The organism is Pseudomonas sp. GW822-FHT03F04, from assembly GCF_058801405.1.
The window spans coordinates 342,048-399,718 of sequence record NZ_JBXANF010000002.1; the positions used below are offsets into that span (position 1 = coordinate 342,048).

General features: G+C 55.4%; 48 protein-coding genes and 2 pseudogenes (2 of these 50 cut by a window edge). 23 read left to right on the plus strand and 27 right to left on the minus strand.

Translation table 11 applies throughout. The features are described from left to right. The 4 genes in view from AC1RMX_RS05215 to AC1RMX_RS05230 are tightly spaced (at most 50 nt apart) and all read left to right on the plus strand, a layout consistent with a single transcriptional unit that may run on beyond the window. Nucleotides 1-178, plus strand: partial view of a GNAT family N-acetyltransferase gene (locus AC1RMX_RS05215; protein WP_192557898.1) — the end only. It extends 290 nt beyond the left edge of the window; only the last 178 of its 468 coding nucleotides appear in the window; its start codon lies beyond the left edge, outside the window; the stop codon is at nucleotides 176-178. A gap of 10 nt (nucleotides 179-188) precedes the next feature. Then, a complete protein-coding gene (locus tag AC1RMX_RS05220) occupies nucleotides 189-1,493 on the plus strand; it encodes a SidA/IucD/PvdA family monooxygenase (RefSeq protein WP_493070812.1) in 1,305 nt (434 codons plus the stop codon). 50 nt (nucleotides 1,494-1,543) lie between these two features. Further along, nucleotides 1,544-2,167, plus strand: coding sequence for a LysE family translocator (locus tag AC1RMX_RS05225; protein WP_102619876.1), 624 nt, complete (start codon nucleotides 1,544-1,546; stop codon nucleotides 2,165-2,167). A gap of 9 nt (nucleotides 2,168-2,176) precedes the next feature. Next, nucleotides 2,177-2,479, plus strand: a complete 303-nt coding sequence (locus AC1RMX_RS05230; protein ID WP_096820437.1) for a hypothetical protein — start codon at nucleotides 2,177-2,179, stop codon at nucleotides 2,477-2,479. Between the two features lie 204 nt (nucleotides 2,480-2,683). Here the strand turns inward: AC1RMX_RS05230 and AC1RMX_RS05235 are convergent, their stop codons facing one another. Next, on the minus strand, nucleotides 2,684-3,616 hold the full coding sequence (locus tag AC1RMX_RS05235; protein ID WP_493070814.1) for a hypothetical protein: 933 nt from the start codon (nucleotides 3,614-3,616) through the stop codon (nucleotides 2,684-2,686). Nucleotides 3,617-3,763: 147 nt separating this feature from the next. Here AC1RMX_RS05235 and AC1RMX_RS05240 point away from each other — a divergent pair, with 147 nt between their 5' ends. Then, the gene (locus AC1RMX_RS05240; RefSeq protein ID WP_493070816.1) at nucleotides 3,764-3,982 is read left to right on the plus strand and encodes a hypothetical protein; all 219 of its coding nucleotides are present in this window, start codon (nucleotides 3,764-3,766) and stop codon (nucleotides 3,980-3,982) included. Between the two features lie 336 nt (nucleotides 3,983-4,318). Here AC1RMX_RS05240 and AC1RMX_RS05245 read toward each other — a convergent pair whose 3' ends face one another. The 4 genes from AC1RMX_RS05245 to AC1RMX_RS05260 are packed head-to-tail and all read right to left on the minus strand — an operon-like array spanning nucleotide 4,319 to nucleotide 9,323. After that, nucleotides 4,319-5,836, minus strand: a complete 1,518-nt coding sequence (locus AC1RMX_RS05245; RefSeq protein WP_493070818.1) for a hypothetical protein — start codon at nucleotides 5,834-5,836, stop codon at nucleotides 4,319-4,321. Next, nucleotides 5,829-6,782: a TniB family NTP-binding protein gene (locus AC1RMX_RS05250; protein WP_096820440.1), complete on the minus strand. Its 954-nt coding sequence runs from the start codon at nucleotides 6,780-6,782 to the stop codon at nucleotides 5,829-5,831. The genes AC1RMX_RS05245 and AC1RMX_RS05250 overlap by 8 nt, the downstream gene beginning before the upstream one ends. Beyond that, nucleotides 6,779-8,671 carry a TnsB C-terminal domain-containing protein gene (locus tag AC1RMX_RS05255; RefSeq protein WP_493070820.1) on the minus strand — a complete coding sequence of 631 codons (1,893 nt, stop codon included), beginning with the start codon at nucleotides 8,669-8,671 and terminating at the stop codon, nucleotides 6,779-6,781. Before AC1RMX_RS05255 ends, AC1RMX_RS05250 begins: the two co-directional genes overlap by 4 nt. Continuing rightward, nucleotides 8,655-9,323, minus strand: a complete 669-nt coding sequence (locus AC1RMX_RS05260; protein WP_493070822.1) for a hypothetical protein — start codon at nucleotides 9,321-9,323, stop codon at nucleotides 8,655-8,657. Before AC1RMX_RS05260 ends, AC1RMX_RS05255 begins: the two co-directional genes overlap by 17 nt. 254 nt (nucleotides 9,324-9,577) lie before the next feature. Here AC1RMX_RS05260 and AC1RMX_RS05265 point away from each other — a divergent pair, with 254 nt between their 5' ends. Further along, nucleotides 9,578-10,516, plus strand: a complete 939-nt coding sequence (locus AC1RMX_RS05265) for a hypothetical protein (protein ID WP_493070824.1) — start codon at nucleotides 9,578-9,580, stop codon at nucleotides 10,514-10,516. A gap of 394 nt (nucleotides 10,517-10,910) precedes the next feature. Here the strand turns inward: AC1RMX_RS05265 and AC1RMX_RS05270 are convergent, their stop codons facing one another. Further along, nucleotides 10,911-11,996 carry a site-specific integrase gene (locus AC1RMX_RS05270; RefSeq protein WP_493070825.1) on the minus strand — a complete coding sequence of 362 codons (1,086 nt, stop codon included), beginning with the start codon at nucleotides 11,994-11,996 and terminating at the stop codon, nucleotides 10,911-10,913. Between the two features lie 78 nt (nucleotides 11,997-12,074). Here AC1RMX_RS05270 and AC1RMX_RS05275 point away from each other — a divergent pair, with 78 nt between their 5' ends. Both AC1RMX_RS05275 and AC1RMX_RS05280 read left to right on the plus strand, forming a co-directional pair. Continuing rightward, nucleotides 12,075-13,043: a DNA-binding protein gene (locus AC1RMX_RS05275; protein WP_493070827.1), complete on the plus strand. Its 969-nt coding sequence runs from the start codon at nucleotides 12,075-12,077 to the stop codon at nucleotides 13,041-13,043. A 93-nt stretch (nucleotides 13,044-13,136) separates the two neighbouring features. Further along, on the plus strand, nucleotides 13,137-13,697 hold the full coding sequence (locus AC1RMX_RS05280) for a hypothetical protein (RefSeq protein WP_493070829.1): 561 nt from the start codon (nucleotides 13,137-13,139) through the stop codon (nucleotides 13,695-13,697). An 85-nt stretch (nucleotides 13,698-13,782) separates the two neighbouring features. Here AC1RMX_RS05280 and AC1RMX_RS05285 read toward each other — a convergent pair whose 3' ends face one another. The 3 genes from AC1RMX_RS05285 to AC1RMX_RS05295 all read right to left on the minus strand — a co-directional run bounded on the left by AC1RMX_RS05285 (nucleotide 13,783) and on the right by AC1RMX_RS05295 (nucleotide 20,712). After that, nucleotides 13,783-14,718: an HNH endonuclease family protein gene (locus AC1RMX_RS05285; RefSeq protein WP_493070831.1), complete on the minus strand. Its 936-nt coding sequence runs from the start codon at nucleotides 14,716-14,718 to the stop codon at nucleotides 13,783-13,785. Between the two features lie 2 nt (nucleotides 14,719-14,720). Next, on the minus strand, nucleotides 14,721-16,946 hold the full coding sequence (locus AC1RMX_RS05290) for an AAA family ATPase (protein WP_493070833.1): 2,226 nt from the start codon (nucleotides 16,944-16,946) through the stop codon (nucleotides 14,721-14,723). Nucleotides 16,947-17,007: 61 nt separating this feature from the next. Next, a complete protein-coding gene (locus tag AC1RMX_RS05295) occupies nucleotides 17,008-20,712 on the minus strand; it encodes an NACHT domain-containing protein (protein WP_493070835.1) in 3,705 nt (1,234 codons plus the stop codon). Between the two features lie 577 nt (nucleotides 20,713-21,289). Here AC1RMX_RS05295 and AC1RMX_RS05300 point away from each other — a divergent pair. After that, nucleotides 21,290-21,691, plus strand: coding sequence for a DUF8617 domain-containing protein (locus AC1RMX_RS05300; protein ID WP_493070837.1), 402 nt, complete (start codon nucleotides 21,290-21,292; stop codon nucleotides 21,689-21,691). 431 nt (nucleotides 21,692-22,122) lie between these two features. Here the strand turns inward: AC1RMX_RS05300 and AC1RMX_RS05305 are convergent, their stop codons facing one another. From AC1RMX_RS05305 to AC1RMX_RS05315, 3 genes are read right to left on the minus strand one after another with little or no spacing between them, the layout of a single operon-like run. Beyond that, a complete protein-coding gene (locus tag AC1RMX_RS05305) occupies nucleotides 22,123-22,578 on the minus strand; it encodes a MaoC family dehydratase (protein WP_493070839.1) in 456 nt (151 codons plus the stop codon). Nucleotides 22,579-22,594: 16 nt separating this feature from the next. Then, nucleotides 22,595-23,428: a 3-methyl-2-oxobutanoate hydroxymethyltransferase gene (gene panB, locus AC1RMX_RS05310; protein ID WP_493070841.1), complete on the minus strand. Its 834-nt coding sequence runs from the start codon at nucleotides 23,426-23,428 to the stop codon at nucleotides 22,595-22,597. Nucleotides 23,429-23,442: 14 nt separating this feature from the next. Further along, nucleotides 23,443-24,063: a LysE family translocator gene (locus tag AC1RMX_RS05315; protein WP_493070843.1), complete on the minus strand. Its 621-nt coding sequence runs from the start codon at nucleotides 24,061-24,063 to the stop codon at nucleotides 23,443-23,445. 131 nt (nucleotides 24,064-24,194) lie between these two features. Between AC1RMX_RS05315 and AC1RMX_RS05320 the strand changes: the two genes are divergently transcribed. From AC1RMX_RS05320 to AC1RMX_RS05340, 5 genes are all read left to right on the plus strand, one after another. Beyond that, nucleotides 24,195-24,650 carry an Lrp/AsnC family transcriptional regulator gene (locus tag AC1RMX_RS05320; RefSeq protein WP_493070845.1) on the plus strand — a complete coding sequence of 152 codons (456 nt, stop codon included), beginning with the start codon at nucleotides 24,195-24,197 and terminating at the stop codon, nucleotides 24,648-24,650. Between the two features lie 254 nt (nucleotides 24,651-24,904). Next, entirely contained in the window at nucleotides 24,905-25,636 is a 732-nt protein-coding gene (locus tag AC1RMX_RS05325; RefSeq protein WP_096820453.1) for a GntR family transcriptional regulator, read from the plus strand. Nucleotides 25,637-25,769: 133 nt separating this feature from the next. Next, on the plus strand, nucleotides 25,770-27,059 hold the full coding sequence (locus AC1RMX_RS05330) for an MFS transporter (RefSeq protein WP_458555817.1): 1,290 nt from the start codon (nucleotides 25,770-25,772) through the stop codon (nucleotides 27,057-27,059). 28 nt (nucleotides 27,060-27,087) lie between these two features. Beyond that, the gene (locus AC1RMX_RS05335) at nucleotides 27,088-27,927 is read left to right on the plus strand and encodes an amidohydrolase family protein (RefSeq protein WP_493070848.1); all 840 of its coding nucleotides are present in this window, start codon (nucleotides 27,088-27,090) and stop codon (nucleotides 27,925-27,927) included. 81 nt (nucleotides 27,928-28,008) lie between these two features. Continuing rightward, on the plus strand, nucleotides 28,009-29,385 hold the full coding sequence (locus AC1RMX_RS05340; protein ID WP_096820456.1) for a GntP family permease: 1,377 nt from the start codon (nucleotides 28,009-28,011) through the stop codon (nucleotides 29,383-29,385). 616 nt (nucleotides 29,386-30,001) lie between these two features. On the opposite strand, the gene AC1RMX_RS05345 is transcribed toward AC1RMX_RS05340, so the two are convergent. Beyond that, nucleotides 30,002-30,457 carry a hypothetical protein gene (locus AC1RMX_RS05345; protein WP_493070850.1) on the minus strand — a complete coding sequence of 152 codons (456 nt, stop codon included), beginning with the start codon at nucleotides 30,455-30,457 and terminating at the stop codon, nucleotides 30,002-30,004. 386 nt (nucleotides 30,458-30,843) lie between these two features. Further along, on the minus strand, nucleotides 30,844-31,251 hold the full coding sequence (locus tag AC1RMX_RS05350; RefSeq protein WP_493070852.1) for a helix-turn-helix domain-containing protein: 408 nt from the start codon (nucleotides 31,249-31,251) through the stop codon (nucleotides 30,844-30,846). Nucleotides 31,252-31,333: 82 nt separating this feature from the next. Between AC1RMX_RS05350 and AC1RMX_RS05355 the strand changes: the two genes are divergently transcribed. Next, nucleotides 31,334-31,837: a DUF2938 domain-containing protein gene (locus tag AC1RMX_RS05355; protein ID WP_493070854.1), complete on the plus strand. Its 504-nt coding sequence runs from the start codon at nucleotides 31,334-31,336 to the stop codon at nucleotides 31,835-31,837. Between the two features lie 193 nt (nucleotides 31,838-32,030). On the opposite strand, the gene AC1RMX_RS05360 is transcribed toward AC1RMX_RS05355, so the two are convergent. From AC1RMX_RS05360 to AC1RMX_RS05375, 4 genes are all read right to left on the minus strand, one after another. Then, the gene (locus AC1RMX_RS05360) at nucleotides 32,031-32,876 is read right to left on the minus strand and encodes an EcsC family protein (RefSeq protein ID WP_493070856.1); all 846 of its coding nucleotides are present in this window, start codon (nucleotides 32,874-32,876) and stop codon (nucleotides 32,031-32,033) included. 281 nt (nucleotides 32,877-33,157) lie between these two features. Next, nucleotides 33,158-34,318, minus strand: coding sequence for an NAD-dependent formate dehydrogenase (locus AC1RMX_RS05365; protein ID WP_493070858.1), 1,161 nt, complete (start codon nucleotides 34,316-34,318; stop codon nucleotides 33,158-33,160). 162 nt (nucleotides 34,319-34,480) lie between these two features. Then, the gene (cydB, locus tag AC1RMX_RS05370) at nucleotides 34,481-35,494 is read right to left on the minus strand and encodes a cytochrome d ubiquinol oxidase subunit II (protein WP_493070860.1); all 1,014 of its coding nucleotides are present in this window, start codon (nucleotides 35,492-35,494) and stop codon (nucleotides 34,481-34,483) included. Between the two features lie 37 nt (nucleotides 35,495-35,531). Continuing rightward, the gene (locus AC1RMX_RS05375) at nucleotides 35,532-36,938 is read right to left on the minus strand and encodes a cytochrome ubiquinol oxidase subunit I (protein ID WP_493070864.1); all 1,407 of its coding nucleotides are present in this window, start codon (nucleotides 36,936-36,938) and stop codon (nucleotides 35,532-35,534) included. A gap of 339 nt (nucleotides 36,939-37,277) precedes the next feature. Between AC1RMX_RS05375 and AC1RMX_RS05380 the strand changes: the two genes are divergently transcribed. The 3 genes from AC1RMX_RS05380 (at nucleotide 37,278) to AC1RMX_RS05390 (ending at nucleotide 43,686) form a co-directional block, all read left to right on the plus strand. After that, on the plus strand, nucleotides 37,278-39,551 hold the full coding sequence (locus AC1RMX_RS05380) for an FdhF/YdeP family oxidoreductase (protein ID WP_493070866.1): 2,274 nt from the start codon (nucleotides 37,278-37,280) through the stop codon (nucleotides 39,549-39,551). 103 nt (nucleotides 39,552-39,654) lie between these two features. Next, a complete protein-coding gene (locus AC1RMX_RS05385; protein ID WP_493070868.1) occupies nucleotides 39,655-40,596 on the plus strand; it encodes a Dyp-type peroxidase in 942 nt (313 codons plus the stop codon). Between the two features lie 324 nt (nucleotides 40,597-40,920). Then, nucleotides 40,921-43,686, plus strand: coding sequence for an ATP-dependent Clp protease ATP-binding subunit (locus tag AC1RMX_RS05390; protein WP_493071161.1), 2,766 nt, complete (start codon nucleotides 40,921-40,923; stop codon nucleotides 43,684-43,686). A gap of 115 nt (nucleotides 43,687-43,801) precedes the next feature. On the opposite strand, the gene AC1RMX_RS05395 is transcribed toward AC1RMX_RS05390, so the two are convergent. The 3 genes from AC1RMX_RS05395 to AC1RMX_RS05405 form a co-directional block, all read right to left on the minus strand. Continuing rightward, nucleotides 43,802-44,707 carry a bestrophin family protein gene (locus AC1RMX_RS05395; protein ID WP_493070870.1) on the minus strand — a complete coding sequence of 302 codons (906 nt, stop codon included), beginning with the start codon at nucleotides 44,705-44,707 and terminating at the stop codon, nucleotides 43,802-43,804. A 33-nt stretch (nucleotides 44,708-44,740) separates the two neighbouring features. Continuing rightward, nucleotides 44,741-45,739, minus strand: coding sequence for a GTP 3',8-cyclase MoaA (gene moaA, locus AC1RMX_RS05400; RefSeq protein WP_493071163.1), 999 nt, complete (start codon nucleotides 45,737-45,739; stop codon nucleotides 44,741-44,743). 159 nt (nucleotides 45,740-45,898) lie between these two features. Beyond that, nucleotides 45,899-46,075, minus strand: a complete 177-nt coding sequence (locus AC1RMX_RS05405; protein ID WP_493070872.1) for a DUF2897 family protein — start codon at nucleotides 46,073-46,075, stop codon at nucleotides 45,899-45,901. Nucleotides 46,076-46,607: 532 nt separating this feature from the next. On the opposite strand from AC1RMX_RS05405, the gene AC1RMX_RS05410 reads away from it, so the two are divergent. The 3 genes and pseudogenes from AC1RMX_RS05410 to AC1RMX_RS05420 all read left to right on the plus strand — a co-directional run. Beyond that, a complete protein-coding gene (locus tag AC1RMX_RS05410; protein WP_493070874.1) occupies nucleotides 46,608-47,234 on the plus strand; it encodes a hypothetical protein in 627 nt (208 codons plus the stop codon). 130 nt (nucleotides 47,235-47,364) lie between these two features. Further along, a complete protein-coding gene (locus AC1RMX_RS05415; RefSeq protein ID WP_493071165.1) occupies nucleotides 47,365-48,921 on the plus strand; it encodes a methyl-accepting chemotaxis protein in 1,557 nt (518 codons plus the stop codon). Between the two features lie 230 nt (nucleotides 48,922-49,151). Beyond that, a pseudogene (locus tag AC1RMX_RS05420) lies at nucleotides 49,152-49,304 on the plus strand (DMT family transporter); the annotation flags it as partial. Nucleotides 49,305-49,332: 28 nt separating this feature from the next. Here AC1RMX_RS05420 and AC1RMX_RS05425 read toward each other — a convergent pair. After that, nucleotides 49,333-49,569 (minus strand): annotated as a pseudogene (locus AC1RMX_RS05425) (hypothetical protein); the annotation flags it as partial. Between the two features lie 236 nt (nucleotides 49,570-49,805). Here AC1RMX_RS05425 and AC1RMX_RS05430 point away from each other — a divergent pair. Further along, on the plus strand, nucleotides 49,806-50,024 hold the full coding sequence (locus tag AC1RMX_RS05430; RefSeq protein WP_493070876.1) for a hypothetical protein: 219 nt from the start codon (nucleotides 49,806-49,808) through the stop codon (nucleotides 50,022-50,024). 214 nt (nucleotides 50,025-50,238) lie between these two features. On the opposite strand, the gene AC1RMX_RS05435 is transcribed toward AC1RMX_RS05430, so the two are convergent. From AC1RMX_RS05435 to AC1RMX_RS05455, 5 genes are all read right to left on the minus strand, one after another. Then, on the minus strand, nucleotides 50,239-51,261 hold the full coding sequence (locus tag AC1RMX_RS05435; RefSeq protein WP_493070878.1) for an XdhC family protein: 1,023 nt from the start codon (nucleotides 51,259-51,261) through the stop codon (nucleotides 50,239-50,241). Between the two features lie 11 nt (nucleotides 51,262-51,272). After that, entirely contained in the window at nucleotides 51,273-52,625 is a 1,353-nt protein-coding gene (locus AC1RMX_RS05440; RefSeq protein WP_493070880.1) for a c-type cytochrome, read from the minus strand. Between the two features lie 17 nt (nucleotides 52,626-52,642). Beyond that, nucleotides 52,643-54,892, minus strand: a complete 2,250-nt coding sequence (locus AC1RMX_RS05445; RefSeq protein ID WP_493070882.1) for a xanthine dehydrogenase family protein molybdopterin-binding subunit — start codon at nucleotides 54,890-54,892, stop codon at nucleotides 52,643-52,645. Then, the gene (locus tag AC1RMX_RS05450; RefSeq protein ID WP_064118102.1) at nucleotides 54,892-55,347 is read right to left on the minus strand and encodes a (2Fe-2S)-binding protein; all 456 of its coding nucleotides are present in this window, start codon (nucleotides 55,345-55,347) and stop codon (nucleotides 54,892-54,894) included. The genes AC1RMX_RS05445 and AC1RMX_RS05450 overlap by 1 nt, the downstream gene beginning before the upstream one ends. A gap of 77 nt (nucleotides 55,348-55,424) precedes the next feature. Beyond that, entirely contained in the window at nucleotides 55,425-56,357 is a 933-nt protein-coding gene (locus tag AC1RMX_RS05455; protein WP_096820460.1) for an AraC family transcriptional regulator, read from the minus strand. Nucleotides 56,358-56,587: 230 nt separating this feature from the next. On the opposite strand from AC1RMX_RS05455, the gene AC1RMX_RS05460 reads away from it, so the two are divergent. Then, nucleotides 56,588-57,671 carry the 5' portion of an MFS transporter gene (locus tag AC1RMX_RS05460; protein ID WP_096820461.1) on the plus strand. Its footprint extends 125 nt past the window's final position, so 1,084 of the gene's 1,209 nt are visible here — the first part of the coding sequence; its start codon is at nucleotides 56,588-56,590; its stop codon lies off the right edge, out of view.

Below are 57,671 nucleotides of genomic sequence, written 5' to 3' on the forward strand. Positions count from 1 at the left end.
AGGGCTGGCGTTATTGAATGCAGCAAAAACATTTGCGCAGACAACAGGCGCCAAACAACTATTTATCGAAGGCGCAGACGATAATCCACGAGCACGAAACCTATACACTCGATTTGGATTTATCGAAAACACCGCGTATCACTATTATCATCTTCCATTGAAGCAAATCCAAGGATAGGAGCTTTTCCATGTCAAATACTGTCTTCGATATTGTGGGAATTGGCTTCGGCCCCTCCAACCTTGCGTTGGCAATCGGCCTCGAAGAGTCAGCATCAGCGCTGACTTATCGCTTCCTGGACGCCAAGCAGACGCCGGACTGGCAGGATGAAATGCTGCTCAGCGGATCGGATATCCAGAACAACCCTTTACGGGATCTGGTTACGCCACGCAATCCACGCAGCCGCTATGGTTTCGTCAACTACCTGAAAGAAACCGGTCGCCTGTTCGACTACCTCAACTTGCCGCTGACGTATCCGTTACGCCGGGAATATGCCGAGTACATCAAATGGGTAGCCAGCCATTTTCTCGGCGATGTCGAATCTTCGGCGTTCGTCCAGCAGGTTGAACCGCTTCTGTTCAAGGGAGAGCAGGTGTGGAAGGTCACCTATAACGATCAACGATTCGTTTATGGGCGCAGCCTGGTACTCGGCACCGGGCGTACGGCGAATATCCCGGCAGTTTTCGAAGGTCTGACCGGGCCCCGAGTGTTCCACCTCAATCATTATCTGGAGCACATCAACAAGCTGCCACCGAGTGTGCAGCGTATCGGCGTGGTGGGTTCCAGCCAGAGCGCGGTGGAGATCGTCCTTGATCTGACTGCCAGGTTCCCGGACAAAGAGGTTTATTCGTTACATCGAAGCTTCAGCTTTCGACTCAAGGACACCAGCCCGTTCAGTGACAAGGTGTACTTCCCGGAATTCATCGACTACTACTTTGACCTTCCACCAGAAGCCAAATCGCGGCTGGACAAGCAATTGCGGGGCACCAATTACAGCTCTGCCGATGAAGATGTCATCAACGCGCTGTACGTACGCATCCATGAAGAAAAACTGCAGGGCAAGCAGCGCATCAAGATCCTCAATAACATCGCCATCGAGCAGGCGCACATCGATACATCGGGCCAGGTACAACTGGCACTCAGGGAGGTCAATCAGCTGACGCATTCAACCCTTGCTCTGGATGCGTTGGTGCTCGCCACGGGCTTCAAGGATATTGCGGCCAAGGAAAACGGTGAGCTGTATCCCCCGTTGCTCGCGCCTCATCATCGCCAGTTTCGCGCCGATGCTCACGGGGCCCTGGTGGTCAATCGCGATTACAGCCTGACGCCTCTGGATGACTTGCCCGCGGTGTTTCTCAATGGGTTATGCGAAAGCTCCCACGGCTTGGGCGATGCGGGCTCGTTCAGCCTGATTTCCTTGCGGGTGGAACACATTCTTTCCGCCCTGGAGAATAAATTGGCTCAGATCGAGGCCCCGGTACAAGCATTGGCTTGATGCCACCCGGCAGCAGTCTGGAAAGACTGCTGCTCAAACAAGGAGGTTTTATGTTCACAGCGGCGTTGATTTACATACTGGCGGTAATAAGCCCCGGGCCGAATTTCATCATTGTCAGTCGATTCTCTTCACTGGGCTCGGTTTCCACTGGGCTTGGCGCGACCTTGGGCATCTGCACTGTAGGGGTGTTCTTCTCGACCATATCCCTCTTGGGACTGGCAGCATTGCTGCATGAGTACCCGGCCTTTTCCAAAGTGGCCACCTTGTGTGGTTCGACGTACCTGCTCTACATCGCCTACAGCATCATCAAAAGTGTGCTGGCAAAAAATACTGGCACCACCGAAAGCGCCGCTGTTGGCGTCACCAGCTTCAGTAAGGCTTATCGGGTAGGAGTCATCACCAACATCAGCAACATGAAGACGATCGCCTTCATGATCAGCATCTACGCCGGCTTCCTGTCCTCGCCACGCACCGACATCGAAAAAGTGCTGGTGGTCGTGTTGTGCTCAACCCTCGAAGTCATCTGGTATTCCCTGGTGTCGTTGCTCTTCGGCCAGGGCCCGATAAAGGCGCTGTTTCTCAAATACACCCGGCAGATTGACATAGGCCTGGCCGTGTTTCTGGTGGCGTTCTCTCTCAATAACGCAATTCCAGTATTGATTGCCAGTCGATGAGGTCGGGTCATGGAGTGGAACGATATGCTCAAGGATGTAAGCGTGCGCTTCAAATATCGCAGTTGGTTGCTGATCGATTTGCCCTGTGATGGCTTGCCACTGAACCGTCGGATGCGAAACCTGACAAGTGATTATGTCCCGGTCACTTTGATCCTCGACTGCGGCCTTGAGGACGTCTTTTCCATCGTGGATGCCTTGGGCCCCGGGATCAGCTACGCAGCCTCGTTACAAACGGCCAGGCGATATGTTCAAGCTGTTGTGGCTGAATTACCGGCGGCAGGAGCTTTTCAAGACTTCAAATGGGCGTGTTGATGCACTTCGCACGTAGCGCCCCCTCAATTCCAATGAGCGAAATTGAGATTGGCGGGGCAGGCGAGGAGACAGGATGAGCGATACCCCGATCCTCATCAAATCCTCTAATCATTGAAATAGGGCATCAAGTTTGCAGATGCCATACTCCTGCATGAGTTTTAATCGTGAAACATATAAGGGTTAAATGTTGAACATATCGAGCGCTTAGCGTTTAAGCTTCATTGTATTTTTAGAGCCGGTTTTCAGTTTTCCAGGTGTTACATCGCTTCTTGTTTTTGAGTAAACCTTATCAATCATGACTTGCAGGACATGACTACGATTCATCGTGTTACCCAGTAACCGTGTACTTGGATCGCCGGCTTTACAAGCCATGGCACGGTCTAAAAGATCATCCAGTCCGACCCACACATCAGGGGTATCTGGATGTGCGACCAATACTCCGTCGGGATTATAAAGCAACGCATATGACGCATCGGTAAAGCTACGCATAAGATCGATTTGTGATTCCAGTCGTGGTAGATTTAATAAATTCCTCGGTATGGAATCATACGTTTTCGCTTGAAGCCAAATCGATTTATACGCTCTCTGCCCCATGTCATCAGTCACATCCAGGACAATTCCTAAATCAGCTCCCGTATTGGATTCCTTCGTCTGCTTGGAGAACTCCACGTAATTGAGCTTCACCTTCCAACCATTCTCTTCGTAGTTGCTATTAACTGCGCCAAAAAAAATACCTGTGAACATTTCCTCATTGGAAACCTGTGAGAATTGATCGGCAACATTGCTTTCCGCCTGACGAATTCTTTTCTTAATAAAGTTCTTGACTTCTGTTGGCAGCTCTTTCCACAAGTCGGGATTGAAGTTCTGAGGTGTGACTCCGAAGGCTAAATTTACACACTCATCGTTTAAAGAATCCAAATGAGATGGCCCTAGACTCACTACTTTGCAGTCCCCTAAGCCTTGTTTCATTTCTAGAACCATCACCAGCAGACTTTTATCGATACTAGGTACTGGCCAGCGCCCCTTGCCAGAAGGCCGGTCTGTGTTAACAGGAACAAGCTTCCCTTCCACAAGGTAAATCCAAGTCCGTTTAGGCTCGTTCATTTTAGAATCTGTCCCCGCAAAAAAAGGGGACATTACCGCAATCCCTATTGCAGGTCCACGCTAAAAACCAAGAAGTGGAGGGTGAGTTATATGTCGGAGAAACTGGGAAGTGCAGCGGTCAACTAATACCGGACACGACTTAAGGTGGATAATATCCACCGCAAGGAGTATTCGTGACCCATGACCAGACGACGTTTTCCCGAATTATTCAAACGCGAGACGGTAGACCAGGCGCTTGCCGGCACGCCGCTTTGTCATCTGGCCGATGACGGCATCGCTGAGAGCCTGCTAGGCAAATGGAAACTCCGGTCTGCACGAGCAGCGGTACACGTTGACCTGAAGAGAAACGGCACTGAATCAACTTCATCGGCAGCCGCTTCATTGAATGCCTCGCCATGAACACGAAGGACATGGCACGTTGTGAGAGTGGACGCCAGAAGCGAGCTTGTCGAACCAGCGCCTTACGTCGGTATTCTTCAGAAATGAGAACCCGACCACGCAGATTCATGAGCTTAGCTAGTTTATTTTTTTTGAAATGAGAAACTTTACTCTTCAGTTCTGAGAATCAGAGCATCTGCGTCTTCAAATGTGAGCCAAGCCAGGCTAGCTCTGCCTCTCGCAGCTTTCACGCGCAGCACAAGACGCTTGGCACGCTTTACTGCAGATTGTCGAGAGTAAGGGCTCTAGGGATTGGTGACGTAAAATATTCCTGGCTACTCTCTTCAAGAACATTAGTTACTTGGCAAAGCGAAAATATCGTGTCTTCTGTGCTCGTATGCGCATGGCGTGAGTTGTTTGGAAGTCTTCAATTTTCTTGAGCGCGTATTGAATTTCTTCGAAATTATCGAATGAACCGCTTGGCTCAACGACTTTGCAGGGTGAGTCACGGCTTTTAAGCTGGCTAAGCAGTGCGAAAGCCGGAGCGCGAGGAAAAAAAATCGACCCCATGGATAGAAAGGTTCCTTGCAATTTCGCTGCATTCATGAGATTGATCAATAGATAATCTGGCAAATCAAAGATATCGCATAACTCATGCAGAAGAACGTGATGTTTGGAAAACTGTTCAGTTATAAGTCGATCAAAAACGTGGTGGACAGGTGATTGGAGTTTTCCTGTTGCGTCAAGCCGTTTTAGCCACCCCTGCCTTAGCAAAGCGTTGACCGCTGACAATGGGCATCTTAGCAGTGCGGCAACTTCATCCTCGGTAACACCATCCGGATTTGTGGAGTAAAGTTCGGAAACGGCAGAGTATTTGGCGTTCAGGCGGCGGATGATTTCGCAGCGTGGCGGGCAGGTGTATAGATACGAAGACTGTCTTTCCATCCAGTCATAAATTTTACAATCAGCAGACATTTCACCAAACAACAGTCCATTGTCAAAAATCGCCCGCCTTGCGTTATTACGGTCTATTGTGGCAAATCGACAGCAATCATCGGAACATGGTTGGTTGTCGATATAGAACCGGCTCACTGCCCGATCGGCAAGCCAAGCGACAGAAGCAGAACCGTAGTTTATCCACGGTGCTCGATGCAACGATTTAATAAAGCCTGGGTATTTTTCTACCTGGGCGGCGACGGTCATATCAATGTGCTCGATGACTTTCAAAGGAAGGTCGCAATATGTATGGTTGTCATCGCTTCTACGCGCGTCCCACAGAGCGGCGCACACTTTGGCGATCCGATGCTTTTGCAGAACACCTTCAACAACCTGGGGGGAGCCAAATGGGTCGAGCAGACAAGGTGTAAAATTGGCGGTCATCCGGCAGGCCGTTCTACGCTCGAAACCACATTTGCAGTGAAACAGCTGAGCATCGTACCAGTCCTCTGTGGCCCTACAGCTAGGACAACCAGCAATCAATGCCCAACCATGCAACAAGCACATTCCGATATCGCAAATATCATGAAAGATGGGGGATTGAGACATCTCAATACATTGGGGACAATAGTAATACGTGCGCGGGCATGCTCCGCGCAATAAATGAATATCGGCTGCCTTGATACAGGGTGCTTTGCTGGGGTCTACGTTGTAAAAAACATTCCTGAGGCCGTCAGCCAACAATGGGGCTTCTCTGTCGACAATCTTGAGCAATGGCGAGTGTTGACCGAGCACGTCGATCCAACGATCAGGCGAAACAGCAAAGTATGCGCACATGCGCCTCACTGTACCGAACCCATTATAATGCGCCATACGCATTAACAAACTTCTGGGTCCCTCGAACTCGGTAGGCTTGGGTATATAACAGAGCTCACGCATCACACCCTCCTAGAGCTTCGTTTAACTCTTGACTAGAGAGCCGAAATGGGTTGCGCGGTCGACAAAAGTGGAGATCCTCTGCGGCGCAGGCGAAATCCTCCTGCGTGAGTTTGTTGTCTTCTCGCTGTAAAGCGTGTTTCAGGCTGTCATTCAAAAGTATGTTGAGATGGCGAAAATTCCCGTTGGTGGATAAGCAAATGGCCTTGAACAGCAGATCTTGAACGAGGGTTACGCGCTCGGTAAAACCGGCGACTTCAATGACGTTGAGATCAATCAGCTCGAGTATTTTTCGAAATTGGGCGACGGCCCTCTTATTTATAAAATTGAAGTAGCTCAGCCGCGCACGGTAGGGATATCGATCACTTAGCTCTGCGATGGTATCAATCAGCGTTTCAATCTCAGGCAATCCAGCAAGCATTACCGGTATGATTGCCCTATTCAGGATCTGGTTTACCCAGCGGCATACCTTTTTTTTTGTTGCGGTAGCGCCCTGATCAAGAATTCGATGAAATTCATCAAGGATAATCAGTTGGACCTGTTGGGTGATTAAGCGTTGAAAAATGAGCCGATCCAGAGACGCAGTACCCATGCGCTCAAGCTGGCGACGGTTCTCCAGGCCAAGTTTTGTCAGTAGCTCTATCGCTAGCGTCTTGATAGTGGCATTTGGCGGCACCTCGACAAGCAGGCAGGGTGTGGTCAAAACGTGGCTGCAGCGGGTATCGTGTTCCTCATCGGTGTTGAGTTCCATTTCAATCTTTTTGCACAAAGTGGACTTGCCCACCCCTGTCTCTCCGATGAGCATCATCGACGCTGCTGCTTGTCGATCTCGGGTTGTGCTGATGCTTTTTCGTACCAGTTGATGAGCTTGGGCAAAGTTTGGGTGCCACACCACGCACAGCTTGAGCGCCTCGAGTACCTGGCTTTGGCGTTGCGGATTGGCGCTCATGCTCCATCCACCCGCCACACTCCTGTGGTGTCGTCATCCCAAGGATCGTCGACATCGTTCAACTCGGGGCGAGGGTACTCAGCGCCAACGCTTTTCCCTTTTTTCAGCCGAAGGCTCTTGCGTTTGCTCGCCATGAACGAATCGTGATCCTTACTCATGCGTTGTCGCAGATGCAACAACGCGAGGTGTGCGGCCCCGTCATCGAACTCTTTACTGTCAGCAGCAAGTTTGGCTTGGACTAGCTGATGCTCGGAGAGCGTCAGCCCTTCTTGATAGGCACCCTTAGTGCCCCAAGCCGGCACCAAATCGCGCGGAGTAGCGGGCGCCGCGACCCAAATCTTCCCGAGATTCGTTGGATCGTAGAAGCAGATTGCTTTTTCGCCCTTGCGGAGTTTGGCCTTGACTCTGCCCAGGTTTGGCCCGGTCCAGGTCAGTTTGAAGAATGCGGCGCGGTTGCCGGCGAGGGCGGAATATTCAATGCCGCGAAAGAGCTGATCCAGCGCTTCGGGCGAAAACTTTCTCGGTGGCAGCTGGTTCTGCATCGCGCGCTCCCAAGCCACCCGCGGCGGCATATGCAGAGTCCGATGTTTGGTATTGTGGTAAATGTCCTCCAGCCACTCGCGAAAATAGTCCACCAGATTTTCAATGGTGTAACAGGCGTGGCGAGCCGAATCGTAGTCTCCGCATGCATCAGGATTGGAATGGGTCGTGCCGTACTGTTCATGCAGCCACGACTCGAATGTCTTAAAAAAACGCTCAATGCGTGCCCGCGTATTTGGGCTTTCCGGCGGCGGCAGCGTCCACTTGATGCCCAAGCGATCAACAAAGATGGCAATCCAGCTGTTTTTTGTCTCGGGCCCTCCATCGCTGACCAGCAGTATCATCGCTCCGCGCTGATACTCTTCTCCGGGGACTGCCTCGACCGCCATACGAAGCGCTCGCAATGTTTTCTCCGCGCACGGATACGTCAGCGATAGTTCCCAACCGACCACCATTTCCGTGTTCAGGTCGAAGATGACGGTCGCGTAGGCGATCTTGCCAAGCACTCTGTACTCCCGATCTACGACAGTAATGTCTAGGGGGTGAGAATCAATTTCACAGACGTCCAAAGGCGCGCTGGGCCTAGCCTGCTCACCGCTAAACTGATGTCTTTTGTTGGCGGCTTCGGCTCCGAGATGCGCACGATCCGAGGAGTAACCGCAGCGCTTGGCGATAGCGCGCACTACGGTGGATCGGCAGGGGCGGCGTAGCAGCGGTTGCAGGAACGCTGCGCGTTGTCGATTGAGCTGTAGCACAAAACCATCCAGTAATTGATAGATACGTTGGACGGTAATGCGCTCCTTGCGCGTCTCGTATTCCTCGTTAATGAGCGCTTCAAGGCGTTCCTGTATTTCCGCCGAAAGTTTGCGCCCGCGAGGCCTCGTGCTCGGCTGTTTATACAGAGAAAATTCATCGCAACCGTTAGCGCGAAAGCGTGCGATCCAGCGGCACAGCGTTGAGTAGGCGGGAGGGTGGGGATCGTGGGTTTCGCTCGCGAGCCGTTCGATGATTGCCTGGGTAGCCTCTTGGGGAAGGCAGTTGTGAAGTTCGCCCAGCACGGTGCGGATGTAACGATACTTGCGTTTGGCTTCGATCACCTTGGGGTCTTCTGGGAACAGAAAAGCGATGGCGTTGGACCCACGCCCCGGCTTATCGGCGAACAAGGTGATATTGCGACGCTTAAGATCGCTCATGAACGATCCAAAGGGCAGGCAGATAACGCGCAGGTGTGTAAGTGTCGAGAGGGTTACCAGCTCGTCGTCGACCTCTATGACCTCATAGACGATGCCGTCGATCAGATACTGAGCGCCGGTAACCGGCAGCGGTGGCGCCTCAGACACCGTCGTCATCCGGGTATGGGCCTTGGATGATCAGGTCCAGGGTCAGAGCCTGACTCAGGTCGGCCAGCAGCCGTCCTGAGAACAAACAGTAACAGAGGGCCGCGAGGGAGGACGCTGGCAGGGCACTCAACACTTCTCTGATGGTGGCAGGCCAAACCAGCCCTGGCAGGAGCTGCAGGTACACATCAGATTCTTCGGCGCTGGCGTCCAAGCTGCGCAGATACAATTTCTGCAATGTGGAAAAATTCGGCGCATAAACGGCGGCGGCAGCTATAAGACGAAATTGCCAGCCCTGTTCACGGCACAACGCGTTAAAAGCGAGCAGGGTTTCGCCGTGCTGCGCAGTTACACCGGGGGCCTCAGTCTGGATTGTGCAGTAGTACCCGCCGCCTTCACCGTTCGCCACCAGGAAATGGGGGGTGTAGCGGTATTTGTTCGCACCGTCCACCCAGTTGAACACATGAGGCTGTGCCCAATACCGTTGAACGTGCGTTTCCTGTTCCAGGCAAACGCAAAAGTCGGCCTGCAGCCTGCTCCCGCATCGAAGCGAACGTCGGTTCTTTCGTGAAGGGAATGTCGTTGAGAAGTTTCGATGGCCAGCGTGTGGCCAAGGGATGGCGGGGACGGGATCGCAGGGCATGGTGTTGATACTGGCGAACATTTCCAGCCTCCTGATGCGTTCAGGGTCTAGGTGGATTGCACTGTCTATATTATTTAACGTTTCTTTTCCGTTCGCTAACCCAGAATCGCTGCCCACACCGCAACACCAATAGCCCTATCTCGGGCGTTTCAACCTCAGAAAAGTTTTCGCATTGACCTTGTAGATAAGGGTGATCGGCTGCCGTTCGACAAAAATCCACTGTAGAGGCCATGATGGTGTAGGCAGTAGTGGCACCCTGCAGAGGAGCTTGTCTGATGTCGTATATCAAGAATGTTCGTCGACTTCGGGCCATGTTCTTTGGCCACACATTGGTCGATGCCGCTGGCTGTTCAGCCACGGCGCAGGGGATTTCCCGCTGGGGAGGGGCGTGGTGGGCGAGTCGTACTGGCCAGGAAATACCCGACACGTTGAATCACAAATGGCCCGGTTACCTTACCGGCAGTTTTCCGAGGAGCAGGCTGCGCGCAGCCCTGATTGAAGATTTTCCCATCCTGCGAGCCGTACTGGACGATCCTCTCTGGCCCTTGCTGCAGCGTTTGGTGCACCCGAAGGAAGACACGAGTTGCTGGGCCGCCCAACTGCGGCTGAATGGTCGCTCGTTCAAATACTATTCCGTCGCACGCCTGCAGCGTTTGTGCGGCGCGCCGCATTGGCGCCGTTTGTCGGGGCTGATTGCGTTACTTGGCAGCGAGCGTCTGGCCGATCGTGTCTGGCAAGCATGGTTGCGCCGGACATTCACGGCTTATCTGCTCTGCGTGTGTCTGGATTTGCCCGGGCAGTTAGACCCGGTAGCGATCTACGACGTTCTGGAGGAAGCCAACCGTCAGGGAAAACTTGGTCCGCTCGCGGATTGGCCGGCTTCTGCTGCGGGCTTCCGGCAGAGGCTGCGCCGCCTGCACCGCATCAGGCGGCGTCTGCAAAACAGGGGCTGGATACGCGAATGGAGGGCGGACGACCGTTTGCTGTTTTGGCGCGTGCTTCAAGAACGGGCATGGCTACTCCGATTGCTCACCAGCCAGCCTGCCAGCGATTTCAACCGCAGGGACAAACTCAGTAAACAGGTACGGCCTTGGATACGCCAGGCACAACGCGATTGCGTAAGTTTCGAGGCAGCTGCGCCAGGCACCTGGGGATGGTGTGATCCCACTCGCGGTGGTTCGCCTCCGTTCCCTTGGGCCATGCTCTGGGCCTGAGCTTTTTCGCGCAGGGGGAGGGCCAATAGCGGCAGAATTGCGCGATGAATAACGCTTCGCCGCTGATCCTGTCTTTGCAAGCGATCATCGCGTCGCCCGCTGCGCAATGACGCTCTGCCGGATCAACGTGTGGGCAATGGGGCGGTGGGAACACGTCCCGTAGCGCGGAATCAAACCCTGTCCCTGCGTCGACGGCGAATGATCATCCGAGCGCGAGAGGAGAGGTCCGACTCACGCGAGGTGATTGATTCGCCGATGCTGCCTCAAGCGAACCCGTGTGTCGCTGGAGTGGCGGGAGGCTCGACATCATGCTGCACGCTTGCAGAGGCGGCGTTACGGCGACAACCGGACAGACCCGCTTGCAGCGACTCACAGCGTTCACCTTGCAACTGACTTATCCGTCTTCCAGTAGACGTGTAGCGTGACTGGATAACAGGGAGCCCGTCTGAAAATACCCCATCACCGTACCGACACTTCGATGTTCGGTCATCGCCATCACCTCGCCCAATGGTACGCCCTGGCGCCCGGCTTCGGTGACAAAGCCGGAGCGCAAGCTGTGTGCTGCCCAATCGCCCTCCAGGCCCGCCAACTTCGCCCGGCGCTGGACAATGCGTGCGACCTGGTCACCCGATAATCCCGTCTTACCGACCTTGCCGCCTTTATAGAGTCGGCGAAACAGCGGACCGGACTCGGCCGGCGCCACCGTCAGCCAGGCGGCCAGTGCCACGGCCGCCGGCCCGCGCAGCGGTTTTTCACGCCGAATGCCGCCGGTGTCAGTCTTGGTGGTGCCCAAGGTATACAGCCAGGTGTCGGCATCCAGTCGGCGCACATCGTCCATTTGCAGGCCCACCACTTCCGAGCGGCGTCTACCGCCTCCGCTCCAGGCCAACAGAAGCAGGGCGCGGTCACGAATGCCGCGCACGCCGTCGTCGCAGGTGGCGAGCAGCATCTGCAACGGCTCGCGCACGATCGCGGTTTTCTTGCGCACGCTCACGCCTTGGCGCGACTGGGCTTTTCGTGCCTCGCGTAGCAGGGTTTTTAGCGCCGGCGCTTCGGTCGGGCTGTCCCACTCATTGATCCGATGCCATTTGCCCAAGACGGCTAGGCGATGGCTGACGGTGTTGAACGCCAGCGGACCCAGCTTGGTTTTGACCCGGGCGGCCACCAGCGCCGCGTCGATGCTGGTCGGCAACAGGTACTTCCAGCCGCCGTCGGCCAACGGCCGCGCCAAGTGGTCGAGGACAAACTGCACCGCCACGGCCCCGGGGAGGGGCGCATCGCCCAGCGCCCGGCCATAACGTAGCTGCAGCCAGGCCGACCAGTAGGCGAGGGCACTGCGATAGCTGCGTACGGTGTTGACCGCCGTGCCGGCGGCGATAAACGCCGCCGCGGCTTCCTGGGCGTGGAGCGCCAAGGATTGCGGGTCCAGCGGTGGTTCGTCGACCAACGCTAACGGATCTGTAATATTTAATACGTTCAACGTATGATAATTCCAATATCTAGAAAATAACGTCGGATAACATTTAATTATCAGACCCAATATACGCCGAGGTGAGTCATGGCAGTAGGGGTACCGGAGCACGAGGTGTTTGCCGCCGCGGACGCGGTGCTGGCCCGCGGTGAACGGCCGACGGTGGAGCGTGTACGCCTGGAACTGGGACGCGGCAGCCCGGCGCGAGTCGGCGGGTTGCTGGATCAGTGGTGGACGCGCCTGGCCGAGCGACTGAACGGTGAGACCCGCCTGCCGGCGCTGCCGGGCGAAGTGTCACGGGCGTTCATCGCCATCTGGCAGCAGGCGTTCACCCTGGCTCAGAGCACCGCCGAGCAATCGCTTGCCAGCCAGCGCCAGGTGCTGAGCGAGGAGCGCGAGGAGCTGGTTGCCCTCGAGGCCCGTGCCCGGTTGGATATTGCTCAGGAACGGCAGCGCACCGCTGTGGCCGTTTCGGCGCGCCAAGGCGCGGAAACCCGCCTGGTTGACCTAGAGCAGTTGCTGACCCAGCGCCAGGCGCAGATCGATGACCTGCGCAGCCAGCGCGATGAATTCCAAGCACAGCGCGACGACAGCTGCCACCAGTTGTCTGAGCTCCGGCAACAGCTGCGCGACAGTCGCGAACAAACGGAGCGGGCACGAGACGAACAGCAGCGCTACACCCGCGACGTCGAAGACCGCGCCTATCGCGAAATCGATCGAGCCCGTGAGGAAAGCAAGGCGTTGGGTGCGCAGCTCAAGGATGCCCAGGGCCGGCTCAGCGAGGCCCTGCGGAGTACGGAAGAGCATCAACTGACCTTGGCCGATGCCCGCGAGCAGGTTCAGGCCGTGCGTAGCCAAGCCCAGTCATCGGCCGCGCAGCTGGAGCAGGCTCGGCAACAAGTAAGGGACGCGGGTGAACAAGTTAGTTCCTTGCAAGCTGCATTGCAGGCGGTGCTCGAGGAACTCGCCGCAGCGCGTGAGCGTGCAGTCGCTGCCGAAGCTCGTGCTGAGGCATTGGCCAGCCGCCCCCGGCGCTCAGTGAAAGGTCGTGGGTGATTCAGAAAATGCTCCATTCATCCTTTTCAAGGCGTTCGATCCTTTCATCAATCGGGCAGGCATTCCTCGCCGCCAACTGTTGGAGCTGAGTCGTTGTCTTCTGCCAAAAAGAACCGGTGGCATTGGCTGTCCACCAAACCGGGCTTGCTCCTGGCCCTGTTGCTCAATGTCATTCAGAGTTGGACTACATACCGCTTCTTCGGGATTGATGCATCCGCGATGGCGTACCTGATGGGCGCTTTTGCCGTCTTCATCTTTTTAGTCGACAACCGCGACGACCGCTTTCTCAAAGGTTTTTTTCTGATTGCGTATGGCGTGATGATCCAATTTTCCTACGACTTGGTATTCAAACAAGCATTGGAAGGCTCGGACTGGGCAGATAATGTCAAGATGCTGCTGATGATGATCACTATCGGTTCTACCGGGGCAGGCGGGAGCTTGATCGCCACGCACAGTGATCGCAGTTCAACCGACCTGGAATCCAATACCAATCAATCCAATGGTGAGGCGGCTTTCAGTCGACTCGGCACACTCGAACGTCAGATGCAGGGGTTGGATCGCAAACTGGACCGATTGATCAAGCGGGTGGGACTGGCGAGCGCTTGCCTGTTGTTCGCCGGGCTTATGCTAGTGATCTTGCTGTTAGCACGCTGAGTCAGTGCGAAAGTGTCGCTGCAATTGGAGACACAGGTGTGCCGGGGCAGTTAGTCAGTCCGCCACAGCACGCCCGCGGTGAGACTCAGATGGCTAGGCGACGCTTGAAACCCTCCAGCCAAGTCCTGGCCATTGCCGAATAGGGGGCTTCAGGCGCAGCTGCGGCCTTGAGTTCCTGTAGCATGCGGTCACGTAACAGCCGCAGCCGGGTGGCAACACCGGCTGCGGCTGTTCCTTGTAGCTGAAGAGCGGCATCCGGCGCCTCCAGCGCGTCAATCGACGTGGCCAAGTCGATGATGAGGTCGCCAAGGAACTCCATGCTACGCAGCACGCGATTGCGATCCTGCAGCAGCTTAAGACGGTTCAATCCATACACCTGGATTGAGACTGCACCGCGCTCTTGCTGCGCTGGTGTGCCGGTCGGTACGATCAATCCCGTAGGGTGGACAGGGTCAACGCTGTACAGCAGATGTGCGGCCGGATCGTCATTGCAGGGATTCAGGAGCAATGGCTGCTCCTGGGAGAAATCTACACGTTCCGCAGTAGTTCGTACCCCACCGACAGCTAAGGGGAAGCTGTTTTTCTTTCCTGCTTGGGTCAACGACGGAGAAGTACTGGCCGCCAATACTGCCAAGCTTGAGGAAGCCGTCACGATCACCTGACCGCGCTTGCGATTGCAATCGATGCATGATGGCAGCAGATTTTCCCACTGCATGGCGATCCACCAATAGCCGCCATGTGTGGCTGCCTCGGTTACCCCCCCCTTAGGCCGATAATGCTCAATATCGACCGGCGCCGACGCGGCGTAATAGGTCTCACAGTACGCACATTTGCCGTGAAACATTTTCTCCAAAGCACGGCGGACATCGTCACCCTTGTAGGCCGTGTACTCGAAGCTCTTCTTCTTTTGGCCAACCGGGGCGGGGGTGGCGCGGTGCACGCGTAGCCGGGCAAGTTCGTCGCTACCGGCGGCCCCAAGTTGAAGGGAGGCAGGAGTAGGAGCACGCTGGACTTGGCGCATGATCACAGGCCCTCCAGCGCGGCAAGGATTTCGTCCTTGGCCTTACGTCGTAATGCATGCAATGCCTCACTACTCGCGGCGCGTCGTCGGGCCAGATACTCGGCAACAGCCTGCTGCACGAGTCGATGTGCCTCGCTTGAGCCGATAGGGAGGGCACTGTTGATGTCGCGTTGAAAGCCGCTCAACATCTGCTGATCATCAGTACTCAGAACGTCGCCACGGCTACGCTTGGCCATCAAGTCGGCAATATTGGCCAGATGGCGGTCGGTGTAGGCGTCGTCAGTGGAGAGCATCTGGAAAAAATCCGATGTGAGTAACTGTTCAAGCCTAAGCTCCGCCACCGCAGGAAGGCCGGCGATGCTTTCGATGGCCATCGGGAATTGACTGTCCAGCCGAGCCTCCGAAGTGGCGATGCGTTGTACCACCGCGACTTCACCGTCTGCCATGCCGCGCAAGCACAATGGGTCATGTGTGGTCACAATGAAGGTCATGTTCGGCAGGGCTGCGCGCAGGCGTGACATCACCTGTACCTTCCAACGCGGATGCAAGTGGGCCTCGATTTCATCAATCAGGATTACCCCGCGGGCTGCCTGAAAATTCTCGAATCCAGGATAAACTGTCGGACTCATCAGCCCTTTGAGGATGTCGCAGACCATTGCCAACATCGACCGATAGCCAGAGGACACGGCGTGAAGCGGCGTGTGGTTGAAGCGTATTGAACCGTCCAGATCGGCCACGCTGGTGACCATGCACAACGCGCCGGTGACCGGCATGCGTTGAATGACATCGAATTCACCATCGATTGCCAATACATCGCGCAGTGTGCGAATCACCATGTCGAAGCGATCTTGTTGAAGCCTGCTTAGCCAGGGCTCGGGATTGGAAAGCGGATGACCGTCAAACAGGTTGCGCACATGGCTATGAGCAGTTGGACGCTGGCTGGTCTGACCGAATCGACGAAAAGCACCGTAGGCAAAGACAGGGACCTGCTGGTTACCCAGATCGCTGTCGTGGGTGGGCTGCCGCTGGTCGATACTCAACTGTACCCAGCGCTGGTTGGTCAGTTCGATTCGAACGTGGGCCTGCGCCATCTCCCTCGACTGTTCAACGCCGAGCTGAGTAGGGTCAATCACCATGTCAGCCCAGGGTACATTGAGTGCGCTGCGTAACGCCGTGGGGACTAGGGTCAAGGCAATGGCTTCCAGAATAGAACTTTTTCCGGTGGCGTTTTCACCCAGAATGACCAACGAAGGAGTCAGTTTTCCATGGTTCTCCGGGGAGCTCGCCGATGGCTCGTTAAGCCTGAGGTCCAGGCGCTCAATAGCTTTAAAGTTACGAATTTGAATAGCAATCACGGCGTCTTTTGCCGGGGGCAGGCGCCTGACCTGCGTGCCATTGGCGCGAAGGTACGCGTCGTCACGCTGCAGCAGGTGGCGCGCCTGTTCCAGAAGTGCTGCGGCATCGGGGGTCGCAGCCCATTTGTAAAGGGCATGGCGCACGCGCTCGACAGCCAAGTGCCGCCCGATGCCTTTGATCGACAGATGTTCAAGCAGGCGCCGGAGCAGCAAATACCAAGTACCCCCGAACTCCAGGTTCTTGAAATCAACCAGCTGGTCAATGTTCTTGAACTCTCCTGAAACCACGCACGTGCGAAGTGCTTCCAAGCGCCTTTGGTAGACCTGATAACGTTGATCGCGGCGCTCTGAGCGGTTGAGGTCGAAGATGGCAATGGTTTGCTCGCCGCGCGTTGTGCCTGCCAGCAATTCACCGTCGAGCGTGGGGATCAGGTGTTTGGCAAACTGCCGCTCTTGGGTGGGATCCAGCAGCAGGGGCTCTTCCTCGGGCGAGCCAAAATGCCAAAGCCCATCGCCACTGCTGACATACGCCTGGACCTGGTCCAGTGCTGGTGGTCGGCAGCGCGCTCTGCGAACTGGAAACTGCGGCTCAATTGGCGTGCAGCCGTGACATATGGGCAGCAGGTTCTGCCACGCGTCGGCGAGCCAGAGGTAATAAAGATGCGCATCGCTGGAACGTGTAACTGGCAGCGCATTACCTGGCGGACGGAAGCGATGAACGACCAGCGCAGCACTGGCTTCACAGAAGACACAGCGCTGTCCGCTCATGTCGGCCAGCGATTCCAGCAGCTGAGGTTCTGCCGGAGTGAAACTGATGGCCGGCACGCTGGTTTGTGCCCGCCGCTGAGGCTCCAGCTGCCAGAACTCCAGCATCGCTTTTCGCGATGCCTGGGCATTCGGGGAGCTGAGGACGGTTGGAGGACTTGCTGGTCGCTCAACGTACTGCATAGCCGGCCTCCAGTTCAGAGGAGGAGAGACTGCTTGTCCGATTAAGTCGGCTCGCAGCTTGGGCGATCTCCTCGATGCGCCATGGTTGCATATCTCCGTCGGTGGTCGCCCGTTGCACGGCACATGCACGCATGTATGTGCAAAAATGCGGAACCGGGTGTTTCTCGGCGAGTTCGAGAATGGCGCGATAGGTGATTTCAGCGGATTGTTCTTGAAGCATGCCGAAGAGGCGTTCGCGCGCGTCCTGAGCATCATCACGTACCGTTGGGGAATAGACCCCGCCTCCAGCGCGATTAAGGTCATTCTTCACCCGGATGATGCTGTGCATCAGGAGGTACAGCTCCTTCAGGTAAGTTGGACTGTTGAAACCACCAATGCTAAGGACTGCATTATGTCGTCCACCCAGCAACTCCACGCTAAAGGCTTCGCCGAACCGCTCGGCAGCTGCGGGGGAAAGCTTTCTCAGGGCTGTTTTCAAGGCAGGGAGCGACAATGTGGGGTCGGCGTCGGTACGGATCGCGTACCAAGCGGGCAATTGCTCGGCCGGTGTCGTTGGGTCGGTGATCTTGTCCAAAGCCAGCCCGGCGATCTCCGCCGCTGGTAAGATGTCACTACCAATGATGCGTCGGCTATAGCGCAGGCACTCTAGGTTCTGTACCGGATGGTTCATCAGCCAACGCTTAAGCAAGGGTGCCAGCGTCGGGTGCAGCGCGGGCGCATGATAGACCACATCGTGCAGGACATAGAAAGGATGCTGCTTGGGCTGAGTGTTGGACAACTCCCACTCGATTTCTCGGTACAGGAATGCGGTCGCCTCAGCCAGATGTTGTCGGCATAAGCTATCAAACCAGAGAGGGAAGCCATTGAGCTCGAAAAGGGCGTAACGCAAGGCCGACTCCGCTTCACGCGCGTCCAATTTGGCAATGTCTTCCTGGCTCTGGAGTTCGATGACGAGGCCAGTCAACCCAAACATTACCGCCGCTGGGATACTGTTCGGCTCAGCACCTTCTGAGCGTAACTGCGGCCGGTAGGCACGCCAGAAAGCGATGGCTGCTTCGCGATAGGCTTCGGCAACCGCCAGACCAAACTCAGGAATCAGTGCGCGCCAATCACTGCCATCAAGCTTCGTGGACGATCCTGAGCCATCACGAATATGCTCCATCAAGTGAAACTGGAAGTTACTCACCTCGCTCGGTTGCAAGCCAGGCGGGTGACGCACTAGATCGGGATTGGCTTTGAGGCGCTCGACAAAGTGCGTCCACTGGTTACTTTCTCGCTTTTGCTGTCGCGCATGCTGGCGACGGTATTTTCTTTCCTGTTCCTGATAACGCATGAGGGTGGGATTTGGTTTCGGGTTGAGCAGTACATGCAGGGCTTCCTGCAAAGTTGCATGGCCATGCGTAATGGCCAGCAATTGTTCACGCCAGAGTGGAGGCTTGTCATGCTCATTGAAGGTGCGATAAGCCCTCGCGAGCGCAACAAACTGGTCATCTTCTAAAGGTCGATGCCTAACCCAGTCCAGCATTCTGGGGAAGCTGTCCGCATCAAATGCCCAGAAGTGCCATGAACAGCTAACCAGCCAATCGTCCTTGAGGCTTTGCTTCCTGAGTGCCTGCCGCGTGCGGCAGTTCTCGATGCACCGCCAGAACAGTGCGTCGTTCAGGTCTGGCCACGCGGGAACCAAGGTCGTCAATGCACCTTTGATGTCGCCCAGTTCGCTACCGTGCCACTGCATAAGCTCGGGGGCCGCCGCAAGAACACTCAGGGTCGTGGAGGACAAGGCGGCTGGGGCCCGCTTAGCGATGAGGTGCTCTACGCATTGCAAGGCTATTGGCATTAACCAGTAATACGCTTTCGAAAGCTCGCACTCGCCATGCTCCAAATGCGGCTTTAACTGCAGGTAAGTCAGCAAACCGGTGGCAAAGGCGTGCAAGTAATCGGTTGATGTGGGTTCTTCGCAGCCAGCCAAGCTGTTCACGAAATCCGTCAGATAGCCTGCGAGTCCACTGGAGTCGTAACGCTTGTAGCCCACCGAGCGAGGGAATGTTTCCAGAATGAAGTCAATAGAGGCCTTCTGTGGAGGTGCATAAGCGACCAACTCGGCAAACACTGCGCGGGGGATTTCCCCCGCGTTGTCCAGAATGGCCCGCCAAAGCTCGCTAAAGCGCCCATTGTCGGCCAAGCACCCAACTGCACGCACTGCTACCAGACGAGCATATTGGTCGCGTTGTGGATCCGCAGCAATTCGGCTCAGTGGCGCAAGGCATTTAGTCATTTTTCCTTGCCAAACCAGGCGTCCCAAAATGAACATCACCCGGTCATTCTCGAAGTGTTCTTCGATGAGCTGGAGCGTGAAGGGTTCCAGCTCGGGCGTGGCAATTCGTACGATTGCACTGTTATCCAGCCCTCTGAGCGACGCTCTCGGGTCGGTGATCTGCTCAATCACCTTTTTCAGGGTCGCCCCGCGCGCGGCGAGTGGCAATGCCGCAGCGTCCCCGCCCTCCACGACGACTTCTGGGTGATGCGAAATGACACGCTCACGGATGCGTTCGTCGAACAGAATCAACCAGGGCAGGAGAGGGCGCAGGCGCGCACTCAGCACGGTCAGCCCATAGCGCGGACGAAATATCCAGGACTCAATTTCGTTGCGATTAGTCTCGGTACCCAGCTGTTGGTGGATCCAGCGCGCTGCGAGCAATTCTCGTACCTCGCGATGGCGGAAACGCACCTCTCCGTAAATTGGCTCTCCAAAAATCCCGCTGGTGAGCAGAGCATCGCGTTCCCCAACAGACCATTCGGGCAGCAGCACCGCCGGATCGATGCCCTCACCGGTGCTTGTAGCTTGGAACCGCACGCTAGCAATGCCGCTCAGGACCACCGCTATGGCAAGCAATTGGGCGCCGTCCCTCAGACGTGTCAGCGTCAGCGAAGGAGCGTTCCACCCTGCTTGGGTTAACTGCCGGGTAACGCTTTCCTCCAGGATGGTCAACCGACTCACCAATACCTGGCCGGTTTTCCACGCGTGAATCAGGTCACGCAAGTCGAACGGTAGCTGCGCCAAGGTGAACAGATTGCTGCGCTCTAGCTCGTGCAAGAACGTGGAGCTATTCGGTACGTCGCTACACTCGGCAAAAACCCGGATGTCCTCGACTGATAAGGCGGTCATCTGGTAAACGTTGAGTGCAGGGAGTGGTTCTTCGTTGGTGTGCGCGGTAAACCATTGCGAAGTGACTTGGTCTGCGTTCAGGCTGATGCTGGGCTGATCTGGTTCACACTCAAGCGTGGTCATGTCAGCATGAAACGGAAGAATCGCTTCAAGCAGTGCGCGGTCTCGCTGAGGGCGCCAGGCATAAGGGCGGCTTGATACATAAATATGCGCACGATTGCTGGCCAACCCCACTCGACCGGCAAAATTACGCAATGCGTGTTCGAAAATCCGTACCGCCGTGAGGCGAATTTCATCTACGGAATCGAGGAAAAACCAACCTTCGTCGGAACTCGCTAGCCATTTAATAAACGCCTCTGCCGATCCCACTTCGAAAGCATTCTCAAAATGCTCCGATAGGTCTTCGATACGGATGAAGAAGGCTGCTTTTCCCTGATCTTGCAGTCGCCGTGCGGCCCCTTCCAACTCGTAGGTCTTACCTGCGCCAGCTTCGGCTAGGATGACCACGCGGTATTCATCGAACAACTGCTCCCACGCCTTGACGTCAGTCGAAGCGCTTGCAAGCAACAGTTCTCCTATAGGAAGGTCGTCCTTCTGATAGGCTTCCGGAACAAGGCGGAAACCCCTGCTGAGCGGTACCTGGGGCATATGGCATCCCTGCGTTAAAGGTTCAAGGTTGTCTTAGCGGTATGCCGCAGCCCCCTCAACATAGCACTGGTGTACGGCTCCATGCTTTTTCGAGGTGCGCCGGCATCAAGCGACAGCTGGCAGAATGATATCCCAGCGCTTCACTGCGCACCGGAATTTGTAGGCCTGGGCTCACGGACGCTTAGAATGGCCGCTGGACTTAATGCCTGGATGCTTGTCAGAGGAGCAAGGATGGACGGGGGCTATTGGCTAATGGAGTTTATCAGCGCCCAAGGTCCGAGATGCGAGCTGACTTTTCCCAAGAAGCGATTGCCGAACTCTTTCTCACGCTTCTTCATCGCAGAGCGCAGGTGAGAGGCCGCTATCGGCCAAAAGCGGACGATCAATTAGGAGTTGTAACTAAGAGTTGTCCGCCATTTAATGAGTGATCGAACATCAGGTTGGTGAACCTAAAATGAGTAAATTGGGTTGCACGTGTGGCCATGTGATTACCGATCAGACCGACGGCTTGTCCTATAAGGCGAGTCTGCTTCGCGACGAGATAGAAAATGAATTTTGGGATGAGGTGCACCGTGAACTTAAACCTCTGGTAGAGGCGGCGGAGTCCGGAGACAAGGCTGCGATCGCCGATGCATTTGGCGAGTTTTCACCCTTGTTCAGCGCTGCTGACAAGCTGCAAGACCGGATATCCAGCCTCTACATTCGCCGAATGTCGACTGCCTACGAGTGCCAGAACTGTGGACGCCTTTGGGTGCAAAAAGATAACAGTGAAAGATTTGTTTCCTATGTCCCTGAGGAGGGCGCATATGGCGCAATCCTGGCAGTGGCATCAGGAGAATCTGCAAATCTGAATTAAGCTTTGCGATTGGTCGGAAGCGGAGATTGCAATCGGCAGCAATCGGCCAGAAGCAGTCATATGCGATTCGTATACGTGCGCATTAACGGGCGAATCATTTAACAGGCCTAGGATTGATTGCACCGATCAGAAGCACCACCTGTCCCGTCATGCTTTGCCCTACCACGGCCCGATTTTTGTGGCGTTTGGCGAGAGAATCCCGGCGCCCGCCAGGTGAGGTGAAGCATCAGGGTTGCACAAAGTGCAAAGGGCAACCCCACCCAGATCGACACTTTGTAGGCCAGCAATACTCCCGCTGCGCTACCAACGAAAGCGGCTAGAACGAAAAAGCCGACGCCTGCCATTTCCGTTCCCGGTCGAATAATGAATTTTAGTAAGCCATGCATCGGTAACTTCTCTACAAAAGGTGTTCTTGTATCGCCTTGATAGGCCTAGGTCTCATCAATCGTCATTGATGCGAGTCGTTTTCTCTCGGCGTCAGTGGGAATGAACCCTGTCGTTTCCGCGAGCAAGACAGGCTGACCGGTACTGTTGTTCACGATCACCTCGGCTTGCGCTCGATTACCGTCACTAATCCCCCTGATTTTCCACACGCAGGTCAACTCATCTCCAACGTAAACGGGGCGCTTGAAACGTAAACTCATGGAGGAGGCCAACCACCCCAATTGCCCTCCGATCTCCGTAATCAATGTCGCCGTCAGCAAGCCATGAGTGATGACCCCATCAAAGCCTTTGGCCTCCGCATACTCGGCATTGGAATGCACTGGGTTGTGATCGCGTGATAGCGCTTCAAACTGGACGATATCTGCGTCCGAAAAAGTGCGTTTGATTTCGAAAGTATCGCCTTCCTCAAGTCCCTCAATTGCCTTCTGGCGCAGTACGTTCATTGACAGCTCCGATGATCTAAAAAGTATGATCTGGCCCGGGGAATGAACCCGACTCGACGTCTTTCGCAAAGGCTTGAGCAGCGTCACTCATCACCTTTCTCATATCCGCGTACTGCTTGACGAATCGCGGCAACTGACCATCCCGTAGCCCCACCATGTCCTGCCAGACGAGCACCTGAGCATCGCAGCCATTTCCGGCACCAATTCCGACGGTAGGAATGGAGACTGTCTCGGTAATTCTCCTTGATACGTCGCCTGGCACCATTTCAATGAGCAGACCAAAAGCTCCAGCGCGTTCGAGGGCAACACTCAAATCAATCAACCGCTGTGCATCCTCGCCTTTGCCTTGTATACGGTATCCGCCCAGTTGGTGTTCTGCCTGCGGGGTAAAGCCGATATGGGCCATTACCGGAATACCTGCGGCTACCAGCATTTCGACCTGTGCAAGCATCTCGATTCCACCTTCCAGCTTCACGGCATGAGCGCCACCTTCTTTCATAAAACGCACTGCAGTATGGAAGCACTGCTCCGGCGATCCCTGATAAGAGCCAAAAGGCAAATCCGCAATGACTAGCACCCGCGTAGTAGCGCGAGAAACTGCTCTGACCAGAGGTAGCATCTCGTCCACTGTTATCGACAACGTCGAATCGTGCCCAAACACATTGTTGGCTGCCGAATCGCCTACGAGCAGCACCGGAATGCCTGCCGATTCAAATACCGACGCGGCGTACATGTCATAAGCAGTCAACATGGCCCATTTCTGACCCCGTGCCTTCATGTCCCGTAAATGTGGAATTCGTACCCTGCCGCGAAGAGGGCTTTTGTACGGGGCGTTATTTTGCTCAGACATATCGCTTCCTCATTTCAAGTGAACAGCCGTTCCGCAGCAAGAACCACAGCGATTACGATCATCGCGGCTCCAGATATTCGGCTCACATTGATGGCCGCTGCTGGTCGTGAAGCAAGCACCGCCCCGGCGCCATAACCGACCGCGAGATAGACGACGCCGCAACTGAAACCGTGAATCAGACCTAACGCGACAATCTGAGCCCCGACTGGCCAGGCGGCTGACACATCAGTGAACTGAGGCAGCAGCGCCAGGAACAACAACAGAACTTTCGGGTTGAGACCGCTGACGCACAATCCCTTTATCGCCCAGGCCATCCAGCGACCGTCATTGCTGGATGTCCCTTGAACAGGCAACGATGGCTTGAGCAACATGTTGAAGCCGAGCCATAAGAGATAGGCCGCCCCCATCAGCGTTAATGTCAGCAATGCATAGGGTATTTTTATCAGCACTCCACCCACGCCTGCAGCGACGATCAGCGTGGCAACAAGGTGACCGCAGAGCATGCCGACTACGGCTGGTAGGACACGGCCTCGCAAACCTGCCGATATCGCGTAGGCCCAGTCGACTCCGGGTGTGATAACAAACAAAAATGATACGGCCCAAAACGCCATGATCAGAGAAACAGTCACGATCAAATCCTTCCTTTTCCATCAACTCACAGCGCCGCTTGGCCGTGAAAAACCGTGATAGAAGGATAATGAATACGAAGTGGTATTATCTTTCGAAGATACCCGTCGAAGCTCACTGAATTAGAAGGCTTTCCTGAATGGATCGTGTGGACAAGAAGATTCTTGCGCAACTGCAGCAAGATGGTCGTCAGTCGCTGACTGAGCTGGCCGAGCGCGTGGGTCTCAGTTTGTCTCCATGCCATCGACGCGTTCGGGCGATGGAAGATGCGGGAGTGATCAAAGGTTATCGAGCTCAACTATCCGCAACTGAGATAGGACTCAATTTCTCTTCCCTGGTATTCGTGACGCTTCGAGAGGGACATCAAAAGGCAGTAGCTGATTTTGAAGAAGCTTTACCGCGCATTCCTTACATCGTCCAAGCGCAGAGACTTTTTGGCGATCCTGATTACCTGCTGATGGTGGTGACAGCAGATCTTCCTGCGTTTCAAAAACTATACGATGAGGAACTGTCGAGGTTACCCAACGTACAGCGCCTGACATCGACGCTGGTGATGAAGCACGTGATCATTGATCGCCCACTGCCGCTGGGCTGAAGTTCTAGCGTGGGGAAGCCATCTGGCTCTGACTGCCGCATATTGCCGCTTCTGGCCGATAGCTGTCACTCCTGACCGTCCGCATTCGGCCAGAATCTGACATTGCCGGCGAAAACCCGCATGTCTATGAGAAGGGCAGTGGGGCTGCCATTCGTCAGCAGTACGAAAAGCCCCTCCTTGACAGGCAAGTTATCTGGGCAAATACTCGCCGCAAGATTCATATAGATGACTAGATAACAAGGTGAATAAAGTCGATGAATTCTTTATCCAGTGATGCCCGACTCCCGCTGTACCAACGCCTGCGTGACCAATTGGCTGAGCAGATCGCCAATAATCGCTGGCGTCCGGGGGAGGCGATCCCTACTGAAGCGGCGCTGTCTGCGGAATACCAACTGTCCACCGGCACGGTGCGCAAAGCGATTGATGCGTTGGTCATTGAGGGCATTCTGGAGCGTCAGCAAGGGCGAGGGACGTTTATTCGCCGGGCGCAGTTTCAATCCTCATTGTTCCGTTTCTTCCGATTCCAGACTGTTTCCGGTGAGCGCCAGGTCCCGGAGAGTCGCATCCTCTCGATCGAGCCCGTTGCCGCACCTTCGGCCGTAGCGCAAGCACTGGGGTTGCCCGCCGATGCGCCGGTCATTCGTATTGTCCGTGTGCGTCTGCTCGATGTTAAGCCGGTGCTCGCCGAAGAAATCTGGTTGCCCCGCCAGCGGTTTCAGGCGCTGCTGGAGATCGACCTCAGTCGCGAAGGGCCGCTGCTGTATCCGATCTACGAAGAAGTGTGCGGACAGGTTGTTGCATCGGCCGAAGAAACGCTGACCGCTGAATCGGTGAATGACGTGCATGCCCGATTGCTCCAGGTAGCGGTCAACAGTCCGGTGATCGTGATCGAGCGTCTGGCCCGCGATTACGCGGGTAGCCCGCTGGAATGGCGTCGCTCGCGCGGCCACGCGGAGCACTTCCGCTACAGCGTGGATATTCGCTGACGTCTGCCTGCGTAGCGGAGCGTTCTGCGGCGGCTAGATCGCCGCCCGATTTCTGTTTGTTTGCCAAAGCTGACCCTGTCGCGGTGCGGTTGGCTGTCGGCTGCCTTGCGTAACACCTATAAGGATAAGAATCATGTTCAGCTGGTATCGCCAAGTTACTCCTCGGGAGCGCAAAACGTTTTGGGCCTGCTTCGGCGGATGGTCGCTCGACGCGTTGGAAGTACAAATGTTCGGTCTGGCGATTCCGGCGCTGATCGCCGCTTTCGCGCTGACAAAGGGCGATGCCGGATTGATCAGCGGCGTTACCCTCGTCACCTCGGCACTCGGTGGCTGGGTGGGTGGGGCGTTGTCTGACCGCTATGGCCGTGTGCGCACGTTGCAGTTGATGATTTTGTGGTTCTCGTTCTTCACCTTTCTCTCGGCCTTCGTCACGGGCTTCAATCAGCTGTTGGTGGTCAAAGCGCTGCAGGGTCTCGGAATTGGCGGGGAGTGGGCGGCCGGCGCGGTGCTGATGGCCGAGACGATCAATCCGCACTATCGCGGCAAGGTCATGGGCACTGTGCAAAGTGCCTGGGCGGTGGGTTGGGGCCTGGCGGTCGGGGTGTTCACGCTGATCTATATCTCGGTGCCACAGGACATGGCCTGGCGTGTGATGTTCCTTGTCGGGTTGCTGCCGTCGTTCCTGATCATCTGGGTACGTCGTAACGTTGAGGAGCCGGACAGCTTCCAGCGTCTGCAAAAAGACAACGCCATCCCGCAGAGTTTCTTCAAGTCGCTCGCCGGCATTTTTCGCCCGGAACTGATTCGCGTGACCCTGTTTGGCGGGCTGCTTGGACTGGGCGCGCACGGTGGCTATCACGCGGTAATGACCTGGTTGCCGACCTTCCTCAAGACCGAGCGCAATCTCTCTGTGCTGAACTCGGGCGGGTATCTGGCGGTGATCATCTTCGCCTTCTGGTGTGGTTGTGTGGCCAGCGGCTATTTGATCGATCGCATTGGCCGTCGTAAAAACATTGTGCTGTTTGCCTTGTGCTGCGTGGTCACGGTGCAGTGCTACGTATTTTTGCCGCTGACCAATACGCAGATGCTGTTCCTGGGGTTCCCGTTGGGGTTCTTCGCTGCCGGTATTCCGGCCAGCCTGGGAGCGCTCTTCAACGAACTTTACCCTGCCGATGTACGCGGTGCCGGCGTTGGCTTTTGCTACAACTTTGGCCGCGTGCTGTCCGCTGTATTTCCATTCCTGGTCGGGCACATGAGTGACTCCATGTCGCTGGGTTCGGCGATTGGTATCGATGCCGGGATCGCCTACGGCGTGGCGGTGCTTGCCGCACTTTGCCTGCCTGAAACCCGGGGCAGGGACCTTGAAGCCAATGCCACCTCCGTTTCGGCCGGTATCAACGGCAATCAACGCGCTCGGGCGTGATGATCCTAACCTTCAGTAGATAAAACCTATGTCAGATACCCGCCCCAAGTCGATCACCGGCATCGACTCCCATGCCCATGTGTTCAGCCGTGATCTGCATCTGATCGGTGCACGGCGCTACACCCCTAAGTACGACGCCACGCTTGACCAGTACCTTGAGCATTTGCAAACGCATAGTCTGAGTCACGGTGTATTGGTGCAACCAAGTTTCCTTGGCACCGACAATAGCTACCTGTTGGCGGCGTTGAAGCAAGCGCCGCAGCAGTTGCGCGGTGTGGTAGTGCTGGAGCCAAGCGTCAGTCGTTCTACCTTGAATGACATGGCTCGACTGGGCGTGGTCGGCGTGCGCTTGAACCTGATCGGCAAGGCGTTACCTGATTTTCGTGACAGTGCCTGGCAAGGTTTTTTCAGCAATATCGTTGATCTCGACTGGCATGTCGAGTTGCACCGGGAAGTCAAGGATCTGCCGGGCCTGATCCAGCAATTGACGCCGTTCGGCGTGAAGTTGGTGATCGATCACTTTGGGCGGCCGGACGCGAATGCGGGTCTCGATCAGCCAGGGTTTGGCGAGTTGCTTGAGGCCGGATCGAAAGGTCCGATCTGGATCAAGGTATCGGGAATCTATCGTTTGGGAGGTACGCCACAACAGAACATTGATTTCGCTCGAAGGGCATTAGCGTTGCTGGAACAGAGCTTCGGCCTGCATCAGTTGGTATGGGGCAGTGACTGGCCGCATACGCAGCATGAGCAAAACATCGGTTTCGCCACCGTCGTCGACCAGTTGCAAGCTTTGGAACTTTCGGCGCAAGCCAGCGACTCGCTGCTGGTGCAAGCGCCTCGAAGGTTATTCGGTTTTTATAAAGACTAACGCTGAAACTTAGCAGTTGCAGTTGCCATTCATCTCACCCACTTACAAGAGTTTGGGCACCAGCCCAACCGAGAACCTTTCATGACTCCCTTAGATATAGATCTGTTACTGACCGCATTGATCAGCGTCCTGGTGCTGGTAGCGCTGATCGTCTCGCGCCTCAAAATGCACCCGCTGCTGGCTTTGCTGGTAGTTTCCGTCGGCGTAGGCTTTGCAACCGGTATGGAGCCAGATGGCATCGTCTCCCACTTGGTCACCGGCGCCGGCAAGACACTGGGGGCAGTGGGGGTGGTCATCGCGCTGGGGGCGATGCTCGGCAAAATTCTTGCTGACGCCGGCGTCACCGAGCTGATTGCTGCGGTCATCCTCAAGCGCACAACGGATCGGATGATTCCGTGGGCGATGATGATGGTCGCGTTTGTGATTGGCATTCCGATGTTTTTCGAGGTCGGCCTGGTGATCATGCTGCCGCTGATCTTCAGCGTGGCGCGCAAGCTGGAAAGTCAGGCGCGCTTCAAGGGTTCAGCGTATGTCTATGTGGGCGTTCCGGTGATTGCCGCACTGGCCGCTATGCACGGCATGGTCCCGCCGCACCCTGGCCCGTTGACGGCCATCGCCGCGCTGAAAACCTCGGTCGGGCCGACCATGCTCTATGGTTTCCTGGCGGCTATCCCGGCCATGATTTTAGGCGGTCCACTGTATGGCGCATTCATTTCCCCGCGCATGAGCACTCGGCCCGATCAGGTGTTGCTGGATCAGTTCACCCTGGCTGAAAAAGCCGACGATAAATCAAGCCCCAGCGTATACCTTGGCGTGCTGGCAGCCTTGCTGCCGGCGATCCTGATGCTGATCCATGCCGTCGCCGAGATGGTATTGTCCAAGGACAATGCGCTGCTGAAAATGGCCGGTTTCCTCGGCAATCCGCTGATAGCGATGCTGCTGGGCGTGCTGTTCGCTGGGGCCAGTCTGGTACTCGCGCGCGGCGGCGATGCGGGGCAATTGCGCGACTCGCTGGGCAAGAGCCTCAAGCCAATCGCCTCGATCATCATGATCATCGCCGGCGGAGGTGCCTTTCAGGAACTGCTAACCAGCGCCAAGGTGGGCGATGCGATTGTGCACCTGACTCAGCAGTCGGCGTTCCCTCCGCTGATCCTCGGTTGGTTGATCGCCATGTTGCTTTCGGTATCTACCGGTTCCGCCACGGTAGGTATCGTGGGGGCTGCCGGCTTGCTGGCGCCGCTTGCCGGTGCTGATCCCAGCCTCAACCTGCCGCTGCTGGCCTTGTCCATTGGCTGCGGCTCGTTGTTCTTCAACTACGCCAACCATGCAGGTTTCTGGATGGTGAAGGAATCCTTCGGCATGACGATGGGCGAAGCCACCAAGACTATTTCGGTGGTGCAATCGATCGTCGCCGTGGTCGGTTTGATTGTGGTGTTGCTGTTGAACGTGGTCGTGTAATGACCTGAGGCGGCGTCAAATCAGGACGCCGCCATCTGTGAAACCCCTTATTGGCCGTCGATCAGGCGCGGCAGTTGCAGCGGATTGGACTCGCGCAGTGCCTCACCGACCGCTTTTGGCCGGAAGCGGCCCCTGAAATATGTCTACGAAATCCATGGCGATTCAAATGACGGATCCTCGTGGGGGCTCAGATCTGAAGCGGCTTTACAGATTCGGCTCCGAGGTATAGAGGTTTAGGGATAATCTTTTGCATGACTACTTCAATAAGAGGAGTTGTGTTGGCTTGCACCGCGACAGCTGGCCAGTATGTTGGCTGGCCAGGAAAATTCGCCGGCTGCGAACAATAGCGGCGCTTTAATGAGGCTGTTTTAGACCTGCATATTAGGTCTCAGAAATACGCAATGCGTCGATGAATGCGCTCTGGGAGGAGCCTGCAAAAAATTGACTGACCCTAAGAAAATCTCCAGTCGCATCATTAACTATGATCCAAGCCCAAGAATCATGTCAGCCGCTTTTTCGGCGATCATGATAGTGGTCAACGGGGCAGTAATCAGGCGAATCTAGACGCGGCGAACGTCCAGACTTCGATTGCGGTCTTCAACTATCAAAAGGCGATTCAGGTCGCGCGCTCCGTTACTGGGGGGACTGGTGGTTCTTTCGCGATGATTGCTGCATGAATAGCTTCTGTCATGGTGTTGTTTACCTCGATGAGCCTGTGTACCTCATCTTGAATCTTCAATAACGCCTCAGCATCTTGATAGGTCTGCAGTGCTTGCTTGTCGGAAGCCGCAGCAGCCACCTTCTGACCTACCATGATGACGGATAGCAGCACCAACTGCAGAAAAGTTTGGGCAATCCAGGCTATTAAGGTCGAGACTCCCCCTGCGATGGCGGAGGGCAAGCTGATTAGGGCAATTCCCCCAAAAATATACGCACACCACATGGTGCCAACAGCATTGGTTATCATTAGGGCGATGCGCCCATTCAGACCCAGATGTTCTTGCGAAGTAAGGTGCGGCCCTACTTTTTCACGTTCCTTGATTCTCTGAAGTAGCAGGCGTTCGAGTTGCATCGTAAATGCCTCTGATAGAAATTCAGTTAATGTAGTCGGCCTTGGATCGATGCTGGGTGTTTTTTACCCCGCAATACGTCTTCCGAAGCTGTACTGCGACCTTTGGTGTTTGAGTATATCTGCCACCCAATAGGGGGGGATGAAACATCTCTAAAAATACAAATCCGGCGTGCTTCTTTTGTTCTACCTGCAGTTCGCGCGATTGGTAAACGACCGGTGAGCACACCTACAGAATCCCAGAGTTAGGGTGATGGTGTCCGACGATTTTTTAGCGGACGCGATAGCCTTTATCGCTAGGATTTCCATGTGCCAACGAAGCTCTTACTCCAAACACTTGGCATCCTGAACGCTTTCCTCCACCCAGCCTGGCCAAGGTAATGATCGATCTAACGGTGCGGTTTAGTGCGCTCGATAGGCAGAACGCCGGTTGCCGACAGTTTCATCAAACGACGAAAGTTCGGGCAGGCTAGATGATTATCCTCCGGGCATTGCGCGGCATGGCGTAACCCCTTGCTCATGGCCTGTAGCCGCTTGATACGAGCCTCAATCTCATCGGCTTTCATCAGCAGCATCTGCCGGTCGACGTGCGAACGAACCAACATTTTGCGCACCTCATCCAATGAGAAGCCAGCAGCCTGACCCAGGGCTATCAGGGCCAGACGATCGAGTACATCGGCACCGAACTGACGGCGTTGACCGTGGCCAGCGGATGACTCAAGTAACCCCGTCTTTTCGTAATAGCGCAGAGTAGAGGTGGGTACTCCGCTGCGTTTGGCAACGTCGGAAATATCCATAAATTTCTCTTGTGTTGAAGTTGACTTCAACTTGTATGTTGCGCGGCATGAGCTCTCCCGTCAATTTTACGAGGTTACCAATATGACTGTTATTACAATGCTGTTCTATGTCCTGCTGATCGGGCTTGGCGCCGTCTGGATCATGGATCTCTGGGGGCTACTGCTCCAGCGCGTGGGTGTTACAACCCTAAACTACGCAATGGTTGGACGCTTGGCAGGCCATGCACTTCATGGGCGTCTGCGTCACGAGTCAATTTCCATGGCCTCGCCGGTGCGCAACGAGCTGGCCTGGGGCTGGATCATTCACTACGTCACAGGTCTAGTTTTCGCCTCTATGCTGGTAGGTTTGGTAGGAGAAGCGTGGTTGTCCGCCCCGACCTTGTGGCCAGCATTGGCTTTCGGAGTCGTGACCGTTGTGCTGCCGCTGTGTGTGATGCAGCCGGCGATGGGGGTAGGCTTATTTTCCTCGAAAACAGCAACACCGCTGCGAAACTGCTTGCGCAGTTTAGCCACTCATACGGTGTTCGGTTTCGGCCTGTTTGTTAGTGCGACGATTTTGCTACCCTTGATACGCCTAGTTGTTTAAGCAAGTTGTGGAATGTCGTAGCGTACTCACAAGGCTCTTAGAGGCTCCCGGAAGTCTTTGGGCTTGCTGGGCTAGCGAGCCTCTTCACCAAGCGAGGCGGAGAGGATGGGACGCGAGAGGATTAACAGACAGGAAATCACCTTCTTCGGGGGGGCTGGTATCGGCCAAGTCAATTCACGAGTGACGTCCTGTTCTAAATGATCAGAGATGTATTCTTGATCGACGCGTATTCGCGCTCAATTTGTTCGTAGCCATATTTGTTCTCAAGCCTTTTAACGATGAAGTGACCTCGGGCAGTGTCTTGATAGACGTCAGTGAACAGAGCATTGATCGATGCCCCGGTAAACGCTCCAACTACAGGAACAGCCTGCGCTGCGAACTTGCTAGTAATGGTAAAGCCAAAGCGTGTAGCAACCTTTTCGATCAACACGGCCAGCCATTTTCCTGTCTGGCCCGGGGTAAAGTAACTTGTCGCTTTAGCACCGTGTTTGGCGGCTATCTCTGCCAGCTCTTTGGACAAATGCTGCATTGCCTGAGTGGTAAAGCTGCGAGTAGCGTAGTACCCCGTCTCCGTCGCATCGTCCGCTTGGCTGGGGCCGCCCATAGCGAACACTTCGATGCACGCCTGTTTGGTCGCAAAGTCACTCAAGTCAAAACCTTCGCTGCGCGCCACGTCGGCTACTGAGCGCATCATAATGGTCGTGGAGACGGGGAGTTCGAGGAACAGCGTAGTAAAGCCGAAAGCCCCGCCGATAGCCCCTGAGGTTGCGGCATAAAGCTTGTGCAGTCGTGTTGATGCAGGTTTTTTAGGTGCGTTTTCCAAGCTCCACAACGCGGCGTCAACGGATGAGTGCAGGGCCGCCGTCACCGCACCGTTGACCTTCTTTGAAATCGATTCAGGTAAGGCTTTTACCGCAATTTCGATTGGCGACCCGATAAAGCCCGACAGCCTCGCCGTCAGAGAAGGCGACTCCAGTAAATCCACCGCCTGCTTTAAGCTCTTGTAGTCTTCGGGATTGTCTTTGATGTCCACACGCATCTCCGTTGGAGGTTTAGTCCGCAAACAAGAATCCACCGATTGGGCAGCGCGACGGGTACTTCAATGAGCGGTGAACTAGAATATCAAGTGTGGCGATCGGCTCAGCAAGCCTTTGATGCCACACATATATCGACTCGACGAACACCTTAACTTTTGGCTTTCCTTATGCAGGCGCTTAGCGCGCTACACTTGAGTTACGCAAGCATCAGTTGGATGGGAAGTCGTCGACTGTCGGCCTCCTTGGCTTGGGATACCCACATGGAAGGGCAGTCGCGTAGAAGTCACCTGAGCTCGTAAGAGTGCGCCCCTGTACCAGCAAGGTTCCCGCCGTCGACAATCAGGTACTCCTCCCGAATGCGAGTGCCTTCAAAGTAGCTCTGCAAAATTTCCAGTGTGCCCGCAGCATAACGTGCTTGAGCCGAGAGCGAGGTGCCGGACATATGAGGTGTCATGCCGTTGAACGGCATAGTTCGCCAGGGATGTTCGGGTGAGGCCGGCTGAGGAAACCAGACGTCTCCTGCATAACCTGCGATATGTCCTGATTCCAAAGCCCTGACAAGAGCATCGCGCTCCACCAGTTTGCCGCGTGCACAATTGATGAGATAAGTACCGCGTTTCATTTGGGCCAGTGCCGCTTCGTCAAGCAGATTTTCGGTGGACGGATAGAGGGGAATCTGAAGATTGATGATGTCGACAGTCTTGATCAGCGATAGCACATCTGGATGAAATGTCAGGTTCAACTCATTTTCAATGGCTGAGTCCAAGCGGTGACGCTGGGTGTAATGCAGGTGCAAACCGAATGGTTTAAGCCGACGCAGAACGGCCAAGCCTATTCGTCCGGCTCCGATAGCGCCGAAATGCAGGCCTTCGATGTCATAGCTTCGGGAAACACAATCCGCGATGTTCCAACCGCCATCAACGGCTGTTTGATGAGCTGGCAAATAATTGCGCACCAGCGACAGCGCCATCATCACCACATGCTCCGCGACACTGATGCTGTTGGATCCGGTGACTTCGGCAACGGTGATATTAGCGCGCGCCGCAGCAGCAAGATCCACATGGTCAGAGCCGATACCAGCAGTGAGTGCAAGCTTCAGGTTTTTCGCTTTGGCGATCCGGTCGGCGGTCAGATAAGCAGGCCAGAATGGTTGAGATATTACCACCTCGGCGTCAGGCAGGAGACGTTCGAACTCAGAGCTCGGCCCGTCCTTGTCACTGATCACAATGAGCTCATGGCCTCCCCGTTCCAAATAATTGCGAAGCCCCAACTCGCCTGAGACACAGCCCACCAGCTCACCGGGTTTGAACCCGAGAGGCCCCATTGGCGTCGGCGCTGTCTGGCCATTGGCATACGTCGTGATGGTTGGAATCTCATCTCTCGCATAACGAGGTGGATAGCCATCAACAGGGTCGGGATAAAGAACACAAAGTACTTTTGCCATGAACTTTATCTCCCGTATGTCGTACGACTTTCTGTTCAGCCGGGATAAAGCGATTGGGCTGTAGGTCGGCCGAGGGTAGTGAAAGGGGGGAAGGTGTCCAACTGAGGGCATCTATTAGCCGTGCACTCAGGATTGGACACCCAGGCCTACCAGGCTTGGCACCTAGTGGTGATAGCCTTCACCCAATTTAACTTTGCCTCTGAAAACGTAATAGCTCCACGCGGTGTAGACCAGAATGAAGGGAAGCGTAAATAGTGCTCCGATCAACGCAAACAGCTGGCTTGCCACCGGCGAGGCCGCCTGCCACATCGAGATGGATGGCGGTACGATATTGGGCCAGATGCTGATACCCAAGCCACTGTAGCCAAGGAAAATCACAAGAAGGGTCAACAGAAATGGACTTGCAGTAGCCCGATGCGCAAGCGTGATCAGTGTGGCAATGAAACAGAACAGCAACAGCAGTGGTACAGGCAGGAAGTAGAACAGGTTCGGCATCGTGAACCAGCGTTGCGCGATCTCCGGATGGACGAGCGGCGTCCAGATGCTTATCACTGCAATGACGAACAACAGGGCATAGATAAAGTAGGACGAAAATCGGTACATGTCCTCCTGCAATCTGCCTTCAGTTTTCATGATCAGCCAGGTGCTTCCCAACTGGGCATAGGCCACCAGTAGTGCGAAACCACAAAACAGTGGGAAGGGACGAAGCCAGTCGAGACTGCCTCCTGCGTAGGCATTGTTGACGACTGGGATGCCGTCAAGGAAGGCACCGAGCGCAACGCCTTGGCTGAAAGTGGCAACGATAGAACCGCCGACGAAAGCCTTATCCCACCAATGCCGGTTGCGCTCACTGGCCTTGAACCGGAACTCGAAGGCGACACCCCGAAAAATCAGGCCCAGCAACATGATGATCAGGGGCAAATACAGCGCGCTGAGAATGACTGAATAGGCCAGGGGAAACGCACCGAAAAGCCCGGCGCCACCGAGTACCAGCCACGTCTCGTTGCCATCCCATACGGGTGCAACCGTGTTCATCATGACATCTCGCTCTTCTTTGTCTTTGATCGCAAGAAAGAGCAATCCCACGCCTAGATCAAAGCCATCCATCACGACATACATCATGACGCCGAAGATGATGATCAATGCCCAAATCAAACTTAGGTCGATGCCGCCCATAGCGCTCGCTCCTCAAACTCGGAAAAGTGTCTGAACATCATTTTTCATCTGCAGCCGATAGCGGCCTGGCTGGTGTTCGTTGTTGGCCTGCGCCGCCCTCAGGAGTGGGTTCCGCCCCGTGAGCTTGCGGCCCTTTGTGCACGAGTTTGAGCATGTAAGCGATGCCTGCACCGAACAGGGCGAAGTAAACAAGGACGAACAGAACCAGGCTAATGCTGACTTGTGAAACGGTCAGTGGCGATACCGCGTCAACCGTCCGCAGCAGGCCGTACACCACCCATGGCTGACGGCCCATTTCGGTAGTCACCCATCCTGCCAACAACGCAATGAGTCCAGAGGGGCCCATGCAGAGCCAGAAGGCCAAAAACGGACGTGAGGTGTATAGCTTCTGTCCGCGCCGTAGCCAGAGGCTCAGTAGTCCGGCAAGGATCATCAGCATTCCCATACTGACCATCAATCTGAACGTCCAGAAAATCACGGTTGAATTGGGTCGGTCTTCTGGCGGGAATGATTTGAGCGCCGGAATTTGCTTGTCGAGGCTGTGGGTGAGAATCAAGCTGCCCAGCACCGGAATTTCAATCGCGTACCGGGTCTTTTCCGCTTTCATGTCCGGCCATCCCGCCAGAATGAGCGGCGAGGGCTCACCGGGAACGTTTTCCCAGTGGCCTTCGATGGCGGCGATTTTTGCAGGTTGGTGTTCGAGCGTATTCAATCCGTGAGCGTCTCCGACCACCGCCTGAATCGGCGCCACGATCAGTGCCATCCATGCCGCCATCGACAACATAGTGCGCGCTGCCGGCGTGTCATGACCCCGTAACAGGTGCCAGGCGCCTGATGCACCCACAAAAAAAGCAGTTGCCAAGAATGCTGCGATGGCCATGTGCGCGAGTCGGAACGGGAATGAGGGATTAAACACCACCGCCAGCCAGTCAACAGGTACTGCACGTCCGCCAACGATTTCGAATCCCTGTGGCGTGTGCATCCAGCTGTTCGATGACAGGATCCAGAACGTTGAAATCAGGGTACCCAACGACACCATGGCGGTAGCAAAAAAATGCAGCCCACGGCCAACCTTTTCCCAGCCGAAGAGCATAACGCCTAGAAAACCTGCTTCAAGAAAAAAGGCGGTGAGTACTTCGTAAGTCAACAGCGGCCCAGTGATGCTACCTGCGAAATAGGAAAAGCCACTCCAGTTTGTTCCGAACTGATAAGCCATAACCAATCCAGAAACCACGCCCATGCCGAAATTCAGGGCAAAAATCTTTACCCAAAAAGTGTAAAGATCCTGATATACATCTCGCCCGGTTTTAAGCCATAAACCTTCCAGCACCGTTAGGAAACTGGCCAAGCCTATTGTTATTGCAGGGAAAACGATGTGGACGCCAACAGTAAACGCGAACTGAATTCGCGCTAAATCAATTGCAGTCGAATCGATTATGTCCATGCTTTTCTGCCTCTCAGGAAGGGTGCAAATTTGCCTGGGAATACAGCTGGGAAGGCAATTACGCTAGCCCGGTTTATTGGCTTTCCTTTGCCTTGACATGGTGGTGCATGCCGCCTAGATTCTAGATCACCCTCGAAAATCATGAGCAAATATTTCGCTCGCTTAATGAGAAAATCTCTCAGGAATAGTTCTGAGTTGTATGTTCGTTTTATGCTGTGTGGTTGTGACGTTTACTTCTCTCTAAGAGGGTAAAAGTTACGTAATGCCGCATTATAGCGGCAGGAAATATGCAACTATCGACTCTCACCTCTATGGTTATGAGTCGTAGGTGGAGCGATCATGGCGATTAAGCGCAAAGTACCCGGTGTTCGAAATTACGATGGCCCTGCAGGAGGTTGGGGTGCACTTAAAGCCACCGCGACGGCGGTGCGCGAGCAAATGGATACGCTCAAAGCTCCTCTTACGTTGATGAGAACCAATCAGCCAGACGGGTTTGATTGCCCTGGTTGCGCATGGCCAGACAAAGAGCACAAATCAACCTTCCAGTTTTGCGAAAACGGTGCGAAAGCAGTCACTTGGGAGGCCACCAACAAACGCGTACCTCCTGAGTTTTTTGCCAAACATCCGGTTGCCACCCTGCTTAAGCGTACCGACTTCGAACTGGAGGATTTAGGACGACTGACACACCCGATGGTTTACGACCGGGCGACCGATACATATCAGCCGGTCGAGTGGGAGACCGCATTTGCGCGAATCGGTGAAATATTGCGTGGACTGCAACCCAATCAAGTCGAATTTTACACGTCAGGCAGAGCGTCCAATGAGGCGGCCTACTTGTGGCAACTGTTCGCGCGCAATTTGGGCACTAACAACTTTCCTGATTGTTCAAATATGTGCCATGAGCCAACTAGTGTGGGTTTGCCGCGTTCAATTGGTATGGGTAAAGGGTCTGTATCATTGGACGATTTTGAACTGTGTGAGCTGGTTATTTCCATCGGACATAATCCAGGCACCAATCACCCAAGAATGATGGGGACGCTGCACGAGATTTCCCGGCGTAAAGTTCCAATCATGGTGATGAATCCATTGCGCGAGCGTGCACTAGAGCGATTTGCCGACCCGCAAGACATGATTGAAATGGCAACTTATGGTTCGACGCGTATTGCCTCTACTTATTTACAGGTCAAGGCCGGTGGTGATGCAGCAGCCATTAAAGGCGTAATGAAGTCATTGTTGGAAATGGAAGAATCAGTAGGGCAAGTGCTTGATTATGATTTCATTGAAAAGCATACCAATGGCTTCGAGGCGCTCAAGGCGGATTTGTTGGCTACCGAATGGCCCGACATCGAATTTGCGAGTGGATTGCACAAAGTAGACATGGAAAAAGTTGCGGCGGCCTATGCAAAATCCAATGCCACGATCGTGACATATGGAATGGGGATAACCCAACATAACGAAGGAACCGCCAACGTAAGACTGATCTGCGATCTTCTGATGTTGCGAGGCAACATCGGCAAGCCCGGCGCAGGCATATGTCCGCTGCGCGGTCATTCCAATGTACAAGGAAATCGAACCGTAGGTATTACCGAGAAACCTTCCAGTGAGTTCCTCGGCAAGATTGAAGAAGTGCTGGGCTTCAAACCTCCAGTTGAGCATGGCCACGACTCAGTACAGGCCATGCAAGCGATGATTGCCGGCGAGTCAAAAGCGCTGCTTTGTCTGGGAGGAAACTTCGTGGTCGCATTGCCTGATCCAGGTCAGTGTTTTCCGGCGATAGGGAAACTGGATTTGACGGTGCACATCGGTACAAAACTTAATCGCACCCATTTGCTGGTTTCCAAGGAAACGTATCTGTTTCCTTGCTTGGGCCGCACCGAACTCGATGTACAGAACGGAGAGCGCCAATCAATTACCGTCGAAGATTCAATGTCGATGGTTCATGCTTCGGCTGGCAAGTTGATGCCCGCATCCGAGTTTTTGCGATCGGAACCGGCCATCGTGGCGGGTATGGCGACTGCCACGCTGCCTGACAGCAAGGTGCCGTGGATGGAGCTCTCGCAGAATTACGACAAAATTCGTGATCTGATTGAAAAGACAATTCCAGGCTTTGAGAACTACAACGAACGCATTCGCGTTCCTGGTGGCTTCCGCATGCCGTTGCCTGCGACAGAGCGTATCTGGATGACGCCTTCAGGGAAGGCTGAGTTCTTTGTGTTCCCAGGTTTGCATGAAGATAAAGAGGTCGATGGAGACGATGTATTACGGCTGATCACGCTGCGCAGCCATGACCAATACAACACGACGATTTACGCACTGGATGATCGTTATCGTGGCGTATTTGGGCGACGGGATGTGTTGTTCATGAACCCTGCCGATCTCCAGTCACGCGGCCTGGCACACGGTGATTTGGTGGATATCGAAACGGTCGTTTCCGGACGCAAACTGCGCTACGAAAAAATAACGGCTATTGAGTACAAAATATCGGCTGGTTCAGTGGGGGCATACTATCCCGAGGCGAACACGCTGGTACCTTTGGACTACATCGACAAGGACAGTGGAACGCCGTCGTACAAGTCGGTGCCCGTGCGTGTGATGCGCTCGGAGCTGAATTGATTACGTAACGGTATCCGGTTGGTCTTTCTCAAATCAAAGGAGGCGCGTTTTGCGCCTCCTTTTTTGTTCCACTAGATGAAGCTTTATGGGGAATATTTCAGTGATGAGCAGCGAAGCTCCTGAACCACAAGTGGTGTGCAGCCCAGCCACCAGCAGCGCGATTTTCATCGTGGCAACCCTCAAGGCTGGAAAGGAATCCGCAGACAAAGTGAAGAACTGGTGCGCTGATATTGCGGCGATCACACGCTCTGTCGGCAAGCGAGTCCCAGCAGGAAACCTGTCGTGTATTTGCGGGTTTTCCTCCAGTGCCTGGGACATTCTGTTCGCGAATCCTCGGCCCTCTTTATTGCATGGATTTCGCGAGTTTGGTGTGGATGGGCGACGCGCGATTTCCACCCCCGGCGATATCCTTTTGCATATTCGTGCTGATCAGATGGATCTTTGTTTTGAGTTAGTGACGCAGTTCACTTGTGCACTGGGCGATGCCATCACGGTCATCGATGAGGTTCATGGGTTTCGATATTTTGATATGCGCAGCATCATTGGATTTGTTGATGGCACTGAAAACCCAGTAGGTCGCAAGGCCTCCCACTTCACGATAGTAGGGGATGAAGACCCTGCCTTCAGTGGAGGAAGCTACGTGCTGGTACAGAAGTATCTGCACAACATGGCGGCATGGAATCAGCTATCTGTCGAAGCACAGGAGCATGTGATCGGGCGGAAAAAACTTTCCGACATCGAACTGGATGAGTCGGTCAAACCAAGCAATTCGCACAGCTCTTTGACGACGATTACGAAGGATGGCGAGGAGGTGAAAATCTTGCGTGACAACATGCCGTTTGGACGGCCTGGTGCAGGTGAGTTTGGGACTTTTTTCATCGGCTACGCTCGTTCGCCCGAACCACTCGAACTGATGCTTGAAAATATGTTCGTCGGCAAACCACCAGGGAATTACGACAGGTTGCTCGACTTCAGTACCGCTGTTACAGGCAACCTGTTTTTTGTGCCGTCATCGGATTTGCTTGAGGCTTTGGCTGATCGATAGCCTTCGATATAAGTCCTCCCTTTCTTCGCTTTGCTCTCGCTAGGGTAAGGCGCCGGTGATGCATGATTCCGCATCTATTTGCGAACGCTACAGTGCCTGTAATTCGTTCGTCGGCATCACAGTTGACTCATAGAGCGCTTTGATGAGAACCCGACTATCTTGATCGGGTGGCTGCTCCTCAGGCGATGACGCAGCCACTCCCTGCGAAGGGCTTATGAATAATCTCACTGCAACGCGGATTTCATACCTGGCTTCGGTAGGTACCTTTACAAGGAAGTAGATCCATTTGATTGAGCCTGTGTTATCCACCCTTGGAGACAACTCATCATGGCGACACTTTGCGAAATATGTAATGCGAGACCAGCCGTCGCGCGGGTGACGGTCTCGCAAAATGGCCAAGCGAAAACAATGTCCATTTGCGATCACGACTACCGCCAACTCGTCCGTCATCAAAGCATGCTGAATCCGTTTGACTCATTACTGGGTGGAGGGATGTCCCGTTTCTTTGACAACGTGGGTGGCCACTTGGATCAAGGAGATGATGATCTGAGGCTCTCAGCACAGGTGCCCAGAGAGTCCGTTGACGCAACCGATGCCTTCAGTTCCCAGACGATGGAAATCCTACAGCGAGCTGCTGAGAAGGCCCAGGAACTCAACCGCAGCGAACTCGACACCGAGCATCTGCTGTATGTGTTGGCGGATACCGATGTGGGCACGGCATTGCTCAAGGAGTTGAAACTCTCTCCCGACGAAATCAAGGGCTATATCGACCAACACGCTCAGCGCGGCAGTGCCGAGTCGTCAGTCGATCAGATGACCGTCTCACCACGTCTGAAGAAGGTCTTCAATTTTGCGTTCCAGGCGTCCCGAGACCTCGGGCATTCGTACGTAGGGCCGGAGCATTTGTTGATTGGGTTGTCAGCGGTACCGGAGAGTATTGCCGGCACGCTGTTGAAAAAATATGGAGTCACCCCCGAAGCCTTGCGGCAGAAAGTCGTCAAGGTCGTGGGTAAAGGCGCCGAGGATGGCCGGGTGGATACCCCGACTGGGACGCCGACGCTCGACAAGTTCGGTCGAGACCTGACGGCGTTGGCCCGTGAGGGCAAGCTTGATCCGGTACTCGGGCGTGCGCAGGAAATAGAAAATACCATTGAGGTGCTCGCCCGCCGTAGGAAGAACAACCCGGTGCTCATCGGTGAGCCCGGTGTCGGTAAAACCGCGATCGTCGAAGGGCTGGCGCAACGAATCATCAAGGGCGATGTTCCGGAGATCCTGCGTGGCAGGCGCCTGGTTGAGGTGAATCTGAACTCGATGGTTGCTGGTTCAAAATATCGCGGGGAATTCGAAGAACGGGCCAAGCAGTTACTTGATGAGGTCACAGCGAAGAATTCAGAACTGATTTTGTTCATCGATGAGTTGCACACCATCGTCGGTGCGGGTGCAGAGGAGGGCGGGTTGGACATTGCCAACGTACTCAAGCCTGCGCTGGCCCGGGGTGAACTCAGCCTCATTGGTGCGACAACGCTGAATGAGTACCAAAAACACATCGAAAAAGATGCCGCGCTTGAACGGCGCTTTCAACCGGTGTTGGTACCAGAGCCCACTGTCGACCAGACCATCATTATCTTGCGTGGCCTGCGCGACAAGCTTGAAGCGCACCATCAGGTGACATTCGCCGATGAAGCCTTTGTTGCCGCTGCCGAGCTGTCGGATCGATACATCACCTCGCGCTTCTTGCCTGACAAGGCCATCGACCTGATCGATCAGGCGGCTGCACGTGTTCGCATCAGCTCCAGTTCAAGACCAGCAAGCATCCAGGAACTGGAAGCTGAAATTACCCAGTTGAAGCGCGAACAAGACTATTCGTCCTCACGCAAACGCTTCGACGAAGCCAAGGGTTTTGAAGAGCGCATCAATCAGAAGCAAGCACAGCTGGAAGAAGAAACCGAAGCCTGGCAGCGCAAGACCGGATCTGAAACCCTTGAGGTCACAATGGCCTCGATTGCCGATGTCGTATCGCGTCTGACGGGCATCCCGGTCACCGAACTCACGCAGGAAGAGCGGCAAAAACTGCTGAACATGGAAGACACCCTGCGTGATCGCCTGGTTGGTCAGGAAGACGCGGTTCTGGCCGTCAGCGACGCGGTGCGTTTATCCCGTGCAGGGTTAGGACAATCGAACCGGCCAATTGCGACGTTTCTGTTTCTTGGCCCGACCGGTGTCGGTAAAACCGAACTGGCCAAGGCTTTGGCAGAGACGGTGTTTGGTGACGAGCAATCGATTATCCGCATCGACATGTCCGAGTACATGGAGCGGCATGCTGTGGCCAGACTGATCGGTGCGCCACCCGGATACGTAGGCTATGACGAAGGAGGTCAGTTGACTGAGCGCGTCCGCCGCAAACCCTACAGCGTGATCCTGCTTGACGAAATCGAGAAAGCGCATCCCGATGTGAGCAACGTATTGCTGCAAGTGTTCGATGATGGGCGCCTCACAGACGGAAAGGGGCGGGTCGTGGATTTCAGCAATACAATCATCATCGCGACCAGCAACCTGGGCTCGTCTGTGATCATGGACAATCTTGAGAGGCCGGAGGATGAACGCCTCACTGAGAAAGCCCTGCGTGATGAACTGATGGACGTACTCAAGGGACATTTCCGCCCCGAGTTCCTGAACCGTATCGATGACATCATCGTGTTCCATGCCTTGAGCCGCGAAAATATCCGGGCCATCGTGGGCATTCAACTCGACCGAGTGACTCGAACCGCCGCAGCACAGAGCATCACGTTGAAAATCGATGACTCGCTTGTTGACCACTTGGCCGACGTTGGCTACCAGCCCGAATTTGGCGCACGCGAATTAAAACGGCAGATTCGCCAAACCGTCGAAACGCGACTTGCCAAGGAGATGCTTGCCGACAAACTCAAAGCCGGCGACAGCGTTGAGTTGGGTTATGACAAGGGGCGTGATGAAGTGATCTTCAACAAGGTCGAGGTTGATGAGCCCAAGGCTTCTGAAAAGACTAGCCCACCGGCAGATCAGCCAAAGCAACCCGATGATTCAGCTTCTACGGCGGGCACTCGAACTTGACGTAAAACCAATATCGACCGAGGAGCGGGCCTGAAGAGGTATTGATCACAGGCCTGCTTCGCTTTTCATCAAGGTATTGCTAGCCGAAAAGTTCAGGTGGTTCACAGACCGCCTTTCAGCTTAGGACATAGTCAACAGGTTGTAGTGGAGGGGGGATATACGTGCGGCCAATGGCACTCAAGATATCTCGTTCAATCGCTCGAACAAGGGCATCAGTGGGAAGATCGTTTTCATCCCGTCCAAAAGGATCTTCCAACTCATCTCCAATGGCATCAAGTCCAAAAAATGTATAGCTGACTATCGCGGTGAAAATTGGCGCAATCCACCCCAAAGGTTCGGCCAGCGCGAAGGGCAGCAGTATGCAAAAAAGATAGATGGTGCGGTGCAGGAGCAATGTGTATGGAAAGGGAAGGGGGGTGTTTTTAATACGCTCGCAAATTGCCTGGGCCTCACACAAGCCCGTTAATCGCTGCTCCAGCGTCACATATCGCCACTCACTGATTATGTTTTCTTGAGCCAGGCGTGAACACTCCCTACCGGTTTCTTGCAAAATGCCATCGCTGATGTTGAAGGTCGGGGTGATCCTGATCAGAAGGCCTGGTACCCAGGGTCGAGCAGCTTTCAGCTCATCTTCATTGCGAAGCCTTGCGTTAAGCGCATGAGCGAACCCACACAATCCCAACAACATCCTTTCCCTTAACTCAGCGTCCTGAATGACACAGCTCTCGCGGATGAAAGAGCGTACTTCGATGATGATTCTTCCCCATTCCTTGCGTCCCTCCCACCACCGATCGTAACAAGCGGAATTGCGAAAGCTCATGAAGATGGACAGTGACAGGCCTAGTAGGGTGAAAGGTGTGGCGTTGACGCGTGAGAAGAACGCAGGATGCATGCTTTCAATCAATACGATGATGGAGGCCAGGACGGTGACCATGATGCTTCGCCGAACGATACGTTTAGCGATAGATCCTTTCAGCGTAACTAGAACGTTTAGCATGTTTGGTTTGGGATGAACGATCATGGTTACCCCGCAAACGAATGAAAGGATTGGAAGTTACCCCCCCGTCATGTTCATGAAGCGCAGAATCTGGACATCGCCATTGGTTTCGAAATGATGGCTGTAGGGCTTCAGCGTCATAGCCTCACGGATGGCTCTGTCAAGCCGCTCGCTATCTGCAGGGTAGCTGCGAAGAATCTGTTTCAGATCGCTGGAGTGTTCGTTACCCAGGCACAGGAGCAGTCGACCTTCGACCGTTACTCTCACCCGATTACAGCTCCCGCAAAAGTTATGGCTATGGGGTGAAATGAAGCCAACTCTGATATTGGGTGCTTCCGCGATCCGCCAGTAGCTGGATGGGCCTTGGGTGGACTCGGCTGACTCGATCAAAGTGAAGACTTCGCTCAGACGCGCTCGAACCTCGTCACTTGAACAGTAGGACTCATTGCGCTGGTGCTCAGTGATGACGCCCAGCGGCATTTCCTCAATGAAGGAAATGTCTAGCTGTCTATCGATGGCAAATCGCACCAGGTCAACCACTTCAGTATCGTTACGTCCCTTGAGCACTACACAGTTAAGTTTGGTGTGGCGAAAATCGGCGGCAAGGGCGGCGTCGATTCCAGCAATCACGCGGCTTAAATCACCTGTTCTTGTCAGTGATTTGAACAGTTGGCTATTCAAGCTATCCAGGCTGATATTCAGGCGAGATACGCCAGCATCTCGCAAGGGCTTCGCCATGTGGGTGAGTTGCGAGCCGTTAGTACTCATGCACAGCTCTCTCAGACCAGGCAATGCGGCGATCTGACCACACAATTTAACAACGCCGTTTCGTACGAGTGGCTCTCCGCCTGTCAGTCGAATTTTCTGCACGCCCAAAACCACAAACTGCTGGGCTATTTGGAACAGTTCCTCCAACGTTAAAATGCTCTGGCGAGGTAGAAATTGCATGTCTTCAGCCATGCAGTAAACACAACGGAAATCACAGCGATCAGTCACCGACATCCTGAGGTACGTGATTTTTCGATTGAAGCTGTCGACTAGCTCGTTGTCCGGTATGTCCACTTTTGCCGTACCTTTTCATTGTGATTATGGGTGTCAAGGCGAAAGCATTTTTTGGAGCCCGTTTAGGAGAGGAGGGGGTGAAATTTAAGCATAGGCAGGCGTCCGATAGGCGTCAAACGGTACAGTATTCCAGGTTCGACGCCCCCCTGTTCGTTAGCGTTTTTCGACGTCTTCAGCGTCCTTGGCGTCCATTTCGGCATTACGCTCCTCCATTCGTTTACGCTGTTCATCGGTCAGCTCAATCCTCTGCGCGGTATCTCGCAGAATCAGCAAACCTCCGATGATCGATAAAAACGCGATGGCCATAATCAACCAGGCATACCAAGGCATGACGCTCTCCTGTGTTCGTACGTAGTATTTCCGATCAATCGCCCATTAATTGGTTGGGGCGCTCTTTCTTTAGTCTAGACTGGTGGCAGATGCATCATCTTATCTAAGGTGCCCTGTTCGATGGGTAGATACGAGAGCTTTAATTGTAGACGTTGACTTTCTCAAAGGGCCACTCTTGGCTTTTTGTTTGGAGCAAGTCATTGGTGCATATCAATGCCTGATAGATTTACTCGATCAGGTAGTAATTATTTGTGATTGGACAAAATAATCGCGTGGATATTATGCTTTATTAATGGCTCTAAATAGAACCTCGGTCTCGGTGGATTTTGGCTTTTTAGGCGTCGGACTGGCATGACGAGTCGCCAATCACTGATTAACATAATGTTTAGAGTTATTGTGAATGAAGCCTATTAGTTGCACTGGCAGAGCTCGCTTCCATGAGGGTAGGAGTGGTAGTCGAGAGAGCGGTTTTGAGAAAAGCTTAAAGGGGCTGATGAATTCTTACGGGAAAGGACTCGAAGATATAATAGAAATGTTCGATCTTGCCCCTTTCGATCGGGGTGATCATCTATTAGTCGACGCTAAAAATATTGGCTCTCCAAAAGTATATAGAGGCTCTCGGTTCCCTCATTCAGCAAAGAAAAGCAGGCTCGATGCTGGTATGCCATTTGCTAGAGACTTAAAATATCGATCAGGAAAAGGGTTGTTGTCTCATAAAAATGCTTTGTTTGATCTATGCCCGGAGTTGTTGTCGCTCGATGACGCTCAAGGTGAGAGACTGTTTCGCGATTTTATCCGCCATTATAACTACAGCGGTTTAGTTTTTGACTGGACTCAACACCTTGTTCTTTACCGCTGGCTGAAAAACTCCCACTATGCTGGTGCGTTGGAAAAAGAACATTTGGAAGCCGTCATGACTGCTGCCATTTCTCTATGGTGCGAAAACGACAAAGGTAGTTTTCAAGGCTTGGCCCTAACTCATTGTGATAATCCGACAATTATGCAAGGGTGGAAAGGCTCTTTTGATAAAAGTTGCTCGAATTTGGAGATGGTACCGAATGGCGTTAGTATTTCTCCATCCAGTGATTTTGCTTTCTGCTTCTTGTCGGACGACGGCTGCGAGTCGCCAACGGGGTTTGAGACTCTCAAGTTAATCTAACTTGCTCTAAAGCGCTGCGCAGTAATTGAAGTAAAGATTTAAATCGATTTTGCCTGGTTCTTAGCAGGTGCTTTAAAGCCTGCTGGCTCTGTTGCTGGCAGAGAGGCTTTTTAATTTATTGGGGTTTATTATGCTTGGCTGGGTTCGTAACGTTCATGTCAGCACCAAGCTGGGGTTGGGTTTCGGCTTGGTGCTTATACTTTCACTTTTACTGGTTGTTACGGGGTGGGTGGCGATTAACGTCCTCGCTTCACGAAGCGTAAAGGTAGAAAGTATTGCTCGCATCAACGACATGACGATGGAACTGCGAGTCGAGCGGGTTCGAATGGAGCTAAACCCTAAAGGGAATAGTGTTCAGGTACTCTTCAATACTCTTGATAAATTGGCAGCTCACTTGAACGCTGCGCGAATCCTGCTAACCGTGCCTAGTGATGAAACGCTGATTGATCAACAGAAAGAGGCCGTCAAGATGTATCGCGATGAGCTGGGTATTGTTGGGCAACCAGGTGCGGATCTGCCCTCAGTTTTTGCTCGAATGAGTACCCAGGGCGATATCTTGCTCGACACAACTCGTGAGTTGATAGCATCACAAGCGGCTAAAAGAGAGGCTGACTCATCCTTTGCTAAAACTCTTCTCGCGACCGTAGCAGTACTCGCTTTACTTCTTGGCACAATTGTAGCCTGGATGATTACCCACCAAATCGTTGCTCCACTTCGGCAGGCTCTCAAAGATGTTGATCGTATTGCATCGGGCGACTTGAGCCAAGATGTCGCCGCTGATCGTAGCGACGAATTGGGGCAATTGCAGAAAGGTCTGCAACAAATGACCACCAGCTTACGGACGCTCATAAGTGGAATCACTGGCAGTGTGATCCAGATCGCAAGTGCAGCGGAAGAGTTGTCTGCAGTGACGAAGCATACGAGTACTGGAGTTAACAGTCAGAGAATTGAAACTGATCATGTCGCAACTGCAATGAATGAAATGACTTCAACTGTTCAGGAGGTCGCGCGTAGTGCCGAAGAGGCTTCAGAGGCAACCTTGATTGCGGATCAACAGGCACGCAAAGGTGACAATGTTGTCGGGGAGGCAATCGAGCAGATCGAACGCTTAGCATTGGAAATTGGAAGTTCTTCCGAGGCTGTAAGCCATCTGAAGGAGCAAAGCGATAAGATTGGTGGCGTATTGGATGTTATTAAGGCTGTCGCCCAGCAAACCAATTTGCTTGCACTTAATGCCGCCATCGAAGCTGCTAGGGCTGGTGAGGCAGGGCGAGGATTTGCAGTAGTTGCAGATGAGGTGCGAAGCTTAGCTTTACGTACCCAACAGTCCACCGAAGAAATTGAAAGTCTAGTGGCAGGAGTGCAGACCGGCACAGATGCTGTGGCGGCGGGAATGAAGACGAGTTTGTTATTGAGTGAACACAGCGTAGAGTTCACACGCCGAGCAGGTACCTCATTGGAAAACATAACCAGTTCGGTTTCTACCATTCAATTGATGAATCAGCAGATTGCTGCTGCGGCAGAACAGCAGACAGCCGTCGCAGAGGAGATCAATCGCAGCGTGATTAACGTGCGTGATATTTCCGAGCAAACCGCAAGTGCGAGTGATGAAACTGCCTCTTCAAGTGTAGAGCTAGCACGCCTAGGTCATGAGCTTGAAGATTTGGTTGCGCGCTTCAAAGTCTGACTATTTGGCGATAATTGCTTTCTGATCTCAGTCTGGCGTAGCTCATGCGCATTAGGAAGGAGGCACGATGAGCCAGTACCTTTTGAGTTTTGCAAGGCAGAATCTTGAAGGGCGCAGTGACGCTTACCTCGTGCTGCTCTCGTGCATGTACCAGCCGAACCAGGGCAAGAGCCGCTATTCCGACCACATCAAAACGCACATCACCGCGGCAGCTGGCCAGTTACTGGGGCACGTTGCCGACAATCCTGGGCTTCTTCTGCAGCACCAAAGCCATCGACTATCTCAAGCCATCCCAAGTGCAAGCGCTGAAGCTGACCGAACCACTGTTCGCCGCGCTGCCGGCATTTGTGGCGTTCAATGAAGTACCGCGCAAGCTTCTCTGGCTCTTTGGCAGTCATCAACACTGGCTCATCCGGTATTGAAGCGTTTCTCGATCAGACCTCCAAAGCGCTGGGTACTCTCGAGCAACGTGCGGTGAAAAGTGCGCAGTTGATCGACCAGTAACCGCGCCTCGCTCGCCATGGGTTCCTCGCGGGTGGTGAGGTTGGCAGCGTGCAGCGAGCGCAGGGCGAACACGGTAATGTCGCTGATGACCGGTTGAATCCACAGCCGAAAGCTGCCGTTGCCAGGGTCGCGATGAGTGGTGATAGTTGTTAGGGGGCTGGAGTTCGAATCTCTCCTTCACCGCCACATTCAGTAAACGCAAATCACTGAAATCCATAGATTAAGTATGGTTTTTGGCGTCTGAAAAAAGGCCATATGGGACTGAGATGGGACTAGGGCGTTATTTTGGAGCAGGAAATACAGCTTCGCGATTGATCGGTCGAGCATGATCCGTCTGCAATGGACTAGTCTCTCCAGACGCCTCGATCAAGGACGAATCTATGCCAAATAACTCAGACTCCAACATTGCCACGGCAGACGCTCTGACATTGCTTCTGCACAACCAGCATGCCCTGGGTGCGGCTGTAGAAGAGGTCACTAGATGGCTTTCAGAAAATGGCGTAGAGCGTGTTGCCGATAACGCACTGGTGGCTATGGAAACCTTGGACGCGAATGCCAAAGCGATTACAGATGCGATTACGCGGCTACGGCAGTCGTAGAGAGTCAAAGCAACACAATTGGGGGGGCGGAGCGCATTTCTGCCGATTCATCAGTCTGTTCTATTCGCAGCAGACCATTTTCCCGCTTAGGCGAGTCAGGGCCACACCGTCGTATTGCAGTCAACGAAGCAGCTCAAGATTCCAGTGACGCCTATGATTTTGCGTCGCAGGAGTGCTGAGAATGTGCGCTGGTCATTGGCAACTAAGCACCGCTCTACGATGAGGAGGCTACGGACTCAATGGAGTGTTTTGCTTGAGCGACGCTGAGCCCACTCTGCAAGCTCGCACCATTCTTGGCCGCAAGGATCTCGGCCATCACGCTTACGGCGATTTCCGCAGGCGTCTTGCTACCGATGTAGAGGCCGATCGGTCCGTGCAGTCGCTCAAGCGACGCCTCGGTCTCACCAAAATGTTCGATCAGGCGCTCGCGGCGCAGCTGGCTGTTGCGCCGAGAGCCGATGGCGCCGATGTAAAACGCCGGGCTGTGGAGTGCTTCGAGCAGGGCCAGATCGTCGAGTTTGGGGTCATGACTCAAGGTGACAATGCAGGTGCGCAGATCGACCGCGAAGTCGCGGACCACGTCGTCCGGCATGCCGACAATCCGCTCCACGCCTTCCACCGCCCAGGTATCGATGTACTCGGGACGCGGATCGCACACCGCCACCTTGAAACCGTTGAACAGCGCCATGGTGGCCAGATACTCGCCCAGCGCGCCGGCCCCGATCATCAGCATCCGATAACCGGGTCCTAAGGTATTGAGCATCTGCGCGCCGTCGAAGCTGAATTGTTCCGGCGTCGCGGTTGGTTCGAGCATGACCTTACCGGACTCCAACTTCAGGCGACGACGGACCAGTTGCCCGGCGTCCAGTTGTACTAGCAACGAGTCGAGTGACTGCCACGCCGGGTTGAACTCCAGAATCAGTTCAAGCGTGCCACCGCAGGGCAGGCCGAAGCGATGCGCCTCATCGGCGCTGACACCATAGCGCACCACTTGCGGCGCGCTGTTGCTAAAAGCGCTGCCGCCATGGGCCGTGGTATAGCGATGGATCAAATCGTCTTCGATGCAGCCACCGGACACGCTGCCCACCACGCGACCATCGTCACGCAAAGCCATCATCGAACCCGTTGGCCGTGGTGATGAACCCCAGGTGCGCGCCACCGTGGCGAGCAACACACGCTCGCCGGCGGCAAGCCAGTCCCGCGCTGTGCGCAGAACCAGCAAGTCGATGCTCTCCATCAGGTTTTCCTCTAACGCATCTGCAGAATGATCGGGCTGCTACTGGCCGGATCGGTGTGCTCACGCAGTTTGCCAACCGTCTGTGCATCAACAGCACCGCCCTGATTGCCCCAGGTGCTGCGCATGAAGGTCAGTACTTCGGCGATCTGCTGATCCGACAGCTGCTCACGGAAGGCCGGCATGCGATAGGCATCCGGCACGCCGGCCGCCACCACACGTTGCGCGCCATTGAGGGTGATGTTGATCGCCGAGGCGCTTTCCTTGGCCAGTGCAGAAGTCGCGCCGGCCAGCGGCGGCATCCATTGCGATTGACCCTTGCCGTCCAGACCGTGGCAAGACGCACAGCGTGTCGCGTAGGTATGAGCACCGGGCGAGTCCAGACGTTGCGCTGCCGAAACCGCTTGGTACTGCCACGGCGCGCCATCTCGTTCGCGATCCCCGGGAAGCGACTTCAGGTAGTGGGCAATCGCGGTCAGATCGTCATCGCTCATGAACTGCGTGGAGTTGTTGAACGCCTCGGTCATCGAGCCGTAGACCACCGCGTGCTGGTTGCGACCGGTCTTGAGGAACTGCACGATCTCTTGCTCGCTCCAACGGCCCAGCCCGGTGTTGTGATCATCACGCAGGCTCGGTGCGTACCAGCCATCGAGCAGGGCGCCGGCGAGGTATGGCTTGCCGGACTCCTCCAGTGCCTTCTCGTTGAACGCCAGGCTGCGCGGCGTGTGGCAACTGCCACAGTGCCCGGCGCCCTGCACGAGATAAGCGCCGCGGTTCCATCGTTCATCCTGCGACAGTTTTGTCACGTAAGGCTCGGTGTCGACAAACACGCCGTTCCACAGTGCAATCGGCCAACGCAAGTTCAGCGGAAACGGAATCGAACTCGGGATGTTCGCCTGTTTGACCGGCGCCACGCCTTTCATGAAGAACGCGTATAGCGCACGCACGTCATCGTCACTGAGCTTGGCATAGGACGGGTAGGGCATCGCCGGGTATAACCGGCGACTGTCGGGAGCTACGCCGTGGCGCACGGCACGGTCGAAGTCCGCCAAGCTGTAGTGGCCGATGCCGGTTTCCGTGTCCGGGGTGATATTGGTCGCATGGATCGCGCCCAGCGGTGTGGCCATTTCCAGCCCACCGGCGAACGGCGCGCCATCCGGCACGCGGTGACAGGCCACGCAATCACTCAACCTGGCGACGTATTCGCCCCGAGCAACCAATGCCGGGTCGATGTCGGCCACGGCGATCTGGTGGTTTTCCAGGCGCGAGACGGGCTCGCGGGTGACATACCAGGCCAGCAGGCCTGCCGCGACCAGACACGGCACGGCCAGCCAGCCAGCGGTTCTTGCGAATCGGCTGTTATTCATGAATGCTCCGGCGCTGATCAGGTGAAGGTGTGTCGGCTCAGGGGCAGGCTGCGCACCCGCTGACCGGTTAGCGCTGCCACCGCGTTAGCGACAGCGGGCGCGACCGCAGGCAATGGCGGTTCACCGATGCCACCCATTTTTTCCCCGCTCTCGACCACACGCACATGAACCCGTGCCATCCGCGCAGGCGGCAGGATCGGATACAAGTCGTAGTTGCGCGCCCGGGGTTTGCCATCCACCCACACGGCTTCCTCCACCAGCGTTTGCGACAGTCCCAACGCCACGGCGCCATTGACCTGCGCCTCGACAATCGCCGGGTTGACGATGCTGCCTGGGTCAATCGCCTGCCAGATGTCGTGCACCTTGACCTGACCGTTTTCGATGGACACCTCGGCGATTACCGCCGTCTCTGTACCGAACGGCGAAGCCATGGCCACGCCGCGTGCACGTTTGCTGCCATCCTCGGCGGTAAACGGCCCGCGCTTCCAGCCTCCGGACAGTTCACCCACCGCTTGCAGCAGCGTGGTCAGGCGTTTGTTGTCACGCAGCAAATGCAGGCGCAGGTCGAACGGGTCTTTGCCGCCCTTGTCGGCGAGTTCGTCAAGGAACGATTCATAGAAGAAGTCGTTGAGCGAATTGCCCACCGAACGCCAGTAACCGAGCATGGCCGGGCCTTTGACGTAGATCTGTGCGATGCGTTTGTTGGGGATCGCGTAGGACTTGCCCGACAAGCCTTCAAGCGCCGTTGGATCGAGCTTTTCACCCTGTTTGCCCGCAAGGGCTTCGGTCGGGCCTTCGGTGGCACTGATCGCTTCGATTGCCAGCGGCCAGCCGTCGTTGTCCAGTGCCGCCCGGAAATTCACCGCGGCAACCGGGCGGAGCACGTCACGCAGGAACTCTTCTTCGCGGCTCCAGATCAGCTTGACCGGACGGCCAACTGCCTTGGACAGCGCAATCGCCTGCGGATACGGACTGGCCGAGTCATAGAGGAAATGCCGGCCGAAGAACCCACCCAGCAGTGGCGAATGCAAGGTGATGCGCGAAAGATCGAGGCCCGTACGCTTGGCGATGTCGGCGCGGAACATGTCCGGCGCCTGATTCGGCAGCCAGACTTCCAGCGAACCGTCCGGGTTGAATCGGGCCAGTGCTGAAGGCGGCTCCAGCTGGCCGTGGTTCAGGTACTGGTTGTGGTAGGTGGCGTCGATCCGGGTCTTGGTCTCCTTGAGAATCGCCGCCACGTCGCCTTCGTTTTCATCATCTTTGGCCGGGCTTTTATCTTCAGCGAGGCGCTTGAACCAGGCATCGCTGGAAAAGTCGGCGGGCATCGGCCGCACTTTGCTCTCGGCCGTTGGCTCTTGCCAGTCGACCTGAATCGCCTCGACCGCACGTTTGGCGTGCCACCAGCGCTCGGCGACCACCGCCACAGCACCCGGCAGACGATGCACGGAATGCACGCCTTTCATCGCCTTGACCTGATCTTCGTTGCGCAGATTGCCCACGGTCATTCCCAGGCGCGGGGCATGTTGCACGGCGGCATGGAGCATGTCGTCGACTTTCAGATCGATGCTGTAGAGCGCCTTGCCGGTTGACTTGTCGTAGGCATCGAGGCGCTTCACCGGTTTGCCGATCCAGCGGAACTGGCTCGGATCGCGCAGCTTCACGGAAGCCGGATCAGGAACCGGCAGATCCATCGCACGCTCGGCCAGTTCACCGTAGGCCAGCGAGCGGCCCGACTTGGCGTGCACGACTTTGCCAGGCTCGGTGGTCAATTCACTTACTGGCACGCCCAGTTGCTGCGCGCCCGCCTGCAACAACATGGCGCGGGCGAGGGCGCCGAGGCGGCGCATCACCGGGTAACTCATGCGCACCGACATGCTACCGCCGGTGATGCGCATGCCGTTTTCCAACACCACATAAGCTTCGCCGGGCGGCGCGGCTTCGACCAGGAAAGATGCCGGGTCGGCATCCAGTTCCTCACCGACAATCTGCGCCATCGCCGTGAACGTGCCTTGTCCGCCCTCCATAAAGGGGCAGAGCAGACGCACGCGGTTGTCCGGGCGGATTTCGAGAAACGCCGGCACTTGCGTGCCGCGCTCGGCCGTCGTCGCAACGGCAGCCTGCACGCGCGTCGCACCGAGCGGCAGACCGAAGCCGAGGACCAGCGCGCCGACGGCGGTACCGGTCAGGAAACGTCTGCGCGAAACATTGATCGGTTCGTGCAGATCCAGTATTGAGGCTTGCTGTGAAGGTTCGATGCGAACGTTCATCACGCGTCTCCCTTGCCGGCCAGCTCATGCACGGCGGCATGAATGGCGTTGTACGTTCCGCAGCGGCACAGATTGACCATCGCCGCCTCGATTTGCGCATCACTGGGCTTGGGGTTTTGCTTGAGCAGCGCGGTAGCGGCCATCACCTGCCCGGACTGGCAATAGCCGCACTGAGCGACCTGCAAATCGACCCAGGTCGAGACCACTCGTTTGCCCACTTCATCGCTTTCGATGGCCTCAATGGTCGTGACCTCGCGGCCGACCACACCCGCGACCGGCGTGACGCACGAACGCACGACGTTGCCGTCCACCAGCACCGAGCAGGCGCCGCATTGCGCCAGTCCGCAGCCGTACTTGGTGCCGGTCATGCCAAGATCATCGCGGATCACCCACAGCAAGGGCGTGTCGGCGTCGGCATCGACCTGATAGGTCTTCTGGTTGATTCGTAGTTCCATGGTTCACCCGCTGATCATCGGTTGACGTGCATTGTTATGAGCGGTGACACGCGGCGAGGCGCATCAGCGTTTTTCGTTCAATTCGCTACTGTGCCGAGCGCTTCTGCCTCGAATGGCTGCCCGCGCAACAGGGCAATGTCACGACTCGGCGCGGTGCCGAACAGCCGGCCATATTCGCGGCTGAACTGCGAAGGGCTTTCATAACCGACCGCAAACGCCGCCCGCGACACGTCGAGGCGTTCGACCAGCATCAGCCGCCGCGCTTCGTTGAGCCGCAGCCATTTCTGGTATTGCAGCGGACTCATGCCGGTGAGCTGGCGGAAATGATGGTGAAAGGTCGGCGCGCTCATCTGCACCTGCGCGGCCAGATCGTCGATGCGCAGGGCATCGGTGTAATTGACCTTGAGCCAGTCAATCGCCTTGGCGATGCGATAACCCTGACCATCGACGGCCGTGATCTGCCGCAGCCGTGCGCCTTGATCGGTATGCAGCAGCCGATAGTGGATTTCACGCAGAATCAGCGGCGCCAGCACCGGAATCGCCTCGGGCTCATCGAGCAACGCCAGCAGGCGATCAAGTGCGCCCTCCAGCGCGGACGACAGGCTGCCAATCGCGGCGCCCGTGCCCGTTGCTGGCTGGCGCTTGGCCGGCAAGCCGCTCTTGGTGATGACCTCGGCGAGCATGCTGACATCCAGTTTCAGCACGAGGCCGACACAGGGCTGCTGGGGACTGGCAAGCATCACTTCGGAGTTGGCAGGCAGGTCCAGTGAGGTGACCAGAAACCGCGAAGGGTCGTAGCTGTAACCCTCGCCACCGACCCACAAACGCTTTTCACCGCGACCGACGAGAATCAGGCTCGGTTCGATCATGCACACCACGGGGGCCGCCGGCTGGTCGCGACGAAACAGCGACAGCCCGGGTATGGCCGTGGCGAAGTCACCCGGCGCACTCACGCGCGGGTCGATGTGCAACGCCAAAGGCGATTCCTGGGGCAGAGGGGTAGGGATCATGTCGGGTCACTCCTGTTGACCGAACTCTAATCCGCGCGCGAGACGTTTCCTATCCATCACCCTGCATCGCCAGAGGATCAGGCAAGCATTCAAGAGGAATGCGCTAGGGAAGGGCCGGATTGACCGGGAGAATGTGTCTATCTGTTACAGGGGCAGCGCCCGAATCAGCTTTAAGCTGCTTGCCCCCTGCGCATCACATCCACAGGTTTTTCGCACCACAGGTAGTTTCCATGACGTTTCCTTCTACAGATCCTTCTAAAAGAACAGGCGGCTGGAGCGCTGTGCTGGCCATGTCGTTGGCCGCATTCGCTCTGGTCGCTTCAGAGTTCATGCCGGTCAGCCTGCTGACGCCGATTGCAGCCGACCTGCATATCACCGAAGGCCAGGCCGGGCAGGGGATTTCCGTGTCCGGTGCCTTTGCCTTGATCACCAGCCTGCTGATTGCCTCGGTCGCCGCTCGCGTCGAACGCAAGAAGCTGCTGCTGGGCCTGACCTTGTTGATGATCGTCTCCGGTACGGTCGTCGCGGTCGCGCCGGGCTACCCGTCATTCATGTTTGGACGTGCGTTGATCGGGATAGCGATTGGTGGTTTCTGGTCATTGTCGGCGGCGACTGCAATGCGTCTGGTGCAGCCTGAACAGGTTTCGCGAGCGCTGGCCATCGTCAATGGCGGTAACGCGCTGGCCACGGTCATCGCCGCTCCGGCGGGCAGTTTTCTTGGTTCGCTGATCGGCTGGCGTGGCGCGTTCTTCTGTGTGGTTCCAGTCGCAGTGCTGGCCGCCGTGTGGCTGCTGATCAGCCTGCCGTCCTTCAAGGCCGAGCGCCAGGCCGGTAGCGGCAACGTTCTGCGACTAATGAAACAGTTGCCAGTGGCCTTGGGCATGGTCGCCGTCAGCGTGTTTTTCATGGGCCAGTTCATGCTGTTCACCTACCTGCGGCCATTTCTTGAGGGCGTGACCGGCGTCAGTGTCTCAACCTTGTCCTTCATGCTGCTGGGGCTTGGAGTGGCAGGTTTTATCGGCACCTTTCTGATCGAACGGTTTATCGGTCGCGGCCTCTACCGCACGCTGACCGCCATTCCACTGATCATGGCGGTGATCGCGCTGGCGTTGGTCAGCTTCGGCAAATCACCGGTGCTGACCGCCGTGTTGCTCGGAATCTGGGGGCTGGTCGCCACGGCCGCGCCGGTCGGCTGGTGGACATGGATGGCGCAGACGCTCCCGGATGATGCGGAAGCCGGAGGCGGCTTGCTGGTGGCCATCGTCCAACTAGCGATCGCCGGCGGCGCAATCATTGGCGGTCTGGCCTTTGATT

Bases quoted from the DNA above. Each gene is read 5' to 3' on its own strand.
- AC1RMX_RS05220 (WP_493070812.1), top strand. From the start codon at position 189: ATGTCAAATACTGTCTTCGATATTGTGGGAATTGGCTTCGGCCCCTCC.
- AC1RMX_RS05225 (WP_102619876.1), top strand. From the start codon at position 1,544: ATGTTCACAGCGGCGTTGATTTACATACTGGCGGTAATAAGCCCCGGG.
- AC1RMX_RS05230 (WP_096820437.1), top strand. From the start codon at position 2,177: ATGGAGTGGAACGATATGCTCAAGGATGTAAGCGTGCGCTTCAAATAT.
- AC1RMX_RS05235 (WP_493070814.1), bottom strand. From the start codon at position 3,616: ATGTCCCCTTTTTTTGCGGGGACAGATTCTAAAATGAACGAGCCTAAA.
- AC1RMX_RS05240 (WP_493070816.1), top strand. From the start codon at position 3,764: ATGACCAGACGACGTTTTCCCGAATTATTCAAACGCGAGACGGTAGAC.
- AC1RMX_RS05245 (WP_493070818.1), bottom strand. From the start codon at position 5,836: ATGCGTGAGCTCTGTTATATACCCAAGCCTACCGAGTTCGAGGGACCC.
- AC1RMX_RS05250 (WP_096820440.1), bottom strand. From the start codon at position 6,782: ATGAGCGCCAATCCGCAACGCCAAAGCCAGGTACTCGAGGCGCTCAAG.
- AC1RMX_RS05255 (WP_493070820.1), bottom strand. From the start codon at position 8,671: ATGACGACGGTGTCTGAGGCGCCACCGCTGCCGGTTACCGGCGCTCAG.
- AC1RMX_RS05260 (WP_493070822.1), bottom strand. From the start codon at position 9,323: ATGTTCGCCAGTATCAACACCATGCCCTGCGATCCCGTCCCCGCCATC.
- AC1RMX_RS05265 (WP_493070824.1), top strand. From the start codon at position 9,578: ATGTCGTATATCAAGAATGTTCGTCGACTTCGGGCCATGTTCTTTGGC.
- AC1RMX_RS05275 (WP_493070827.1), top strand. From the start codon at position 12,075: ATGGCAGTAGGGGTACCGGAGCACGAGGTGTTTGCCGCCGCGGACGCG.
- AC1RMX_RS05285 (WP_493070831.1), bottom strand. From the start codon at position 14,718: ATGCGCCAAGTCCAGCGTGCTCCTACTCCTGCCTCCCTTCAACTTGGG.
- AC1RMX_RS05290 (WP_493070833.1), bottom strand. From the start codon at position 16,946: ATGCTGGAGTTCTGGCAGCTGGAGCCTCAGCGGCGGGCACAAACCAGC.
- AC1RMX_RS05300 (WP_493070837.1), top strand. From the start codon at position 21,290: ATGAGTAAATTGGGTTGCACGTGTGGCCATGTGATTACCGATCAGACC.
- AC1RMX_RS05305 (WP_493070839.1), bottom strand. From the start codon at position 22,578: ATGAACGTACTGCGCCAGAAGGCAATTGAGGGACTTGAGGAAGGCGAT.
- panB (WP_493070841.1), bottom strand. From the start codon at position 23,428: ATGTCTGAGCAAAATAACGCCCCGTACAAAAGCCCTCTTCGCGGCAGG.
- AC1RMX_RS05320 (WP_493070845.1), top strand. From the start codon at position 24,195: ATGGATCGTGTGGACAAGAAGATTCTTGCGCAACTGCAGCAAGATGGT.
- AC1RMX_RS05325 (WP_096820453.1), top strand. From the start codon at position 24,905: ATGAATTCTTTATCCAGTGATGCCCGACTCCCGCTGTACCAACGCCTG.
- AC1RMX_RS05330 (WP_458555817.1), top strand. From the start codon at position 25,770: ATGTTCAGCTGGTATCGCCAAGTTACTCCTCGGGAGCGCAAAACGTTT.
- AC1RMX_RS05335 (WP_493070848.1), top strand. From the start codon at position 27,088: ATGTCAGATACCCGCCCCAAGTCGATCACCGGCATCGACTCCCATGCC.
- AC1RMX_RS05340 (WP_096820456.1), top strand. From the start codon at position 28,009: ATGACTCCCTTAGATATAGATCTGTTACTGACCGCATTGATCAGCGTC.
- AC1RMX_RS05345 (WP_493070850.1), bottom strand. From the start codon at position 30,457: ATGCAACTCGAACGCCTGCTACTTCAGAGAATCAAGGAACGTGAAAAA.
- AC1RMX_RS05350 (WP_493070852.1), bottom strand. From the start codon at position 31,251: ATGGATATTTCCGACGTTGCCAAACGCAGCGGAGTACCCACCTCTACT.
- AC1RMX_RS05355 (WP_493070854.1), top strand. From the start codon at position 31,334: ATGACTGTTATTACAATGCTGTTCTATGTCCTGCTGATCGGGCTTGGC.
- AC1RMX_RS05360 (WP_493070856.1), bottom strand. From the start codon at position 32,876: ATGCGTGTGGACATCAAAGACAATCCCGAAGACTACAAGAGCTTAAAG.
- AC1RMX_RS05365 (WP_493070858.1), bottom strand. From the start codon at position 34,318: ATGGCAAAAGTACTTTGTGTTCTTTATCCCGACCCTGTTGATGGCTAT.
- cydB (WP_493070860.1), bottom strand. From the start codon at position 35,494: ATGGGCGGCATCGACCTAAGTTTGATTTGGGCATTGATCATCATCTTC.
- AC1RMX_RS05375 (WP_493070864.1), bottom strand. From the start codon at position 36,938: ATGGACATAATCGATTCGACTGCAATTGATTTAGCGCGAATTCAGTTC.
- AC1RMX_RS05380 (WP_493070866.1), top strand. From the start codon at position 37,278: ATGGCGATTAAGCGCAAAGTACCCGGTGTTCGAAATTACGATGGCCCT.
- AC1RMX_RS05385 (WP_493070868.1), top strand. From the start codon at position 39,655: ATGAGCAGCGAAGCTCCTGAACCACAAGTGGTGTGCAGCCCAGCCACC.
- AC1RMX_RS05395 (WP_493070870.1), bottom strand. From the start codon at position 44,707: ATGATCGTTCATCCCAAACCAAACATGCTAAACGTTCTAGTTACGCTG.
- AC1RMX_RS05405 (WP_493070872.1), bottom strand. From the start codon at position 46,075: ATGCCTTGGTATGCCTGGTTGATTATGGCCATCGCGTTTTTATCGATC.
- AC1RMX_RS05410 (WP_493070874.1), top strand. From the start codon at position 46,608: ATGTTCGATCTTGCCCCTTTCGATCGGGGTGATCATCTATTAGTCGAC.
- AC1RMX_RS05415 (WP_493071165.1), top strand. From the start codon at position 47,365: ATGCTTGGCTGGGTTCGTAACGTTCATGTCAGCACCAAGCTGGGGTTG.
- AC1RMX_RS05430 (WP_493070876.1), top strand. From the start codon at position 49,806: ATGCCAAATAACTCAGACTCCAACATTGCCACGGCAGACGCTCTGACA.
- AC1RMX_RS05435 (WP_493070878.1), bottom strand. From the start codon at position 51,261: ATGGAGAGCATCGACTTGCTGGTTCTGCGCACAGCGCGGGACTGGCTT.
- AC1RMX_RS05440 (WP_493070880.1), bottom strand. From the start codon at position 52,625: ATGAATAACAGCCGATTCGCAAGAACCGCTGGCTGGCTGGCCGTGCCG.
- AC1RMX_RS05445 (WP_493070882.1), bottom strand. From the start codon at position 54,892: ATGAACGTTCGCATCGAACCTTCACAGCAAGCCTCAATACTGGATCTG.
- AC1RMX_RS05450 (WP_064118102.1), bottom strand. From the start codon at position 55,347: ATGGAACTACGAATCAACCAGAAGACCTATCAGGTCGATGCCGACGCC.
- AC1RMX_RS05455 (WP_096820460.1), bottom strand. From the start codon at position 56,357: ATGATCCCTACCCCTCTGCCCCAGGAATCGCCTTTGGCGTTGCACATC.